The organism is Paracoccus sp. SSK6, assembly GCF_039770665.1.
Lineage (GTDB): Bacteria > Pseudomonadota > Alphaproteobacteria > Rhodobacterales > Rhodobacteraceae > Paracoccus.
The window spans coordinates 55,723-110,897 of record NZ_JBDPNJ010000003.1 but is presented as its reverse complement, the minus strand read 5'-3'; the positions used below and the strand labels follow the sequence as shown (position 1 = coordinate 110,897).

The 55,175-nt window shown below is 68.5% G+C and carries 53 protein-coding genes, 1 pseudogene and 1 riboswitch (2 of these 55 only partly in view); of the genes and pseudogenes, 22 read left to right on the top strand and 32 right to left on the bottom strand.

Going from position 1 to position 55,175, the window contains the following annotated elements:
• From AAIL68_RS03680 to AAIL68_RS03640, 9 genes are all read right to left on the bottom strand, one after another.
• On the bottom strand, positions 1 to 658 hold the 5' portion of the coding sequence (locus tag AAIL68_RS03680; RefSeq protein WP_347138152.1) for an IclR family transcriptional regulator. Its footprint begins 137 nt before the window's first position; 658 of the gene's 795 nt are visible here — the first part of the coding sequence; its start codon is at positions 656 to 658; its stop codon lies off the left edge, out of view.
• On the bottom strand, positions 658 to 1,674 hold the full coding sequence (locus AAIL68_RS03675) for a TRAP transporter substrate-binding protein (RefSeq protein ID WP_347138151.1): 1,017 nt from the start codon (positions 1,672 to 1,674) through the stop codon (positions 658 to 660). The genes AAIL68_RS03680 and AAIL68_RS03675 overlap by 1 nt, the downstream gene beginning before the upstream one ends.
• Before the next feature lie 32 nt (positions 1,675 to 1,706).
• A complete protein-coding gene (locus tag AAIL68_RS03670; protein ID WP_347138150.1) occupies positions 1,707 to 3,584 on the bottom strand; it encodes a TRAP transporter large permease subunit in 1,878 nt (625 codons plus the stop codon).
• 294 nt (positions 3,585 to 3,878) lie between these two features.
• Positions 3,879 to 5,642: a biotin carboxylase N-terminal domain-containing protein gene (locus tag AAIL68_RS03665; RefSeq protein ID WP_347138149.1), complete on the bottom strand. Its 1,764-nt coding sequence runs from the start codon at positions 5,640 to 5,642 to the stop codon at positions 3,879 to 3,881.
• Entirely contained in the window at positions 5,639 to 7,180 is a 1,542-nt protein-coding gene (locus tag AAIL68_RS03660) for an urea amidolyase family protein (RefSeq protein ID WP_347138147.1), read from the bottom strand. Before AAIL68_RS03660 ends, AAIL68_RS03665 begins: the two co-directional genes overlap by 4 nt.
• 2 nt (positions 7,181 to 7,182) lie before the next feature.
• A complete protein-coding gene (locus AAIL68_RS03655; RefSeq protein ID WP_347138146.1) occupies positions 7,183 to 7,962 on the bottom strand; it encodes a putative hydro-lyase in 780 nt (259 codons plus the stop codon).
• The gene (locus AAIL68_RS03650) at positions 7,959 to 8,729 is read right to left on the bottom strand and encodes a 5-oxoprolinase subunit PxpA (RefSeq protein ID WP_347138145.1); all 771 of its coding nucleotides are present in this window, start codon (positions 8,727 to 8,729) and stop codon (positions 7,959 to 7,961) included. Before AAIL68_RS03650 ends, AAIL68_RS03655 begins: the two co-directional genes overlap by 4 nt.
• Positions 8,730 to 8,826: 97 nt before the next feature.
• The gene (locus AAIL68_RS03645) at positions 8,827 to 10,416 is read right to left on the bottom strand and encodes a PAS-domain containing protein (protein ID WP_347138144.1); all 1,590 of its coding nucleotides are present in this window, start codon (positions 10,414 to 10,416) and stop codon (positions 8,827 to 8,829) included.
• 61 nt (positions 10,417 to 10,477) lie between these two features.
• Entirely contained in the window at positions 10,478 to 11,806 is a 1,329-nt protein-coding gene (locus AAIL68_RS03640) for an ActS/PrrB/RegB family redox-sensitive histidine kinase (protein WP_347138142.1), read from the bottom strand.
• A 95-nt stretch (positions 11,807 to 11,901) separates the two neighbouring features.
• Between AAIL68_RS03640 and AAIL68_RS03635 the strand changes: the two genes are divergently transcribed.
• The 3 genes from AAIL68_RS03635 (at position 11,902) to AAIL68_RS03625 (ending at position 13,556) form a co-directional block, all read left to right on the top strand.
• Positions 11,902 to 12,528 (top strand): SCO family protein, encoded by a 627-nt coding sequence (locus tag AAIL68_RS03635; protein ID WP_347138141.1) that lies wholly within the window; start codon positions 11,902 to 11,904, stop codon positions 12,526 to 12,528.
• A gap of 80 nt (positions 12,529 to 12,608) precedes the next feature.
• Positions 12,609 to 13,169: an ActR/PrrA/RegA family redox response regulator transcription factor gene (locus AAIL68_RS03630; RefSeq protein ID WP_347138139.1), complete on the top strand. Its 561-nt coding sequence runs from the start codon at positions 12,609 to 12,611 to the stop codon at positions 13,167 to 13,169.
• Positions 13,170 to 13,244: 75 nt separating this feature from the next.
• Positions 13,245 to 13,556, top strand: coding sequence for an H-NS histone family protein (locus tag AAIL68_RS03625; RefSeq protein WP_347138137.1), 312 nt, complete (start codon positions 13,245 to 13,247; stop codon positions 13,554 to 13,556).
• Between the two features lie 41 nt (positions 13,557 to 13,597).
• Here AAIL68_RS03625 and AAIL68_RS03620 read toward each other — a convergent pair whose 3' ends face one another.
• The 3 genes from AAIL68_RS03620 to AAIL68_RS03610 form a co-directional block, all read right to left on the bottom strand.
• Entirely contained in the window at positions 13,598 to 14,206 is a 609-nt protein-coding gene (locus AAIL68_RS03620) for an HD family hydrolase (protein WP_347138136.1), read from the bottom strand.
• Positions 14,207 to 14,210: 4 nt separating this feature from the next.
• On the bottom strand, positions 14,211 to 14,723 hold the full coding sequence (gene secB / locus AAIL68_RS03615; protein WP_347138135.1) for a protein-export chaperone SecB: 513 nt from the start codon (positions 14,721 to 14,723) through the stop codon (positions 14,211 to 14,213).
• A 70-nt stretch (positions 14,724 to 14,793) separates the two neighbouring features.
• Positions 14,794 to 15,327 carry an FxsA family protein gene (locus AAIL68_RS03610; protein WP_347138134.1) on the bottom strand — a complete coding sequence of 178 codons (534 nt, stop codon included), beginning with the start codon at positions 15,325 to 15,327 and terminating at the stop codon, positions 14,794 to 14,796.
• Positions 15,328 to 15,434: 107 nt separating this feature from the next.
• Between AAIL68_RS03610 and AAIL68_RS03605 the strand changes: the two genes are divergently transcribed.
• Positions 15,435 to 16,091, top strand: a complete 657-nt coding sequence (locus tag AAIL68_RS03605; RefSeq protein WP_347138132.1) for a Tim44/TimA family putative adaptor protein — start codon at positions 15,435 to 15,437, stop codon at positions 16,089 to 16,091.
• A complete protein-coding gene (locus tag AAIL68_RS03600; RefSeq protein ID WP_347138131.1) occupies positions 16,091 to 16,678 on the top strand; it encodes a Smr/MutS family protein in 588 nt (195 codons plus the stop codon). The genes AAIL68_RS03605 and AAIL68_RS03600 overlap by 1 nt, the downstream gene beginning before the upstream one ends.
• A 20-nt stretch (positions 16,679 to 16,698) precedes the next feature.
• Here AAIL68_RS03600 and AAIL68_RS03595 read toward each other — a convergent pair whose 3' ends face one another.
• The 3 genes from AAIL68_RS03595 to hslU form a co-directional block, all read right to left on the bottom strand.
• A complete protein-coding gene (locus AAIL68_RS03595) occupies positions 16,699 to 17,772 on the bottom strand; it encodes an alpha/beta fold hydrolase (RefSeq protein WP_347138129.1) in 1,074 nt (357 codons plus the stop codon).
• Between the two features lie 74 nt (positions 17,773 to 17,846).
• A complete protein-coding gene (locus AAIL68_RS03590; protein WP_347138128.1) occupies positions 17,847 to 18,023 on the bottom strand; it encodes a PLD nuclease N-terminal domain-containing protein in 177 nt (58 codons plus the stop codon).
• A gap of 54 nt (positions 18,024 to 18,077) precedes the next feature.
• Positions 18,078 to 19,385 carry an ATP-dependent protease ATPase subunit HslU gene (gene hslU / locus AAIL68_RS03585; RefSeq protein WP_347138127.1) on the bottom strand — a complete coding sequence of 436 codons (1,308 nt, stop codon included), beginning with the start codon at positions 19,383 to 19,385 and terminating at the stop codon, positions 18,078 to 18,080.
• A 148-nt stretch (positions 19,386 to 19,533) separates the two neighbouring features.
• Here hslU and AAIL68_RS03580 point away from each other — a divergent pair, with 148 nt between their 5' ends.
• The 5 genes and pseudogenes from AAIL68_RS03580 to AAIL68_RS03560 all read left to right on the top strand — a co-directional run bounded on the left by AAIL68_RS03580 (position 19,534) and on the right by AAIL68_RS03560 (position 21,160).
• Complete coding sequence (locus AAIL68_RS03580) at positions 19,534 to 19,845, top strand: BrnT family toxin (protein WP_347138126.1); 312 nt, start codon at positions 19,534 to 19,536, stop codon at positions 19,843 to 19,845.
• Positions 19,829 to 20,068, top strand: coding sequence for a BrnA antitoxin family protein (locus tag AAIL68_RS03575; RefSeq protein ID WP_347138125.1), 240 nt, complete (start codon positions 19,829 to 19,831; stop codon positions 20,066 to 20,068). The genes AAIL68_RS03580 and AAIL68_RS03575 overlap by 17 nt, the downstream gene beginning before the upstream one ends.
• A gap of 7 nt (positions 20,069 to 20,075) precedes the next feature.
• Entirely contained in the window at positions 20,076 to 20,339 is a 264-nt protein-coding gene (locus tag AAIL68_RS03570; protein WP_347138124.1) for a GNAT family N-acetyltransferase, read from the top strand.
• Positions 20,339 to 20,653 (top strand): GNAT family N-acetyltransferase, encoded by a 315-nt coding sequence (locus tag AAIL68_RS03565; protein ID WP_347138123.1) that lies wholly within the window; start codon positions 20,339 to 20,341, stop codon positions 20,651 to 20,653. The genes AAIL68_RS03570 and AAIL68_RS03565 overlap by 1 nt, the downstream gene beginning before the upstream one ends.
• 15 nt (positions 20,654 to 20,668) lie before the next feature.
• A pseudogene (locus AAIL68_RS03560) lies at positions 20,669 to 21,160 on the top strand (pyridoxamine 5'-phosphate oxidase family protein).
• 44 nt (positions 21,161 to 21,204) lie between these two features.
• Here AAIL68_RS03560 and hslV read toward each other — a convergent pair.
• The 6 genes from hslV to tsaE all read right to left on the bottom strand — a co-directional run bounded on the left by hslV (position 21,205) and on the right by tsaE (position 30,703).
• The gene (hslV, locus tag AAIL68_RS03555) at positions 21,205 to 21,762 is read right to left on the bottom strand and encodes an ATP-dependent protease subunit HslV (protein ID WP_347138122.1); all 558 of its coding nucleotides are present in this window, start codon (positions 21,760 to 21,762) and stop codon (positions 21,205 to 21,207) included.
• A gap of 186 nt (positions 21,763 to 21,948) precedes the next feature.
• Positions 21,949 to 22,269 (bottom strand): thioredoxin, encoded by a 321-nt coding sequence (gene trxA, locus AAIL68_RS03550; protein WP_347138121.1) that lies wholly within the window; start codon positions 22,267 to 22,269, stop codon positions 21,949 to 21,951.
• Between the two features lie 63 nt (positions 22,270 to 22,332).
• A complete protein-coding gene (gene addA / locus AAIL68_RS03545) occupies positions 22,333 to 25,716 on the bottom strand; it encodes a double-strand break repair helicase AddA (RefSeq protein WP_347138120.1) in 3,384 nt (1,127 codons plus the stop codon).
• A complete protein-coding gene (gene addB, locus AAIL68_RS03540) occupies positions 25,709 to 28,654 on the bottom strand; it encodes a double-strand break repair protein AddB (RefSeq protein ID WP_347138119.1) in 2,946 nt (981 codons plus the stop codon). The genes addA and addB overlap by 8 nt, the downstream gene beginning before the upstream one ends.
• A complete protein-coding gene (locus AAIL68_RS03535) occupies positions 28,647 to 29,315 on the bottom strand; it encodes a nucleotidyltransferase family protein (RefSeq protein WP_347138118.1) in 669 nt (222 codons plus the stop codon). The genes addB and AAIL68_RS03535 overlap by 8 nt, the downstream gene beginning before the upstream one ends.
• Positions 29,303 to 30,703, bottom strand: a complete 1,401-nt coding sequence (gene tsaE / locus AAIL68_RS03530; RefSeq protein ID WP_347138117.1) for a tRNA (adenosine(37)-N6)-threonylcarbamoyltransferase complex ATPase subunit type 1 TsaE — start codon at positions 30,701 to 30,703, stop codon at positions 29,303 to 29,305. Before tsaE ends, AAIL68_RS03535 begins: the two co-directional genes overlap by 13 nt.
• A gap of 105 nt (positions 30,704 to 30,808) precedes the next feature.
• On the opposite strand from tsaE, the gene AAIL68_RS03525 reads away from it, so the two are divergent.
• Positions 30,809 to 31,411: an SH3 domain-containing protein gene (locus AAIL68_RS03525; protein ID WP_347138116.1), complete on the top strand. Its 603-nt coding sequence runs from the start codon at positions 30,809 to 30,811 to the stop codon at positions 31,409 to 31,411.
• A 310-nt stretch (positions 31,412 to 31,721) separates the two neighbouring features.
• Here AAIL68_RS03525 and dapB read toward each other — a convergent pair whose 3' ends face one another.
• Positions 31,722 to 32,558 (bottom strand): 4-hydroxy-tetrahydrodipicolinate reductase, encoded by an 837-nt coding sequence (dapB, locus tag AAIL68_RS03520; RefSeq protein ID WP_347138115.1) that lies wholly within the window; start codon positions 32,556 to 32,558, stop codon positions 31,722 to 31,724.
• Between the two features lie 74 nt (positions 32,559 to 32,632).
• Between dapB and rbfA the strand changes: the two genes are divergently transcribed.
• Genes rbfA through truB form a run of 3 tightly spaced genes read left to right on the top strand, consistent with a single transcriptional unit; the run spans position 32,633 to position 34,743 of the window.
• The gene (rbfA, locus tag AAIL68_RS03515; protein ID WP_347138114.1) at positions 32,633 to 33,052 is read left to right on the top strand and encodes a 30S ribosome-binding factor RbfA; all 420 of its coding nucleotides are present in this window, start codon (positions 32,633 to 32,635) and stop codon (positions 33,050 to 33,052) included.
• A 28-nt stretch (positions 33,053 to 33,080) separates the two neighbouring features.
• Positions 33,081 to 33,797 (top strand): phosphodiester glycosidase family protein, encoded by a 717-nt coding sequence (locus AAIL68_RS03510; protein WP_347138294.1) that lies wholly within the window; start codon positions 33,081 to 33,083, stop codon positions 33,795 to 33,797.
• 52 nt (positions 33,798 to 33,849) lie between these two features.
• Positions 33,850 to 34,743: a tRNA pseudouridine(55) synthase TruB gene (gene truB / locus AAIL68_RS03505; protein WP_347138113.1), complete on the top strand. Its 894-nt coding sequence runs from the start codon at positions 33,850 to 33,852 to the stop codon at positions 34,741 to 34,743.
• Between the two features lie 220 nt (positions 34,744 to 34,963).
• On the opposite strand, the gene AAIL68_RS03500 is transcribed toward truB, so the two are convergent.
• The 3 genes from AAIL68_RS03500 to AAIL68_RS03490 are packed head-to-tail and all read right to left on the bottom strand — an operon-like array spanning position 34,964 to position 38,152.
• A complete protein-coding gene (locus tag AAIL68_RS03500; protein ID WP_347138112.1) occupies positions 34,964 to 35,656 on the bottom strand; it encodes an ATP-binding cassette domain-containing protein in 693 nt (230 codons plus the stop codon).
• The gene (locus AAIL68_RS03495; RefSeq protein ID WP_347138111.1) at positions 35,649 to 37,196 is read right to left on the bottom strand and encodes a thiamine/thiamine pyrophosphate ABC transporter permease ThiP; all 1,548 of its coding nucleotides are present in this window, start codon (positions 37,194 to 37,196) and stop codon (positions 35,649 to 35,651) included. Before AAIL68_RS03495 ends, AAIL68_RS03500 begins: the two co-directional genes overlap by 8 nt.
• Positions 37,172 to 38,152 carry a thiamine ABC transporter substrate binding subunit gene (locus tag AAIL68_RS03490; protein WP_347138110.1) on the bottom strand — a complete coding sequence of 327 codons (981 nt, stop codon included), beginning with the start codon at positions 38,150 to 38,152 and terminating at the stop codon, positions 37,172 to 37,174. Before AAIL68_RS03490 ends, AAIL68_RS03495 begins: the two co-directional genes overlap by 25 nt.
• A 31-nt stretch (positions 38,153 to 38,183) precedes the next feature.
• A riboswitch (TPP riboswitch) is annotated at positions 38,184 to 38,281 on the bottom strand.
• A gap of 48 nt (positions 38,282 to 38,329) precedes the next feature.
• Here AAIL68_RS03490 and mutS point away from each other — a divergent pair.
• The 8 genes from mutS to phoB all read left to right on the top strand — a co-directional run bounded on the left by mutS (position 38,330) and on the right by phoB (position 48,340).
• Positions 38,330 to 40,978 (top strand): DNA mismatch repair protein MutS, encoded by a 2,649-nt coding sequence (gene mutS / locus AAIL68_RS03485; RefSeq protein ID WP_347138109.1) that lies wholly within the window; start codon positions 38,330 to 38,332, stop codon positions 40,976 to 40,978.
• Positions 40,975 to 42,075, top strand: coding sequence for a chorismate synthase (gene aroC, locus AAIL68_RS03480; protein WP_347138108.1), 1,101 nt, complete (start codon positions 40,975 to 40,977; stop codon positions 42,073 to 42,075). The genes mutS and aroC overlap by 4 nt, the downstream gene beginning before the upstream one ends.
• A 364-nt stretch (positions 42,076 to 42,439) precedes the next feature.
• A complete protein-coding gene (locus AAIL68_RS03475) occupies positions 42,440 to 43,468 on the top strand; it encodes a substrate-binding domain-containing protein (protein WP_347138107.1) in 1,029 nt (342 codons plus the stop codon).
• Positions 43,469 to 43,529: 61 nt separating this feature from the next.
• Positions 43,530 to 44,735 (top strand): phosphate ABC transporter permease subunit PstC, encoded by a 1,206-nt coding sequence (gene pstC, locus AAIL68_RS03470; protein ID WP_347138106.1) that lies wholly within the window; start codon positions 43,530 to 43,532, stop codon positions 44,733 to 44,735.
• A 5-nt stretch (positions 44,736 to 44,740) separates the two neighbouring features.
• Complete coding sequence (gene pstA, locus AAIL68_RS03465) at positions 44,741 to 46,090, top strand: phosphate ABC transporter permease PstA (protein ID WP_347138293.1); 1,350 nt, start codon at positions 44,741 to 44,743, stop codon at positions 46,088 to 46,090.
• Between the two features lie 20 nt (positions 46,091 to 46,110).
• Positions 46,111 to 46,911 carry a phosphate ABC transporter ATP-binding protein PstB gene (gene pstB, locus AAIL68_RS03460; protein ID WP_347138105.1) on the top strand — a complete coding sequence of 267 codons (801 nt, stop codon included), beginning with the start codon at positions 46,111 to 46,113 and terminating at the stop codon, positions 46,909 to 46,911.
• Between the two features lie 21 nt (positions 46,912 to 46,932).
• Positions 46,933 to 47,646, top strand: coding sequence for a phosphate signaling complex protein PhoU (gene phoU / locus AAIL68_RS03455; protein WP_347138104.1), 714 nt, complete (start codon positions 46,933 to 46,935; stop codon positions 47,644 to 47,646).
• 4 nt (positions 47,647 to 47,650) lie between these two features.
• Positions 47,651 to 48,340: a phosphate regulon transcriptional regulator PhoB gene (phoB, locus tag AAIL68_RS03450; protein ID WP_347138103.1), complete on the top strand. Its 690-nt coding sequence runs from the start codon at positions 47,651 to 47,653 to the stop codon at positions 48,338 to 48,340.
• On the opposite strand, the gene AAIL68_RS03445 is transcribed toward phoB, so the two are convergent.
• From AAIL68_RS03445 to dnaK, 7 genes are all read right to left on the bottom strand, one after another.
• Positions 48,325 to 49,206: a ribokinase gene (locus AAIL68_RS03445; RefSeq protein WP_347138102.1), complete on the bottom strand. Its 882-nt coding sequence runs from the start codon at positions 49,204 to 49,206 to the stop codon at positions 48,325 to 48,327. The genes phoB and AAIL68_RS03445 overlap by 16 nt on opposite strands.
• A gap of 110 nt (positions 49,207 to 49,316) precedes the next feature.
• Positions 49,317 to 50,114, bottom strand: coding sequence for a cytochrome c1 (locus AAIL68_RS03440; protein ID WP_347138292.1), 798 nt, complete (start codon positions 50,112 to 50,114; stop codon positions 49,317 to 49,319).
• Between the two features lie 658 nt (positions 50,115 to 50,772).
• Positions 50,773 to 52,095 carry a cytochrome b gene (gene petB / locus AAIL68_RS03435; RefSeq protein WP_347138101.1) on the bottom strand — a complete coding sequence of 441 codons (1,323 nt, stop codon included), beginning with the start codon at positions 52,093 to 52,095 and terminating at the stop codon, positions 50,773 to 50,775.
• A 12-nt stretch (positions 52,096 to 52,107) separates the two neighbouring features.
• Complete coding sequence (petA, locus tag AAIL68_RS03430; RefSeq protein ID WP_347138100.1) at positions 52,108 to 52,668, bottom strand: ubiquinol-cytochrome c reductase iron-sulfur subunit; 561 nt, start codon at positions 52,666 to 52,668, stop codon at positions 52,108 to 52,110.
• 276 nt (positions 52,669 to 52,944) lie between these two features.
• Positions 52,945 to 53,712: a DNA repair protein RadC gene (gene radC / locus AAIL68_RS03425; protein WP_347138099.1), complete on the bottom strand. Its 768-nt coding sequence runs from the start codon at positions 53,710 to 53,712 to the stop codon at positions 52,945 to 52,947.
• A 47-nt stretch (positions 53,713 to 53,759) separates the two neighbouring features.
• Entirely contained in the window at positions 53,760 to 54,917 is a 1,158-nt protein-coding gene (dnaJ, locus tag AAIL68_RS03420) for a molecular chaperone DnaJ (protein ID WP_347138098.1), read from the bottom strand.
• An 80-nt stretch (positions 54,918 to 54,997) separates the two neighbouring features.
• Positions 54,998 to 55,175, bottom strand: partial view of a molecular chaperone DnaK gene (gene dnaK / locus AAIL68_RS03415; protein WP_347138097.1) — the final stretch only. It continues 1,739 nt past the right edge of the window; 178 of the gene's 1,917 nt are visible here — the last part of the coding sequence; its start codon lies off the right edge, out of view; it ends in the stop codon at positions 54,998 to 55,000.

The following is a 55,175-nucleotide window of genomic DNA, read 5'->3' as shown; positions in this document are numbered from 1 at the left end:
CCGCCGGGCGCCCGTCCGGCCAGGGGATCGCCACGCCCAGGCCCCAGGATCCCGCCACGATGCGGCCGGGGTTCAGGGCATGGCCATGGGCGCGGGCATGGGCCAGATCCTTCAGCAGGCCCGGCATCAATTCGCTCACCAGAGGCGCGACCCTTGCCAGCAGCGCATCGGCCTCGGGGGCCGGCAGGGCAGCCAGGATCGCCATGGCGCCCGCGCCGACGCCCGCGGGCTTGCGGTCGCCGCGCATCAGGGCATGGGTGCGGACGGGGAAACCGCCCTCGATCCGCTCCAGGCACAGGGTATGGTCGTCCTGCGGCACGGTCAGCAGCACCGTGTCTCCGGTCTCATGGGCCAGCCGCTCCATCGCGTCGCGGGCGTGGTGCAGGATGCCGTGGCGTTCGGCGGCAAAGCCCGCCAGCAGATAGGTTTCCGGCCCCAGATGATAGCGGCGCGTCACCCGGTCCTGTTCGACCAGCCGCGCCGCGCCAAGTGCCAGCAGCAGCCGCCGCACCGTGGGCCGCGCCAGGCCCGAGGCGCTTGCCAACTGCGCCAGCCCCAGCCCTTGCGCGCCGCCCCGCCCGACCAGCGACAGCAGCGACAGCGCACGCGCCACCGCCTGCGTGCCGCCGGTGTCCGCAGGGGCGGCGCCGTCGCGCATCAGGCAAGCTGCCTGCCGATGGCGGCTTCCAGGATGCCCCAGGCCTCGTCGCCATAGGTCTTCTTCCATTCGGCATAGAAGCCCGCCTCGCGCAGCTTCGCCTCGAAGGCTGTGGGATCGACATCGTTGAAGACGAAGCCGTTGGTTTCCAGATCGGTCTTCAGGGTCTTGTTCATCTCGGCGATGTCGGCGCGCTGCTTGACGGCGGCGGCGTTGAAGTTCTCGGCCACGACGGCCTGCACATCCTCGGGCAGGGCGCCCCAGGCGCGGCGGTTGCCCAGCATCCAGAAGCCGTCCCACATGTGGTTGGTCATGGAGCAGTACTTCTGCACCTCCCACAGTTTCGCGACCTTCATGATCGCCAGCGGGTTTTCCTGCCCGTCCACGATGCCGGTCTGCAGGGCGGTATAGACCTCGGCGAAGTTGATGGATGCCGGGGCCGAGCCGAAGGCCGTGAAGAGCGAGGTCCAGAGCGGGCTGACCGGCACGCGGATCTTGAAGCCCTCCAGGTCGGCGGGCGTCGTGATGGGCTTCGTGGAGGAGGTGATCTGACGGAAGCCGTTATCCCATATCTTCTCCATCACCACCAGGCCCGCGCCCTCGATCTGGCTGCGGGCATAGGCACCCAGCTCACCATCCATGGCCTTCCAGACGGTGTCATAGTCGTGGAAGGCAAAGCCCACGCCGTTGATGGATGCGTTCGGGACCAGCGTGGACAGGATCACGGGCGACAGCTGGAAGAATTCCACCCCGCCCGACCGCAACTGGCCCAGCACGTCGGTATCCGCGCCCAGCTGGTTCGACGGGAAGATCTGCAGGTCGAACCGCCCGCCGGTGGCTTCCAGGATGGCCTTCTGCGCCTCGGCCAGGCGAACGTTGCTGGGATGGTCCAGCGGCTGGTTGTTGGCCACCTTGTAGCTGAACTCGGCGGCCATCGCGGGCCGGACCCGGATGAACGGGGTGGCAAGCGCGCCGGCGGCGGCGCCCAACAGGATATTGCGGCGGGTGATGCTCATGAAACTCCTCCTCCCAAGGATGTCAGCAACGATTACAGCAGCGCGGTCGAGAACCAGGGTACGGCGGCAATGGCCAGCAGGCCCACCATCAGCGCGGCCAGATAGGGCCAGATCTTCGCCATGACCTGTTCGGCAGGCACGTTGGCGATCTTGCAGGCGATATAGAAGCCGATGCCGATGGGCGGGGCCATCAGGCCGATGTTCATGGCCGTGACGATCACCATGGCGTAATGGATGTCGTGGATACCGAGGCCGCGCGCGATGGGGAACATGATCGGCGCCAGCAGCACGATGGCGGGCAGGCCCTCCAGCACGCAGCCCAGCACCAGGAAGATCGCGATGGATGCCAGCATGAAGACCAGCCAGCCGCCGGGCAGGCCCGTGACCAGCACCATCAGGTCGCGCGCGAAGCCCGATTGCGTCAGCGCCCAGGCCATGGCGGACGCCGCGCCCAGGATCAGCAGGATCGCCCCCGACATGGCGGCGGTTTCGACCAGCATCGTGCCTGTGCGACGCAGGGGAATGCCGCCATAGAGCACCGCGCCGATGATGAAGGCGTAAAGGGTGGCGATGGTCGAAACCTCGGTCGCGGTGGCGACGCCGCCGCCGACAAGGCTGCGGATCATGAAGGGCAGCACCAGGGCGGGGGCGGCGATCAGCGCGGTCTTGCCGATCACGGACAGCGGTGCGCGGCGCACCCCCTCCATCCGCTCGCCCCGCGCCTTCCAGCGGGCAAGGATCGCCAGCACGATCAGCAGCACCATGGCGATGGCAAAGCCGCTGGTGAACAGCCCGGCGATCGACACGCCCGCGACCGATCCCAGCACGATCAGCACGATCGAGGGCGGCACGGTATCGGCCATGGCCGCCCCCGTCGCCAGCAGCGCGGTCATTTCCGGCGCGGAATGGCCCCGGCGGCGCATCTCGGGGAACAGCGCGGGGGCGACGGTCGCCATGTCCGAGACCTTGGACCCGGAAATGCCCGACACCAGGAACATGGATCCCAGCAGCACATAGCTCATCCCCGCCTTCACATGGCCGAACATGGATGCGAGAAAGCTGACGATGGCCCGGCCCATGCCGGTCGCGTCCAGAATGCAGCCCAGCAGCACGAAGACCGGCACCGACAGCAGGATCAGCGAGGACATGCCCTCGTCGATGCGGCCCATCATCACGAAGACCGGCGCACTGGTGGCGAAGGTCAGGTAGCCCAGCGTGGCAAGCGCGAAGCAGAAGGCGATGGGCACCCCCACGACCAGCAGCCCGCCCGCGAAGAGGCCCAGGAACAGCGGCAGGTTCCAGTTGCCAAGCGCCAGCACGGCGGGCCTGGAAAACCACAGCGCGGCACCGATGGCGCCCGCCAGCACCAGCGTGCCCAGGATCGTGCCCCATTCCCGCGTGCGGATCACCGACAGCACCATCAGCAGCGCCATCAGCCCGATGCCCGCAGGCAGGGCCGATGCGCGCCAGGACATCGGCAGCCCCAGCGCGGGCGAGGTGACGAAGGATTCCTCATAGGCGTATTCGACGGCGACGGGGAACAGCCGGACCAGCAGCACGCAGACCAGCACGCTGCCCGCGATCTCCAGCACGCGGGCCAGGCGTTCGGGCAGCAGCGGCAGGAACACCGTCAGCTTCATGTGTTCGTGCCGGTCCACGGCCAGGGCCGCGCCCAGCATCGCCATCCAGATGAAGCTGATGGAGGCGACCTCGTCCCCCCAGATCAGCGGCTTGGTCAGCACATATCGGAAAAAGACATTGGCCAGCACCGTGACGATCATCACCACCAGCAGGGCGGCGGCGGCGATTTCCACCGGGCGCATCCAGGCCTCGGCCCGCTTCGGCTCGGCCAGGGCCTCGATCCCGCCAAGCGCCAGTTCGGCATCGGCATGCGCATCCGTCTGGTGCATCGTCATCCCCCTTGTCGGCGGCAACGGCCTCCTCTTGCCGCGCCTCGCGTCCACATCGTGGATGCAGTTTCGCCCCCGCATGGAAGGGATAGAGGCGAGAAAACCCTTCTGGCAACAAAAAATTTTCCGAACGTGCAAAATTTGCCTTCATGCGCGGGCAGGCTTCGCGTCATTTCCGTTTTTGCTGGTCCATGATGCGGAACAAGCAGCGGCGTGATCCGCAAGGGCAACAGTCGCGGCGGAATCCTCAAGCTGCCTCCCGGCAGCCGTCTTGAAGCCTGGGCTTTCCGCTGTCTATCCTTCGATCCGTGCGAGTGTGGCGCCAAAGGGCAGGACTTCGCCCGGTCTGGCGGCCAGGGTGATCCGGCCCGCGCGATGGGCTTCGACGCGGGTTTCCATCTTCATCGCCTCCATCACGGCGACCGGCTGGCCTGCCTCGACACTCGCGCCGTCATCCACCTGCCAGGCGGTCAGGGTGCCGGGGACGGGGGCGATGACCGCGGCCTCGTCCGCCTGGGGCGCGGCCTCGGTCGCGGTGCCGGACGGAACGGCGGCCAGGATCCCGGCGGGCAGGCCCAGTTCGTGGCGCCTGCCGTCGATCTCGATGGCCATGCGCAGCAGGGGCGGGGTGGCGGCAGGCGCGACGCGGGCATGGGGGGCCACGGCGGCGGCCAGCCGGTCGGCGAAGTCGGTCTCGATCCAGCGGGTGTGGACGCGGAAATCCCCGTCCTCGGCCCGGAACTCGGGTTGCTCCAGCACCGCGCGATGGAAGGGCAGGACCGAGGCCACGCCGGTGATGCGGAACTCGGCGAGGGCGCGGCGGGCGCGGGCGATGGCTTCGTCGCGGGTGGCCCCCGTCACGATCAGCTTGGCCATCATCGAATCGAAGCTGCCGGGGACGGACGAGCCCGCGACGACGCCGCTGTCCAGCCGGATGCCGGGGCCGGAGGGCGCGTCAAAGGTCTCGATGGGGCCGGGTGTGGGCAGGAAGCCGCGCGCCACGTCCTCGGCATTGATGCGGAATTCGATGCTGTGGCCGCGTGGGACGGGCACCGCATCGTCCGCCAATCTCGCGCCGCGCGCCACCGCGATCATGCCGCGCACCAGGTCGATGCCGGTGGTTTCCTCGGTCACGGGATGTTCGACCTGAAGCCGTGTGTTGACCTCAAGGAACGAGATCGTGCCATTCGCGGACAGCAGGTATTCGACCGTCCCCGCGCCGCTGTAGCCCGCATGGGCGCAGATCGCGCGGGCGCTGTCGTGGATGCGTTGCCGCTGTTCGTCGGTCAGGAAGGAGGCGGGCGCTTCCTCGACCAGCTTCTGGTTGCGGCGTTGCAGGGAACAGTCCCGCGTGCCGATCACCTTGACGGTGCCGTGCAGGTCGGCAAGCACTTGCGCCTCGACATGGCGGGGGCGGTCGAGGAACTGCTCGATGAAGCATTCGCCGCGGCCAAAGGCCGCCTGCGCCTCGCGCGTGGCGGACTGGAACAGTTCCTCCACTTCTTCCAGGCGCCAGGCGACCTTCATGCCGCGCCCGCCGCCGCCAAAGGCCGCCTTGATGGCGATGGGCAACCCGTGCTGGCGGGCGAAGGCCAGGGCATCGGCGGGCGTTTCCACCGGGCCAGGGGTGCCCGCGACCAGGGGGGCGCCCACGGTTTCGGCGATGCGGCGGGCCTCGATCTTGTCGCCAAGGGCGGTGATGACGGCGGGGTCCGGGCCGATCCAGACCAGGCCGGCGTCCTGCACGGCCTGCGCGAAACCGGCGTTTTCCGACAGGAAGCCATAGCCCGGATGGATCGCATCCGCGCCCGCACGCTGCACGATGGCGATGATCTTTTGCCCGTCCAGATAGGTCTCGGCAGGCGTGTCACCGCCAAGCGTAAAGGCTTGGTCAGCCATGCGGACAAAGGGCGCGTCGCGGTCGGCATCGGCATAGACGGCGACGGTCCCGATGCCTTCGTCGCGGCAGGCGCGGATGATGCGGACGGCGATCTCGCCGCGGTTGGCGACCAGCAGGCGGTTCAGCGGCAGGGTCGGGCCGGTGGCGAAAAGGGTCATGGCTGGACCTTGATATCGTGGAAGGCGGCGGCGGCGGTGAAGCGGATGCGCGCACCGGGCGGGATCTGGCCCGCCAGATCCAGGGCTGAAGGCAGCAGCGTCGCGATCACCGGATAGCCGCCGGTCAGCGGATGGTCGGCCAGGAACAGCACCGGCTGGCCGGAATGGGGGATCTGGATGGCGCCGGTTTCCGTGCCTTCCGATGGCAGTTCGCGCGCGTCGTCGGGGGTGATGGGCGCGCCTTCCAGCCGGATGCCCACGCGGGACGATTGCGGCGTGACCAGCCAGTCCTGGGACAGGAAATGCCGGATCATGCCGGCCGAGAACCAGTCGGCGCGCGGGCCGAGGGTCACGGGCAGGTCCACCACGTCGCCCGGTTTCGGCAGCGCGGGCTGATCCTCGGGCGCGGCGATGGCGGTGGCGGGGCGGTTGGCTGCGTAAAGGCGCGCGCCAGCGGTCAGCGCCTCGGGGCCGACAAAGGCCAGCGTGTCGGTCGCCGCCGAGCCCAGCACCGAGGCCACGTCGAAGCCGCCGCGCAGCGCCAGATAGCTGCGCATCCCGGTACCGGGGGGCGGGATCAGCACCTCGTCCCCGGTATCCAGCGCGAAGGCCGTGGGCATGGGATGCCCGGCCACGGTGGCTTGTCCCGCGCCGGTCAGGGCCAGCGTCACGGGCCGCTCTGCCCGCAGCTGCACGGGGCCGAGGGTGATCTCCAGCACCGGCGCGTCCGAGGGATTGCCCACGGCCCGGTTCGCCCGGCGCATCGCGCCCCTGTCCAGCGCGCCGGATGCCGAGATCCCCTGTCCGCCCTGTCCGGGACGGCCTTCGTCCTGGAAGACGATGGGAAAGGCGGTCTGCACCACGGTCAGCGCAAGCCGGCCTTGCGGTTCGGGGATGGCGGCCGAGGGGCGGATGTCGGCCACCCCTTCCACGAACCGCGCGCGGACGCCGGGGCGCAGCAGGGCGGGCGGGTCGCGCGACAGATCCCACATCGGCACCCTGGTCGTGCCGATCAGCTGCCAGCCGCCCGGCGTGTCCTGCGGATAGATGCCGCAGAAGCGCGCGGCCAGGGCCACCGACCCCGCCGGGATCCGCGTGCGCGGCGCGGGGCGGCGGGGCAGATCGAAACGCGGGTCGTCGCAGGTCATGTAGGCGAAACCGGGCGCGAAGCCGCAGAAGGCCACCGCCCAGGTGGCGGCCTGATGCGTGGCGATGACCTCGGCCACGGTCAGGCCCAGGTGGCGCGCCACATCCGCCAGATCGGCGCCGTCATAGGTCATGGGGATCTCGACCGTCTCGACCGGGGTTTCCTGGCGGACCGTGTTCGGCGCGGGCTGGCGGGCCATGACCAGTGCCGCAAGCGCACCATCGGCGGCATATCCCGGCGCCACGCGGATCATCAGCGTGCGGGCGGCGGGGATGATCTCGGTCACGCCGTCGATGGGGCTGTCCAGCAGCGCGTCGAACAACGCCAGCGTCGCCTCCAGATCGGCTAGTTCCACCAGCAGCGTGCGCGGTCCGACGGGAAGAAAGCGCATCGTCACGCCTGCCACGGGCTGTCGGGAATGTCTGTGATGACCATGTGCCCCGGCACATGGGTGATGGCGAAGGGCGGCTTCGAGGCCATGGCGGCAGCCTGCGGCGTCACCCCGCAGGCCCAGAAAGCCGGCACCTCACCGTCGCGAATTTCCACCGCATCGCTGAAATCGGGACACGACCGGTCGGCGATGCCCAGGGTCTCGGGCGCGCCGATATGGACCGAGGCGCCGTGGATCGCCGGAAAGCGCCCCGTGATCGTCGCGCCCTCGGCCACCCGATCCGCCGGGACGGGCCGCATCGACACGACCATCTGCCCGGACAGCCGCCCGGCGAGACGGCAGGCGCGGTTCGTCAGATACATCGGCACGTTGCAGCCCTGCGCGAGGTGCCGCATCTCGATCCCCGCGGCCTGCAAGGGCGTCTCGAAGGAACAGCCGATCAGGAAGGTCACCAGGTCGGGATGCGCGTCCCCCGCATCTGTGGCGTCCGCCATCTCATCCGCCAGCCCCCCGTCGCGCCAGATGCCATACAGCGGAATGTCCGTGCGCAGGCCGGCATCCGGCGCAAGCGCGGTGCGATGGCTGCCGGGGTCGGTCACGTCCAGGACCGGGCAGGGCTTCGGGTTGCGCTGACCATAGAGCAGGAAATCCCTGGCCCAATCGCGCGGCAGCGAGGTCATGTTGCGCTGGGTGAAGCCCGGCGCCGTGCCTGCGGTCGGGGCAACGGTGCTGCGGCAGACCAGGCGGGCGGCTGCGGCGCTTGCGGGATCGGGGCGCATCATGCCGCCTTGGCGAAGGGGGCGACGGCGATGCCGCCCGCGGCCAGTTCCTCGCGGATGCGGCGGGCCATCTGCACGGCGCCCGCGCTGTCGCCATGCACGCAGATGCTCTGGGCCTGCAGGCGCAGGGTGGATCCGTCGATGGCCTCGATCACGCCTTCGGTGGCAAGCCGCAGCATCCGGGCGGCAACGGCGTCGGCGTCGTGCAGCACCGCGCCCCGTTCGCGGCGGGACACAAGCTGGCCGTCGGGCGCATAGGCGCGGTCGCCGAAAGCCTCGGCCACCGTCGCCAGTCCCGCATCGGCGGCGCGGGCCAGGATTTGCGTCCCGGCCAAGCCCATCAGCACCAGCGAAGGATCGATTTCCCTGATGGCCGCGATCACCGCATCGGCCTGACGCGCGTCATGGGCAATGGTGTTATACAGCGCGCCATGCGGCTTCACATAGCTGACCCGCGTTCCGGCTGCCTTCGCGATCCCCTGCAGCGCGCCGATCTGATAGATCACGTCGGCGGTCAGTTCGGCACTGGCCACGTCCATCGGGCGGCGTCCGAAGCCCACCCGGTCGGGATAGGACACATGCGCGCCCACCGCCACGCCGCGCCGGGCCGCTTCTGCGACCGTGGCGCGGATGGTCAGCGGATCGCCCGCGTGAAAGCCGCAGGCCACATTGGCGGAACTGACGATCTCCAGCATGGCGGCGTCGTCGCCCATGGACCAGGTGCCGTAGCCCTCGCCCAGGTCACTGTTCAGGTCGATGCTGCGCGTCATCGCGTTCCTTTCCGGTTCATGCATCCAGAAAGACCAAAATCGCGCCGGGGATCAACAGCGGGCAGTTGCCGTCCTCTTTGTCGCGCCTTGCCTATCGTCAGCCGCTGGCCGTAGCCAGTAAGGGCAGACCCGCCGGCTGCGCGCCGGCCGCCGGATCGGGCAGGCGGAAGCGGACCATCTGCCGCCCGCCAGGAAGCCGCGTCACCGACCACCCGAGCAACTGGCCTGAAGGACCGGCGATGAGGCCGCTGTCGCGCAAGGCCCCTTCGGCCCCCCCGAGGCACGTGGCAAGCGCATCGAGGCCGGGACCGGCCTTGGACCCCGCCTGCCAGCAGGCAAGGGCCTGGCCCAGGCTATCCCCGGCATCGGGCCACAGCTCGCGGTAGGGCCGGTTGGCCATCGCCACCTGGCCGCCGGGGGCAAAGACCACCACCGCTTCCCCGATATTGTCGAGGATGCTGTGGCCCAGGGCCATCTCGGCCCGGAACTTGCGGGTCAGGGCCATTTCCGAGGTGATGTTCTCGAACAGAAAGGCCACGGCGCCGTCGGGATGGGGGCGGCCGGTGACGCGATAGGTCTGGCCGCCGGGCAGGGACCACTCTTCGACATGATGGCCAGTGGCGGCGGCGCTTTCCAGGTTGCTCATCTGCTGGCGCCAGCTGCGGAAATCCTTGGGCTCGGGGACCATGCGCAATTCGCGCAGCTTGTCCAGCAGGTCGAACAGCGTGGGCCGCGCGGTCAGAAAGCCCGTGGGCAGGTTGGTCAGGTCGATCAGCGCGGGGTTGAACAGCTGCAGCTGCCGCTGCCGGTCGAAGATGGCAAGCCCAATGGGCAGGTCGGCGAAGGTCTTGGTCAGGGTCTGGACGAATTCGCGCAAGGACCGTTCGGCACGCACCGCCGCATCGGCGGGCAGGGCGAACATCATGGTCTGGTCGCCCGCCTGGTGGCTGTGGCAGTCGTACCAAGACACCGCGCCGTTCTGGGTCAGCGACGCCCGCCGGGTCCGCGTCCCGGCACCCGGCACGGGGCGCGGCGGTTCCAGCAGGCGCGGCAGCGGCCAGCCGACGGGGTCGTCCCCCTGCGCCTCGGCGTGGCGCAGATAGGCGGCGTTGGCCCAGGTCACCCGTTCCTCGGCATCCTGGCGCCAGACCAGCATCGGCGTCTGGTCCAGGGAACGGCGCAGCAGGTCCAGCTCCTCCTCCATCGCCTGCTGGGACATGGAATCGACCACGATGCCCGTGTATTCCGCCTGCGGGTCGGTGATGGCGATGCGCAGAAGTCCCGGCTCGATCTGCTCGACCACCAGCCGCAGCGCCGCGCTGCCCGATCCGGCCCCCGATCCGGCCTGCCCCAGCGATTCGAAGCGGCCGATGCGGTCGATTCGGCCCAGGGCCTCGACCGCGTCGGGAAAACGCGGCCCGATCCAGTGCAGAAGGCGCGTCCAGTCGCCTTCGGGGGCGGAAAAGCGGTCCAGAAGCGCGCGGGCGGGCGGCGTCGCATCCACCAGAGCCCCGTCGCGGAACAGCATCACCATGGGCTTGAGGCTGCTTTCCAGCCCCTGCGACAGGCGCGGCCGGGCCCGGCGCGACCCCTTGTCCCACCAGCGGACCAGCAGGGTCGCCAGCACGACCGAGGCGGTGCCCATCAGCACGGCCATCAGGACCAGGGCGATTCCATGCAGGACCATCTTCGCTCCTATGCGTTTTGCGCAACCATAGGAGGAACGGGATTAACGAACAGTTAAAAGATCACGCATCCTGCACAGGGTTTTCGCCCAGTGGCGCGCGCGCATCGGCCGCGATCCGGTCCAGCGGCCACCTGACGGTGACGACGGCCCCCGGCCCGCCATTGGCGAAATCCAGGCGCGCGCCGGACCGTTCCAGCAGGGTCTTGGCGATGAACAGGCCCAGGCCCATCCCTTCGTATTCCTGGCGCTGCGGGCCGGTGCGCTTGCTGGTCAGGTAGGGATCGCCGATCCGGGCCAGCAGCGCGGGCGAATATCCGGGGCCGTCGTCGCGGATCGTCACGCACAGCCAGCCCTCGCCCCATTCCGATTCGACCACCACGCGGGCGCGGGCGAAATCGACGGCGTTCTGGATCAGGTTGCGAAGCGCGTGGATGATCGCGGGATCGCGCCGGATGTCGGGGCCCTCGGCGCGGATCTCGACCACCGGGCCGCGCCCGGCATGGGGTTCAGCGGCATCCTCCAGCACGGTTCGCAGGGGGGCCGTGCGCAGGTGCAGGTCGTCCTTGCCCGCCCGGCCCATGCTTTGCAGGATCTGGGCGCAGCGGACGGCCTGGTCGCGCAGGGCTGTGGCGTCGGCCTGCAGGTCGGGGCGGTCGCCCAACTCGTCCGCAAGCTCGGCCGCGATCAGCTTGATGGTGGCAAGGGGGGTGCCCATCTCGTGCGCAGCCGCCGCCACGACGCCGCCCAGGTGCTGCAGCCTTTGTTCGCGCGCAAGCGCCATCTGGGTCGCAAACAGCGCGTTCGAGGTCGCCTGCAGCTCCACCGTCACGCGATGGGCATAGCCCGCGAAGAACACCACGCCGATCATCAGCGCCGTCCAGTGCCCAAGGGCCAGGATCGGCGCCAGTTCCAGCGGACGGCCCGCCGCATCCTGCAGCGGCAGCGCCACCAGCGAGGCCGTCGAGATCAGCGCCATAGTGGCCGCGCCGAGCGCCACGGTTTCGCGCGCGTCCAGCGATGTCGCGGCAACCGTCACCGGCGCCAGCACCAGCAGCGCGAAGGGATTGGCCAGCCCCCCGGTCAGCGCCATCAGGGCGGAGATCTGGACCACGTCGAAGGTCAGGTTCACCACCGCCATCCGGGCCGAGGTGCGTCGCGGCGGCGACAGGACCTGCCACAGGTTCACCGCGATGGCCGCCGCGATCAGCGCAAGGACAGGGCCGACCGCGAAGCCGATGCCCATCATCCGCGCGACGATCACCGCCGCCAGCTGGCCCGCGATCGACACCCAGCGCAGCAGCACCAGCGTGCGCATGCGGATCGGCTCGGCCTCGGGCGGGGCCTGGAGGCCGGCTGGCCGACCTGCAAGGGGAAAGGGTGGATTGGACATGCGCGTGGCCCGATGCGACGATGCGGACCTTGATACGCGGGGCGGGATGGGCGATCAATGCGCCGCTTTCTGCCCTTGGATGACGGAGAAGAACCATGGCCGACCGGAAAATCCTGCTGATCGGCTGCGTTGCGGCCATCGCCCTGCTGGCGGCGGGCGGCGTCTTCCTGGCCAGCCGCGGGGGCGACCAGTTCGCCGGATGCGGCGGCAGCGCGGTCGCGGGCGGCATGGACAGCTTCGGCACCGATTTCACCCTGACGCGGCAGGACGGGCAGCGCGTCACCGCCCAGCAGGTCTTCGACAAGCCCTCGCTTCTCTATTTCGGCTATACCTCCTGCCCGGATGTCTGCCCGATGGACAGCGCCCGCAATGCCGAGGCCGCCGCCTTGCTGCAGGAACAGGGCAAGGACGTGCAGACCGTCTTCATCACCGTCGATCCGAAACGCGACACGCCCGAAGTGGTGGCCGATTTCACCAGCCTGTTTCCCGGCGACATGATCGGCCTGACCGGATCGGACGAGGAAATCGCCGCCGTCAACAAGGGCTGGCGCAATTACTACAAGGCCAATGACGCCGAGGGCGGCGATTATTACCTGGTCGATCACATGACCAATACCTATCTGGTCCTGCCCGGAAACAAGACGGTCGATTTCTTCAACCGCGACACCGCGCCCGAGGTGATGGCCGAGCGCGTCGGCTGTTTCGTCGATGCCCTTGGCTGAGGCGCGCCCCGCCCGGAAATGATTGCCCCCGTCCCGGCCCTGCGGCAATGTGGCCGCTTACGAAGGCTGGGACAGGCGCCATGCAAGATGAAACACCCGCCCGGAAGGATCCGGGCCCCGATCCGTCGCTGCTGCTGGTGGACGACGATGAAATCTTCGTGACGCGGCTGGCCCGCGCGATGGAAAAGCGCGGCTTCGTGCCGCGCACCGCCGTCAGCGTCGCCGACGCCCTGGCGATGATCCGGCAGGCGCCCCCCGCCTATGCCGTGATCGACCTGCGGCTGGAAGATGGCAACGGCCTGGACGTGGTCGAGGCGCTGCGCGACCTGCGCGAGGATGCGCGCATCATCGTGCTGACGGGATATGGCGCCATCGCCACGGCGGTCGCTGCCGTGAAAATGGGCGCGACCGATTATCTGGCAAAGCCCGCCGACGCGAATGACGTAACGTCGGCATTGCTGTCGGACGGGGAATCGCTGCCTCCGCCCCCCGATAATCCGATGTCGGCGGACCGCGTCAGATGGGAACATATTCAACGCGTTTACGAGCAATGCGACCGCAATGTCAGCGAAACGGCCCGCCGCCTGCATATGCATCGCCGCACCCTTCAGCGTATTCTTGCCAAAAGAGGGCCGCGCTGAATTAATTGCACATCTTGTAATTCGCCGCACCCTATATAAGATTACATTTATCAATTCACCACGGATGCGACGAAAATGAACCTAGACCTGGACAAGATGACGCTTAAGGAACTGCGTGATCTTCGGGGAAAACTGGACCGCGCAATTAATTCCTATGAAGACCGCAAACGCCGCGAAGCCCTGGCCGCGATCGAGGAAGCGGCGCGGGAACACGGTTTCAATCTTTCCGATCTGACGGGTTCGAAACCCCGCCGCTCGGGAACGGTGGCGCCGAAATATGCAAATCCCGAAGATCCGACGATGACCTGGACCGGCCGCGGCCGCAAACCCCGCTGGGTTCAGGACAGCCTTGAAGGCGGCAAGCAGTTGGAAGACCTGCTGATCTGACCGCGTTTTTGGGAAAGGCCGTCCCGCCGGGGCGGCCTTTCCTATGCAGCCCCGCCGTCTTCGCCCATCAGTTCCCCGAACCGTTTCAGGAATGCCTCGCGCGCTTCGGCTGGAGGGCGTAATTGAATGTGCAATACGGACAAAATAGCCTCGTTTTGCAGGGGAAACAGGCGCTTTGCCTCGGGCACGGCAAAGCCCGCGATTTGAACGGCCTCAAGCCGGGCTGAAATACGGTCGGCCGTCTTGATTTTAACCTTTATTGCCGCGGGAATTGCGGCGGGCAGGCCGAAGCGGCGGTGGATGGCTGCGGTCAGCCGTTCATCCATGCGGCCATATTCCGCGCCAAGCGCGGCCTTGACCGGCGAAATCATGTCTCCGATCACATATTCCGGCGCATCGTGCAAAAGCGCGGCCAATTGCCAGCGGGCTTCAATGCCGGGATTCAGGCGGCCCAGGATATCCTCGACCAGCAGGGAATGTTCGGCGACGGAATAAGGCCAGTCCCCCTGGGTCTGGCCGTTCCAGCGGGCCACGAAGGCCAGCCCATGGGCGATGTCGGTGATCTCGATATCGACGGGCGTCGGATCCAGCAGATCCAGACGCCGGCCCGACAGCATCCGCTGCCAGGCCCGGCGCGGTCGTGGCGCCATTGGTTCAGGACAGGCGCTGATCGGCGGGTGCGCCCGCTTGGGCCTGCGCGCGACGGGCCAGTTCCTGGCGATACAATGCAACGAAATCGACCGGGTCCATGTTGAAGGGCGGGAAGCCCCCGTCCCGCGTCACGTCGGAAATGATGCGCCGCACGAAGGGGAACAGCATCCGCGGGCATTCGATCATCAGGAAGGGATGCATCTGGTCCTCGGGCACGCCCTCGATCAGGAAGACCCCGCCATAATCCAGCTCGGCCAGGAACAGGGTCGAGTTGTCGCCCTTGTTGGTCGAGGTGACGCGGAACTTGGAAATCACCTCGTACTGGTTGTCGCCCGCGCGCTTGCGGGCATCCAGGCTGACCTGGACGGTGATCTCGGGCTGGACCTCGCCCTGGGGCGCGCCCTTGGTGGCGACGGCGTTTTCAAAGGACAGATCGCGGATATATTGCGCCAGGATCTGCATGCGCACCTGCGGCGCCGCCTGCGCCGTTCCGTTGGCGGTGTTTTCGTCGGCCATGGGGTTCTTCCTTGAGGACATGTCTTGGCCGGTTTCTAGCAGGCGCGGCAGCCGTTCTCAATCCGGCGCCTCAATGCCGCGTCCAGCCGGAACTGCCGCGCCGGTTCGGCTGATCGCCCGCCAGATCCTCGGGCAGGTCCAGGGGCGGGCGCGGGGCGCGGGCGGGGGGATCGTCCTCGACCACGTAATCGGCGTCGATCACCCCGTCGGCATAGGGCGGGCGATGCGCCTCGCGCCGGCCCGAGTGGACGGTGCGGACCCCCATCCGCCGCCCGGCCTGCCGCATCACCAGGTCGCGCACCGGCGGGATCAGCAGCAGAAGGGCGACGATGTCGGTGAAAAAGCCCGGCACGATCAGCAGCAGGCCCGCCACCATCAGCATCATGCCATGCGCCAGGGGGCGCGACGGGTCGCGCAACTGCGCAAGGCTCCGCTGCGCTTCCAGCCAGGCATGGGCGCCCTGACTGCGGATCACGGCCATCCCTGCGACGGCCGCCAGCACCACCAGCCCCAGGGTCGCCCAGACGCCGATCAGCCCGCCCACCTGGATGAACAGCGCGATCTCGACGATGGGCAGCGCCACGAACAGCCACAACAGCCACATGCCAATTCCTTTCCGGGTTCGGGGGATAACTGGACTTGCCCCGGCCCAATCCCTACATAATGGCGCAGATCGCAGTTACCAGCCAAGACGGATAAGAGGCCAATCGCATGAACAACCCGTTGCTTCAGTTGCTTGTCCTGGCCGGGATCGCGATTTTCCTGATCCTGCGGCTGCGCAACGTGCTGGGCACCCGCGACGGGTTCGAGCCCCCGCAGGTCGAGGCCCCGGACCGCCCCCGCCCGCGCTTCGACGTGATCGAGGGCACGCCCGAGGAGCCCGACCACGACATCCTGGACCATGCCGAGGCGGGCAGCGCCACCGCCAGGGCCCTGGCCGCGATGAAGGCTGTCGAGCCGTCCTTTGGCGTGATGGATTTCCTGAATGGCGCGAAATCGGCCTATGAGATGATCCTGATGGCCTTCGAACGCGGCGATCTGTCGGATGTCCGGCCCTTCCTGGCCGAACCCGTGGCCGCCGCCCTCCAGTCGGTCATCGACGCGCGCGCGGCGAATGGCCACACGGTCACGGCCCAGTATATCGGCACACGCGAAACTGCCCTTGCGGGCGCCGAATACGATACCGCCACCGGCATGGCCCAGGTGACGGTCCGCTTCGTGGGCGAGTTGATCGCGGCCACCCGCGACGCGGCGGGCAATGTGGTCGAAGGCGATCCCAAGGCCGCGCGCAAGCAGCGCGACACCTGGACCTTCGCCCGCCGCATGGGCCAGGACGATCCGAACTGGCAGCTGGTCGCGACCGGCTGATGGGCCGCCGGCAAGGTCGGCAGGGTGGTCTGACCCCGGAGGACAGGGAACTGTGGGCGCGCGTCGCCCGCACCGCCGTGCCGATGCATCCCGAACGGCCCAAGCCCGTGGAGCCCGAAGCGCGCCCGGCCCCCAAGCCCGCCGCGCCGCGCCCGCGCATTCCCGATTTCAGCATCGGCCAGATGGCGGCTCCGAAGCCCGCCGCACTGCCCGCACCTTCCAGCCCCGCGCAGCGTCTGGCGCAGCAGGCCCTGCGCATGGACCACAAGATCCACCGCCGCATGTCACAGGGGAAGCTTCCGCCCGAGGCGCGGCTGGACCTGCATGGCATGACGCTGGCCGCCGCCCATCCCGAACTGATCGGCTTCATCCTGTCCTGCCATGCCAGGGGGCACCGGCTGGTGCTGGTCATCACCGGCAAGGGCAAGGGCGATCACGGCCCGCTGCCCACCCGGCCCGGCGCCCTGCGCCATCAGGTGCCGCACTGGCTGCATATGCCGCCGCTGTCGGCGGTGGTCCAGCAGGTCACCCCCGCCCATTACCGCCACGGCGGCGAGGGCGCCTATTACGTCTATCTGCGCCGGTAGGGCGGGTTCCACCCTGTCCCCTATGACGCGGGCGACAGCACAACCTGTACCGCGCGTTCGACCCGGCTGACCGCGCCTGCGATAAGGCCGGGATGGACCCCGCCTTCGTCCGGCAGTGTCCAGTCCATGTCGCGCAGGCCCACCAGGAGCTTCTGCAAGGCAGGCGAATCGGCGATGTCGAAATGACCCGAGCCCGTGCTGAAGGCGGCGGTGTCCATCACCACCACGTCCAGGTCCGCGACCGGCCGGGCGTCGGGGATATTGCCCAGCCGCAACGGCTCATCCGAGATCAGGGCCGAAAGCTGCAAGGTCCGGTCGCGGGGCGAAGTGACAATGACGAAGGGCCTGGGCAGCGGCCCGATGGCGCGGACCTGCGACCGGAACAGCCGCAGGTCCAGGTCGGGGGCCATCAGCACCACGCCGTCGATGCGGTCGATCACGTCGCGCCGCCCGCCGATCGCCAGTTGCCGCAGCCCTTCCATCAGCAGTTGCGCGCCCATGGAATGGGCCATCAGGACGATCCTGTCCCGCCCGCGAACCCCGTCCAGCAGCGCGATGGTTTCCACCAGCCCGTCGCGCGAATACAGCGCCGCATCCCGGTCGCCCGAATAGGCATAGGGCTTCATGCGCGAGGGCCAGGAAAAATGCGCGTGGATGCCGGGCAGGTGCAGGTCATGGGCCAGTTGCGCGCTGCGATAGACGCCTTCGGCGAAGCTGTAGTTGTAGCCATGCACGAACAGGATGATGGCGCGGTCTTCCGCCGGGCGACCGGCCAGCTCATCCTCGATGGCGCGGCGAAAGCCCTCGGGGCCCCCAAAGCGGCCGCCGCCCGTCACCATGAACTGCGCCGCCGGATCGGCCCTCTGTCCGACCGAGGGATAGGCCAGCGTCCCCGCCTTGCGGTCGAGCGGCACGGCCACGTCGATGCGCGAGAACCAGAGGCTCGGCAGGCTTTCGCCCGTGACACTGCGCTGCGAGGCGACCCAGATCGCCTCGTCCGCCGCCACCGGCGCGCCGGGCGGGGCCATCACAAGCGCCCCGCGCGGCGCGCAGGAGGCCAGGATCATGACTGCGCAAAGCAGAAGATGCCGCATGGGAAACGCCCGGAAACCGATGCGGCCATCCTGTCAAGGAAACCGGCGCGAAGTCCAGCGTTCCGGCGGGGCGCTCAGCCGTAATTCGCCTTGGGGCCCGCGAAATACCAGATAATGAGGCCCAGCACCGGCAGGATCGCGATCAGGGCGATCCACAGGATCTTGGTCCCCAAGCTGGTATTCGTGTTGATGACGGACGCGATGGCCCAGACATCCAGCACGAAGATGATGATCCCGAAGACGTAACCCATGGTCAGACCCCCTTGTTGCGGGGGGCCAACCCGGAACCGCGCGGGGCGGTTCCGTTACAGGACGTAGCGCGACAGATCCGTGGACCGCGCCAGGTCGCCCAGGTGGCGTTCGACATAGGCGGCATCGACCTGCACCGTCTCACCCTCCTTGTCGGGCGCGCTGAAGGACAGTTCCTCGAAGACGCGCTCGATCACGGTATACAGGCGGCGCGCGCCGATGTTCTCGACCGAGGCGTTCACCTCGGCCGCGATGCGGGCCAGGGCGGCGATGCCGTCGTCGGCAAAGCCCACGGTCACGCCCTCGGTCGCCATCAGCGCGGTGTATTGGCGCGTCAGGGCGTTGTCGGTTTCGGTCAGGATGCGGATGAAGTCGTCCTCGGTCAGCGCGCGCAGTTCCACGCGGATCGGCAACCGGCCCTGCAGTTCCGGCAGCAGGTCGCTGGGCTTGGCGACGTGGAAGGCGCCCGAGGCGATGAACAGGATATGGTCGGTCTTGACCGGGCCGTATTTGGTGGAAACCGTCGTGCCCTCGATCAGCGGCAGCAGGTCGCGCTGCACGCCCTCGCGGCTGACATCGCCGCCGCGCGCGTCTGCCCGCGCGCAGACCTTGTCGATCTCGTCGATGAAGACGATGCCGTTTTGCTGGACCGCGTCCAAGGCGGCGGCCTTGACGGCGTCGTCGTCCAGAAGCTTGTCGGCTTCCTCGGCGATCAGCAGGTCATAGCTTTCGGCCACGCTGACCTTGCGCCGCACGCGCCGCCCGCCAAAGGCCTTCATCAGCCCCGACAGATCCATCATGCCGCCCAGCGACTGGCCCGGCTGGCCGGGGATCTCCATCGCGCCCAGGGGGTTCGAGGTATCCTGCACCTCAAGCTCGATCACGGTATCGTCCAACTCGCCGCGCTTCAGCTTGTCGCGGAACATCTGGCGGGTGCCGTCACGGGCGTCCTTGCCGGCCAGGGCCTCGATCACGCGATCCTCGGCCGACTTGTGGGCGCGGGCCTTGACCGCCTCGCGCATCCGGTCGCGGGTGTCGATCATGGCGGCGTCGGTCAGGTCGCGGATGATCTGTTCCACGTCGCGGCCGACATAGCCGACCTCGGTGAACTTGGTCGCCTCGACCTTGATGAAGGGGGCATTGGCAAGCTTTGCCAGGCGGCGGCTGATCTCGGTCTTGCCGACGCCGGTGGGGCCGATCATCAGGATGTTCTTGGGATAGACTTCGTCGCGCAGGTCGTCGCCCAGTTGCTTGCGGCGCCAGCGGTTGCGCAGGGCCACCGCCACGGCGCGCTTGGCGTCCTTCTGGCCAATGATGAAGCGGTCCAGTTCGGAGACGATCTCGCGCGGGGTCAGGTCGGTCATGGGTCTGCCTTTGTTCAGTTGACCCGCAGATAAACAGTCGGTGCGCGGTTTTGAAGGGTTGCGAAAGGGAGATACAATCTGTATATACAAACCAGAACAACGCACAGGACGTGCTTCGTTCTCCACAAGCGGAATTTGGAGATCGGTCATGTCCGAAGACGACAGCGTTTTTGAGTGGGACGAGGCCAAGCGTCTCAAGACGATCGAAAAGCACGGGATTGACTTCACCCGCGCCACTCAGGTCTTTGAGGGGCCGCATCTGGAAACAGAGGCACGTAGCGTGGATGAGGTGCGCCGGACTGCAATCGGCAAGATTGGCGATCATGTGATTGCGGGGATTTTTACACGGCGCGGCAATGTCATCAGGATCATCACGGCCCGGAGGGCACGACGAAATGAAAGAGAAGCTTTCCGGTCCTTATACGGCGGCTCAGATTCGGCAGATGGAAGATCGGACTGACTGGGACCGCCTTGCCCGCGAAGGCGATTTCGAGGGCGAGGACGAGGATGATTTCGAGGTGGACTGGTCCACCGCGCGTTTGGTGATCCCCGAACCCAAGAAGGCGGTGTCGATCCGCATCGACCCGGACGTGCTGGATTTCTTCAAGGCGCAGGGCAAGGGCTATCAGACGCGGATGAACGCGGTGCTGCGCGCCTATATGGAGGCGAAGAAGGCGGGTTGATGCTGGAGTGACCGGGCCGGGCCTGACCTTCGTTCCCGTCACCGCTGCCGACCTGCCGCTGCTGGCGGCCTGGATGGACCAGCCGCATTGGCGCGAATGGTGGAGCGCGGATGTCGAGACCGAACTTGGCTATCTCCGCGACATCATCGAGGGGCGCGACAGCACGCGGGCCTTTCTGTTCCACCTGGACGGCCAGCCCACCGGCTATATCCAGTCTGGCGTGTTGCCGACGCGCGGGTGGAGCCCTGGCTGTCCGACGCGCCCTGGGTGATGGAGCTGCCCAACGATGCGGTGGGCGTCGATCTGTCCATCGGTCCGCCGGACAAGCTGTCGCGGGGGATCGGCTCCCAGATCCTGGCGCGCTTTGTGGCGATGCTGCGGGCCGAGGGACATCGCAGCATCATCATCGATCCCGACATCGCCAACCACCGGGCGATCCGGGCTTATCGCAAGGCGGGGTTCCGCGAGATTGCGGAACTGGCTGGCCGCACGGGCGATTGTCTTCTGATGCGCCACGAGGAGCAGGACGACGCCAAGCCCGCCGGGGAACAACCGGGCGGGCGCCACGTTGGCCCGGACACCTGATACCCGGAGGAGCCGATGCCCAAGCCCGACGCGTTGAAAGCCCGCCTGTGGAAAGCCCTCCGGTCCGACATGACCGTGATGCTGGGTCTTGCGGGCGGCGAACACGGCCATGCCCGGCCCATGACCTCGCAGACCGAGGAAGGCGATCACGGGCCGCTGTGGTTCTTCACCTCCAGGGACAACGCACTGGTGGAAAAGCTGGCGGGCGGTTCGCAGGATGCCGGCGTACAGGTCGTGTCCAAGGGTCATGACCTCTGAGCCTCGATCGAGGGCATGCTGACCGAGGACACCGATCCAGCCATCGCGGACCGGCTGTGGAGCGCCCATGTCGCCGCCTGGTGCGAAGGGGGCAAGGACGACCCGAAGCTGGCCTTGCTGCGCTTCGACCCGCAGAAAGCCGAGATCTGGCTGGATGCCTCCAGCATCGTCGCGGGCGTCCTAGTGGCCCTTGGCATCAGCGACCCCAAGGAAAGCTACAAGGACAACGTGGGCACCGTCCGGCTGTAGCCTTTCCGCCGGATACCGGGCCTGCGCCCAGTATCCGCGCGCTTTCAGGCGCTGATCGTTTCAACCGTCAGGTTGCCGTTCGTATAGACGCAGATGTCCGCCGCGATCGCCATGGCCTTGCGGGCCACGCCTTCGGCGTCCAGGCCGCTTTCCAGCAGGCCCCGCGCGGCGGCAAGGGCGAAGTTGCCGCCCGAACCGATGGCGGCCACGTCATGTTCGGGTTCCAGCACGTCGCCCGCGCCGGTCACGACATAAAGCCCCTGCCCGTCGGTGACGATCAGCATGGCCTCCAGGTTGCGCAGGTACTTGTCCATGCGCCAGTCCTTGGCCAGATCGACGCAGGCGCGCTGCAACTGGCCGGGGGCGGCTTCCAGCTTCTTTTCCAGCCGCTCCAGCAGGGTGAAGGCGTCGGCGGTCGATCCGGCAAAGCCCACCACCACGTCGCGCCCGCCGGGGGTCAGGCGGCGCACCTTGCGGGCCGTGCCCTTCATCACCGTCTGGCCGACGCTGACCTGCCCGTCGCCCGCGACCACCACCTTGCCGCCGCGCCGCACCGCCAGGATCGTGGTGCCGTGCCAGCCGGGAAATCTGTCATCCGCCATAAGGTCTTCCTTCCGTTTGGGGTTCCAGATAGGACCGCGCCGCCCCCTTCGCAAGCCATGGCCCGCCTGCGGCCCCGGACCCGCCTGGACCGGGTCGCCGGACGCGGACGAACGCCTGCGGGCGGCCATGAAAAAGGGCGGCTGGCCCGTCTGGACCCGCCGCCCCCGATCATCGCCAGGGACGGATCAGATCGATTCCTCGATCCAGCTTTTCAGCGCGGCTTTCGGCGCGGCGCCCATGCGGTTCGACACGACTTCGCCGCCCTTGAACATGAACAGGGCCGGGATGCCGCGCACGCCAAGGGCGGCGGCCTGTTCCTGGTTCTCGTCGATATTGACCTTCACGATCTTCACCTTGCCCGCGTATTCCTCGGACAGTTCCTCCAGCGCGGGGCCGATCTGCTTGCAGGGGCCGCACCATTCCGCCCAGAAGTCCACGATGACGGGGGTGCCGGACTGGCGGACTTCGGTGTCGAACTGGCTGTCGGTGACGGCTTTGGTGGCCATGGAAACACTCCTTCAAGGGTGGATGCCGGGCAGGGGCGCGGCGAAAAGGCTTCGTTCCAACAGCTATGAAGCCATGACCCTCCGGTCAAGGGCTGCGTCAAGACCCGCCATGGTCCGGTCCAGGACCGGATCGGGGATCGTCATCAGGCTGCGGGTGGTGGTCCACAGCACGGCGATCTCGACCGGGCGGGTGGGCCAGATCATCCGCAGCGCGGCGCGATAGGCCGCCAATTGCCGCAGGATCCCCTCGGGCGTGTCCTCGGGGCGGTCGGGAACCAGCGCGTTCGACTTGTAGTCCACGGCCAGGATGCGTGTATCGGTCAGGATCAGCCGGTCGATGCTGCCATGGACCGTGCCGATACCCGGCAGAGGGGCGGTCAGCGCCACCTCGGTCAGGATCTGGGCCGTAGGATCGGGGGCCATCACCTGGGCCAGGTCGGGGGCATGGATCACCGCCGCGGCCTCGGCCAGAAGGTCCGCCTGCTCGGCGGCGTCGGGCAAGCCCCCTTCGGCCCCGGCCAGCAGCGCGCGGCTGACGCGCGGCCAGTCGGCGGCGGGCTGGTGGGGCAGGTGTTCCAGCAGCAGGTGCAGCCGGGTGCCGCGCAGCATGGCGGCATCGGGGTCGGCGTCATCGGACGGGGCGCCGATCACCTTGGCGCCGCCAAGCGCGGTTGCGGCAATGGCCAGGTCGCGCGGTGGCGGCGGGGTCGCGCGGCGCTGCGCCCATTCCGGCGCCTGCGCGGACGAGGCGAGCGTCACCTCGGCCGCGACAGGCCCCTCGGGCCAGGCGCCGAAGAACAGCCGCTGGCCGGTGCCGATACCGTCGATCTCGATGGGCGCGCGCTCCAGCGTGCAGCGTTCGGCGCCGACGGCGATCATCGAATGCCACGACTCCAGCCCCGATCCGCAATCGCCCGCCGCCGCCACGATCAGCCAGCTTTCGGCCCGCGTCATCGCCACATACAGCAGGCGGCGGCGTTCCTCCTCTTGCCGCTGTTCCAGGTCGGCCACGGCCAGGGCCACGGGGTCGGAGCGTTCGGCCGACAGCCCGCGCCAGGCGGGCATGTCGTCCAGGCGGATCAGCGGCTGGCCACGGCCGGGCTTGCGCTTCCTGGTTTCGGGCAGGATCACCACCGGGCTTTCCAGGCCCTTCGATCCATGCACGGTCATCACCCGGATCAGCCCGTTCGCGCCCCCCGGCATCTGCCGCTTGATCTGCACGTCGTCGCTGCCCAGCCAGACCAGGAAGCCCGTCAAGGACGGCGTTTCCACGCGGTCATAGGCCAGGGCCTGCGACAGAAGTTCGTCGATGCCGTCCTCGGCCTCGGGGCCCAGCCGCGCCAGAAGCGCCGCGCGTCCCCCGTGGCGGACCAGCAGGCGAGAGATCAGGTCATAGGGGCGCAGGTGATCGGCCTGGGTCAGCAGGTCGAACAGCACCTCGAAGGCCTTGCGGTGATGCGATTCCCGCAGCCGCTGCCACAGCGTCTGCCGCCCCCGGCCGACGGCCAGGCGGTACAGGTCATCCTCGGTCAGCCCGAACAGTGGCGATTTCAGCACGGCGGCCAGGCACAGGTCGTCTTCCGGGGTCGAGGCGACGGAGAGCGTGGCGGTGATGTCGCGCACCGCCAGTTCGGCCGCCAGCTTCAGCCGGTCGGCTCCGGCCACGGGCAGGCCCGCCGCCTTCAACTCGCGGATCAGGTCGTCGAACAGCCCCGCCCGCCGCTGGACGAGGATCTGGATGTCGCCCGGCCCGATGGCGCGGACCTCTCCCGAGCGCACATCGGTGATGGGCGTGCCGATGATCGCCTTGACCTCGCGCGCCACCGCGCGGGCCAGTTGCGTGTCGGCGGCGTTCTCGGCCGGGGCATCGACGGGCTGGGTCCAGTCGCCGTGATCGGGCTTTTCGGGTTCGGGCAGGGGCGGCCAGATGTCCACCCGGCCGGGCATCGTGGCGCGGAAGGCGATATGGCGGGGCGGATCGCCCAGACCCTGCGCCCCGTCGCCCGAAAAGACCGTATCGACCAGCGACAGGATCGCCGGAGAGGACCGGAACGAATGGGCCAGCCCGCGCTGCTGCATGGGCTGGGCCACGGCCTCGAAATCCTGGCGGAAGCGGTCGCGGACCGATTCGAAGACGGCGATGTCGGCGCCCTGGAAGGAATAGATCGACTGCTTGGGATCGCCCACCACGAACAGCGTGCGGGGCCGGTCATGCGCCCCCTCGCCGCTGGTGAATTCGTCCGTCAGCCGCCGGATCACCCGCCATTGCTCGGGGCTGGTGTCCTGGGCCTCATCGACCAGGATATGGTCGATGCCGCCGTCCAGCCGCCACAGCACCCATTGCGCCATGCTGGATTCGTCCAGCAGGTCGGCGGTGCGGCGGATCAGGTCGTCGAAGTCCAGCCAGCCATGGGTGGCCTTCTCGATCGCCAGGCGGCGGGTGAAGTCATGGCCGAAGCGGTGCAGCGCCAGGGTCTTTTCCGCAAGCGCCAGCCCCATGCAGAGCGGGCGGGCATGTGCCACGCGCTGCATCAAATCCTCGAAATCCGCCATGAAGGGGGCGCAGCGGCCTTCCCGCAGGGCCTTGGTGGGGATGTCGCCGATCTTGGGGCCGAAGGGCACGCGGGCAGTGGCCCCGAACAGCAGGCATTTGCACAAAAGATGCAGGTCGGGCAGGCCCGGATCGCGCCAGTTGCCCTGCGCAAGCTGTTCGGCCAGCTTGCTGTCCTTGGCGCCGCTGCCCCCCAGGATCGGAACCAGGGCCGCGAACAGGTCGGCCTCGCCCCCGTCGAAGACCTGGGCCAGCAGCGCGTCGCGGTCGAGGCCCGGCGGCAGGCCCATGGACCGCCAGATCGGCCCAGGCTGGGGCTCGCGCGGGAAATCCGCCTCGGACAGCCCGGCCAGGAAGGCGTCCAGGTTGTCGCCCGACACCAGCGCCGTCAGGTCGCGGATCGAGGGGACGCCTTCCGCCGCCATATCCTCGACGACCTGGGCGCGCAGGGCGCGGGCGGAACGGTCGTCCAGTTCCATGAAGCCCATGGGCACGCCCGCTTCCAGCGGAAAGCGCCGCAGCAGCGCCGCGCAGAAGCTGTGGATGGTCTGCACCTTCAGCCCGCCCGGCGTCTCGATGGCGCGGGCGAACAGGCGGCGGGCCTGGGCCAGATCGGGGTCGCCCCCTTCGCCCAGGTCCGCCAGTTCGCGGCGCAGGTCCGGTTCGGGCAGCATCGCCCATTGGCCCAGGCGTTTCAGCAGGCGGTTCTGCATCTCGGTCGCGGCGGCCTTGGTATAGGTCAGGCACAGGATGCGTTCGGGCGCGGTCCCCGCCAGCAGCAGGCGCGCCACCCGGTCGGTCAGCACGCGGGTCTTGCCGGATCCCGCATTGGCCGTCAGCCAGGTGGAGCGGGCGGGATCGGCCGCCGCGATCTGGTTCAGGGTCGCTTCATCCATGGTCACCCACCCTTTCCACGCGCGGCGCATCGGCCAGCGACCATTCGCCGTATCGCGCCAGGTGATCGTAATCGCCCGCATAGCTGGTCTGTTCGGGCGCGCGCATCGAGGTGAAGCCGATTTCCCCCGACAGATAGGCCGCGACCAGCCGCACGAAGCCGTCCCAGTTCTCGGCCTCCAGTTCCGGGGAATGGTCGCGGTGATGGGTCTCTCCCTCGCCGCCCAGCTGGATATAGCGGATGCCCGCCACCTCTGCCGGGCCAAGGGCGTCGAAGCCGCCGCGCCGGGCCATCGCGGCCTCGAGGATCAACTGCTTGTCGAAGGCCGCGATCTGCTTGTCGGTGGGCGGCTTGCCGGACTTGTAGTCATAGATCATCACGCTGCCGTCCCCCAGCAGGTCGATCCGGTCGGGTCGCGCCGTCAGGGTGAAATCCATCCCCGCCAGCGCCACCCGCCCGCGTTTTTCCACCACGATCGGGCGGCCTTCGGAGAGGCGGGCCAGTTCGTCCGCGACGATCCGGTCGGCGATGCGCTCCATCCGCGCGGCCCAGAAGGCGCGGGCGGTGGGCCAGGGCACCTCGCGGACCAGCACCTCGGCGGTCAGGCGCAGGAACTGCGCCTTCAGGACGGCGGGCGGGGTGTCGGGCGCGGGGTTCGACCGGACCATGGCCTCGACGATGGAATGCAGCGTCTGGCCGCGCAGGCTGGCATCGGGTTCGGGCCGCAGCGCGGGCAGCGGGCGCAGGCCCAGGACGCGTTTCGCATAAACCGCATAGGGGTCGCGGATCAGCAGGGACACATCGGTGACCGGCAGTTCGCGGAAGGGCTGCGGGGGCGGGATGGGCGAAGGCCGGGGCGCGGGCCGCGCCGCCCCTGCGGGATGGGACACCGCGCGGGCGCGGGCCAGCCACAGGTCGCCCCGCGCGCGCATCGCCGCAAGCGCCTGCGGGCCGCGCCGTTCGGGAAGGCCGCCCATCAGGTTGGTCAGCCGGTTCAGCCAGCGCGACGGGATCGTCTCGGCCTCGGCATCGCGGCGGGCGCGGGTCAGGATCACCTGCGGCAGGCCCATCACCTGCTGGAAGTCATGGGCGGCCAGGCCAATCTGGCGTTCCGGCAGGGGCAGGCCCGCCGCCGCACGCATGGGGCGCGACAGCCAGGGATCGGGCGACAGGGCCTGCGGCCAGCCGCCTTCGTTCAGGCCCGACAGGATCACGGTGCCGTCGCCGACGATCCGCGCCTCGCGCGGGCCGCGGATATGCAGGTAATAGGCGTCGCCCTCGACCCGGACGGATTGCTGGCCCATCTCGTCCAGGATCAGGGCGCAGAACTCGGCCGCGCTGAGGCTGGGGCCTTCCGCCGCATGTTCGGCCAGATGGTCCATCGTCGCCCGCAGCAGGGGACCGCCCCGATCCTCCCACAGCTTCGAGGCGGCAGCGCTGCCCCCCGGCCCTGCGGCAAGCGCATCGGCAAGGGCGATCAGGTCGCGCAGCCGGTCGGGAAGGGGGCGTTCGGCGCGGTCTTTGGCCAGCGGGGTGATGCGGTCCAGCATTCCGGCCAGCCATTCCGCCCAGGTCTTGCGCTGCTTGTCGCCCCGCGCGGCCCAGTCGCGCAGGCACGGGCCGTCGGGAAAGGCCGGGCCGTTGTGGCGCAGTTCCAGTTCCAGCTGGCGCGCCAGAAGCCGCGCCTCGTTGGCACCGACCAGGGGGGATCCCGTGACCGACAGGGGATGCTTCAGCAGGATCAGCAGACGGTCGATGGTCAGGGGCTGTCCGAACAGGGCGGCGACCTGGCGCAGGAACAGACCGGGCGCGGTCAGCGACAGCGGCTGGCCCGCGCTTTCGTCGGGACGCAGGTGCCAGCGGTCCAGGGCGGCGTTCACCCGGCGGACCAGGTTGCCGTCGGCGGCGATCAGGGTTGCCGGTTCGTGCCGTTCCGCCGCGTCGCGCAGCAGCAGCGCGATCACCTCGGCCTCCTGGCCGGGCTGGTCGGCCTCGATCAGGGTCAGCCCCTGGGTGGGCGCCATCAGGTCGGGCAGGCGCGGGCCTTCCGCGATCCACTGGTCGGTCACGGGCGCGGGCCGCAGCGCCAGAGAGATCAGCCGGTTGCGGTCGGGCACGGGGGGCTGGGTGTCCGTCCATCGCGCCGGATGGCCCAGGGCCCGGATCAGGGGCGCGAAGCGGGCCTGGGGGTGATCGTCGGTGCCCTGCTCCAGGCTGTCCCAGACCGATTGCGGCTGGTCGAAGTCAAAGCCCGGCAGCACCACCGCGCCTTCGGGCAGGGCGGCCACGGCCTCCATGAACAGCCGGGTTCCGCCATGCGATCCGGTCGAGCCCGCGACGATCACCGGCCCCTGCGGCAGGTTGAGGCCCTGCGCCCAGTCCCGGCACAGGGTTTCGGCCGCAAGGCGCTGGCGCGCCGCGCGGTCCACCGGTACCCCTTCCAGGTGGAAGCGAGCGGCGATGCGCAGGAATGCCAGGGCGTTCTGCCAGTGGCGCGCGTGATCGCCCGTGTCGATGCCTTCCAGGGCGTCGGCGCCCAGTCCTTCATACTGCATTTCCTGCATCAGACCGGACAGCGACCGCGCCAGGCTGGCGATGGAATGGCCCGCCGCCAGGTCGCGCCGCGCATCCAGCAGCTTTGCCACCAGCCGGGCCAGTTGCAGCCGCCGGGCCAGGGGCGCTGCTTCCGCCTGCCCCAGCATGGCGGGCGCCTCAAGGTTCGTGACCGGCAGAAGGCGCGGCAGCAGCAGGGGCCCGCGCTTGTCGAAGGCGCATTTCATCTCGGCCAGGGTGCGCGAGGCATTGGCATAGATGGTGACGCGGGCCATGGCCTCGGGCGGCTGGCCGGCCATGCGGTCCAGAAAGCCGTCCACGAATTCGCGGGCGAAATCGGTGCCGGGCGGCAGGCCGTAAAGGCCGCGGAAGACGGGATCAGCCATCGAGCATCCTTTCCGCCAGGGGAATCGCTTGCGGATAGCCCACGTCGCACCAGCCGCCGGGATGGGTGATGCCGAAGGCGCGGCCATCGGCGATCAGCAGATCCCACAGGCGGTTCAGCGAAAACACCCGGTCGGGGATCCCGGCCAGCCGGTCGGGGCGGATGATCTGCGCGCCGCCATAGACGTGATCGCCCCGGCGGGTGATCCGGCCATCGGCGTCCAGGGCGAAATCCCCGGCGCCCTGCCGCCCGGTTGCCCGGTCCAGCGGCACCAGCATCAGCAGCGCGTCCATGTCGTCGCGCCAGGCCGCATCCAGCGCGGCCAGCGGGTTCGGCCCGGTCCAGACCACGTCGGGGTTCAGCGTCATCACCGGACCTTGGCCCAGCAGCGGCAGGGCCTGGCGCAGCCCGCCGCCGGTATCCAGGATTTCGCCTGGCTCATGGCTGACCGCCACGTCGCCGCCCGCCAGATGGGCGGCGATCCGGTCGCCCAGGTAATGGGTGTTGACGACCACCGGCCCGGCGCCCGCTGCCCGGCCCAGATCCAGCGCACGGTCCAGCAGGGTCCGGCCGGCGACCGGGATCAGCGGCTTCGGGCAGTTGTCCGTCAGCGGGCGCATCCGCGTGCCAAGCCCTGCGGCAAAGATCATCAGCGGGCGCATCGGGCACGGATCCTTTCGACGGTGGCGGCGTCGGGCGCGGGCAGGGCGGCGACGGCCTGCGCCAGCGGCGCAAGCGCCGGATGGCCGAGGTTGCGCTGGATATATCCCCAGACGCGGGGCATGAAGTCCAGGTATCGCGTCTTGCCGTCGCGCAGGCACAGCCGCGTGAAGATGCCCATGATCCGCAAATTCCGCTGCGCCCCCAGCAGGGCATAGGCCGCGCGGAAGCGGTCCCCGTCCAACCCCGTCGCGGCCAGATAGCGGGCGATGCAGGCGGCCTCGATCTGCGGGTCCACATCGCGGCGCGCGTCCTGCAGGGCCGACACCAGGTCATAGGCCGGATGGCACGCCACCGCATCCTGATAGTCGATCAGGCCCAGGGCCGCATCGCCCCGCCAGATCAGGTTTTCCGCGTGAAAGTCGCGCAGCGACAGGACGGGGGGCATATCGGCGGCCAGTTCCGCGTGCAGGCGGGCGATCAGGGGGGCGATCTCCTCTCCGCCCGTGGCGCCCGCCGCCTGCGGATACCAGTCCGCGAACAGGCCCACCTGTTCGGCCAGCACCGGCCCGTCCAGCGGCGCCACGAAAGCGGGGACCGCATGGCGGTGCAGATCGACCAGGAAATCCGCGATCCGGTCATAGACCCTGGGCGCCATCGCAGCGTCACGTTCCAGCACGCGGGCGACCAGGTCGTCGCCCAGATCCTCGACCAGCAGCAGGCCCGCCCTCTGGTCCTGCGCCAGGATCGCAGGCGCGCCGAAGCCGTGGCCGCGCAGCCAGTCCGTCATCGCAACGAAAGGCGCGCAGGCCCCCGACGGATCGTCCATCAGCACCGCGCTGCCCTGCGGTCCCACCAGCCGGAAATAGCGCCGGGCCGAGGCATCCCCCGCCAGCGGCAGCACCCGCGCCTCGGCCCAACCGGCGCCTGCCACGAAGGTGGCGCGGGCCGCGATGCGGGCGGCGTCGGGCGCAATCAGGGTGATCTGGCGCAGGTCGGGGTTCGCATGGGCGGCGATGGCGACGGTGATGGCGCCGTCCGGCAGCCGCTCCAGCCGGTCGGGCCATTCGATCAGGCAGATGGCGTCGGTCAACGCCTCCTCCAGCCCCAGTTCGGCCAGTTCCGAAGGGTCGGTCAGGCGATAGAGGTCGGCGTGCCAGATCTCGAACCCCAGCGGGTCGTCATAGGTCTGGACCAGCGTGAAGGTGGGGCTTGGCACATCCTCGGCCGCATCGCCCTGCCGGGCGCGGATGAAGGCGCGGGCGAAATGGGTCTTGCCCGCCCCGACCGGCCCGTCCAGCAGCACCGTCCGGCCGGGCCGCAGGGTGGCGGCCAGCATCCGTGCCAGGGCGGCGGTCAGGTCTTCGTCTGCAATCAGGCGCGTCGTCATGGGGCTTGTTCTAGCGGCTTCGGCGCGCGGGGGGAACCATCCGTGAACGGACCCCATGGCATGTGGCGTCAAAGCCGCTAGACTGCGGTTCAGGAGGATACGCCCATGTTCCGCACAGCCCTTGCCCTGACGCTTGCCCTTGCCGGTCCCGCCTCAGCCACGCAGGAATACATCCTGCCCACCCTGTTCGACGTGGCGGGCGTCGCCGCGAATGACGTCCTGAACATCCGGGCCGAGCCGAACGCGTCGTCCGAGATCATCGGCACCCTGGCGCCGGGCGCAAAGGCCATCGAGGTGGTCGAGGAGCGCCGGGGCTGGGGCCGGGTCAACACGCCCGAGCGGTCGGGCTGGGTGTCGATGCGCTATCTGTCCTATCGCGTCGATGTGTGGGAGCCGGGCGCATTGCCCGCCGCGTTCCGCTGCCTGGGGACCGAGCCGTTCTGGGACGCGAAGCGCGAAGGGGGCGATCTGGTCCTGCGCACGCCCGAAAATCAGGCGGGCGACCGACGTCCCGTTCAGGCGGTGCTGGACAGCGGCATCTTCCGCGATCCCGCGCGGGTGGTCGTGGCGCGGGACATGACGCTGTTCTCGCATCCGCAGATCTGTTCGGACGGGATGTCGGACCGGCTTTATGGGCTGTCGGCGGTGATGGTGCTGCATGGGGATCAGCCACGGATGCTGTCGGGATGCTGTTCGATCCAGCCGTAAGGGGGCATGGTGGGGTGAAACCCCACCCTACAAGCCGCCGTAGGGTGGGGTTCTACCTCACCATGACCAAGGTAAACGGGCGGGACCAGGAAACGCATTGCGTTTCCCCCGCCGCGTGATCGGGTTCGGTTAGAGACGGTTCCGCTCAAGCCCACGAGAGGCCAGCGCCCGACCCGGTGGGCGAGAAGCGCCCGCCGGGGAGCGGGTCGGGCGCTGGCCGGGCTTTTGAAGCCCGGCAGCATTGGTGGCTATGGAGCCACGTGGCGAAGGCGATGGCCTTCGCCAGCCGAGCCGGGTGAATCGCGCCCGCCTAGTTCAACCCCAGCACATCCTGCATGTCGTATTCCCCCGGCCCCTTGTCCTGGCCCCAGATCGCCGCGCGGATGGCGCCGCGCGCGAAGATCGCCCGGTCGGTCGCCAGGTGCCGCAGCACGATCCGTTCGCCCTGGCCCGCGAAGATCACGTCATGCTCACCCACCACGTCGCCGCCGCGAATGGCGGCAAAGCCGATCGAACCCGCCTCGCGCGCGCCGGTGATGCCTTCGCGCGCCGGTGTCCGCAATTCGGCCAGCGTCCTGCCGCGCCCTTCGGCGGCGGCCTCGCCCAGCATCAGCGCGGTGCCGGACGGCGCATCGACCTTGTGGCGGTGATGGGCCTCGACGACCTCGATGTCCCAATCCTCGCCCAAGGCGGCGGCGACCTTGCGGGTCAGGCCCGTCAGCAGGTTCACGCCCAGGCTCATGTTGCCGGCGCGGATGATCGGCGCATGGCGGGCGGCGGCCTTGAGACAATCCAGATGCGACTGTTCCAGCCCCGTGGTGCCGATCACATGCACCGCGCGGGCCTGCGCGGTCAGTTCGGCGAAGGCCACGGTCGCGGCGGGCGCGGTGAAGTCGATCACCGCCTGCGCCTGCGCGATCACCGCCACGGCGTCGTCGCTGACCGTCACGCCCAAGGCCGCCCCGCCCATGGCTTCGCCCACGTCGCGGCCGATCCAGGGATGGCCGGGGCGTTCCAGCGCGCCCACAAGCCGCGCCTCGGGACTGTCCGCGATCAGCCGGACCAGCATCTGCCCCATCCGGCCCGAGGCCCCGGTGACGACGATCCCCGGCAGGACGGGCGCGTCTGTGTTCTGCAAATCGCTCATGGGGGCCTCCGGGCTTTGCTTTCCCGCCTCTTATCCCGTTGCGGCGCGCCCCGCGACCCCCTACATCGGGACGCATGGCACAGAACCGTTTTTCCCAAGGGCCCGGCCCCTCGCAGCGCCAGCTTCGCGTGGGCGAGCTGATCCGCCGCACCCTGTCCGACGTGCTGCTGCGCGCCGACGTGCATGACCCGGATCTCAACCGCCATTCGATCACCGTGGGCGAGGTCCGCACATCGCCCGACCTGAAGGTCGCCACGGCCTATGTGCTGCCGCTGGGCGGGCATGACGCGCAGGATGCGCTGGCCGCCCTGCGCCGCAATGCGCCGGAACTGCGCCACCTGGTCGCCAAGGCGATGACGCTGAAATACGCGCCGCAACTGCGCTTCCAGCTGGACGAGACCTTCGACCGGCTGGACGACACCCGCCGCATGTTCGCCGACGAACGCGTCCGCCGCGATGTGGAAGGCGCGGATGAGGATGGCGATGCCGGTTGACCTGCGCCCCCTGGGCGTGGCCCTGGGGATGCTGGTGGCCTGGGCAATCCCGGCGGCGGCGGACGGGTGCAGCCGCATGAGCCATGACGGCCAGGGCTATGTCGTCTGCGAGGTATCCGCCGACCAGGAACCCGCGCTACGCCTGTGGCAGGACGGCGCCGACGGCAAGCCGCTGCGCAACTTCAGCAATGTCCGCGCGACGCTGGCGCAGGGCGAAAGCCTGTCCTTCGCCATGAACGCGGGCATGTATCATGCCGATTACCGCCCCGTGGGCCTGCTGGTCATCGACGGTGCGGAGCTGCAGCCCATCGTCACCGGGGCCAGCCGCGACAATTTCGGGATGCTGCCGAACGGGGTTTTCTGCACCGGCGGCGCGCGGCCCTTCCAGGTGATCGAAAGCCGCGCCTTTGCGAGCGCCCGCCCCGACTGCCGCCTTGCCACCCAGTCCGGGCCGATGCTGGTGATCGACGGCGACCTGCACCCGCGTTTCCTGGTCGATTCGGACAGCCGCTATGTGCGGAACGGCGTCGGCGTGTCGCCCGATGGGCAGACCGCGTGGTTCGCGATTTCCGACCGGGCGGTGACGTTCCACGAATTCGGCCGCCTGTTCCGCGACGGGCTTGGCGTGCGCGATGCGCTGTATTTCGACGGTTCCATCAGCCGCCTTTACGCGCCGGGGGTGAACCGGGCGGATTTCGGGCGGTCGCTGGGGCCGATCATCGGGCTGGTCGAAAGCGCCGGTTGACGGCTTGCGGCCCCGCCGCTATGCCGCCGCCTTCGATTTCACGGGGGTTACAATGGCACGCAAGAAGGGCCGCGACATCAATGGCTGGCTGATCGTGGACAAGCCCGCGGGCGTCGGCTCGACCGCGGTGGTGGCCAAGGTCCGCTGGGCGCTGGACGCGAAGAAGGCGGGCCATGCGGGCACGCTGGATCCCGACGCGACCGGCGTCCTGGCCGTGGCGCTGGGCGAGGCGACCAAGACCGTCGCCACCGTCACCGATGCGCTGAAATGCTATGACTTCACCGTCAACTGGGGGGCCGAGACTGCGACCGACGATGCCTCGGGCGAAGTCGTGCGGACCTCGGATGCCCGCCCCGACCGCGCCGCGATTGAATCGGCGCTGCCCGCCTTTACTGGCGACATCATGCAGGTTCCCCCGGCCTTTTCCGCCGTCAAGGTCGATGGCGAACGCGCCTATGACCTCGCGCGCGAGGGCGAGGAACTGGATCTGGCCGCCCGTCCCCTCTGGGTCGAAAGCCTGACCCTGCTGGACTGCGACCGCGACACCGCCCGGCTGGAGATGGTCTGCGGCAAGGGGGGCTATGTCCGCTCCATCGCCCGCGACCTGGGCCGGGCGCTGGGCTGCCTGGGCCATGTGGCCCATCTGCGCCGCACCTGGTCCGGCCCGTTCGAGGCCGAGGGCGCCGTGCCCTTCGACAGGATCGACCGCGAGGCGCAGGACTGGCTGGACACGCAGCTTCTGCCGCTGGAGGTCGCGCTGGCCGACCTGCCGATGCTGCGCGCCACGCCCGAAGGCGCGGTCCGCATCCGCAACGGCAATCCGGGGCAGGTAACGGGCACTGCGGAATGGGGCGATCTGGTCTGGGTGGCGGATGCGAAGGGGCCGGTCTGCATCGGGCGTTACCAGGGCGGGCTGGTGCAGCCGGAACGGGTGTTCAACCTGTAAGGGTCCAGCGCCGACTGGTAAAGGCCATCGCCTTTGCCACGCGCTGCGACTACCACCAAAGCCGCCGGGCCTCCGAGGCCCGGCCAGCGCCCGCCCCGCCACCGGCGGGCGCCGGCCTACCGAGATCGCGGAACCGAAACCTCTCTGATGGCACCGTCACACGCGGGCGGAGGAAACGCAGTGCGTTTCCTTTTCCCGCCCATGCGATGTTCTGTCCATTTCACCCCAGATAGGCCCGCAGCCCCGGCGGCGGGTTGTCCAGCAGCGGTCCGGTCGGCACCGGCGGATGCGCCACGCCGCCATCCACCAGGATCGTCTGCGGGGCGAAGCTGCGGGCGTCGTCGGGGTCGTGGGTGACCATCAGCACCGTGGCATCGGTCTGGTCGGCAATACGGGCCAGCAAAGTCAGCATTTCGCCCTTCAGCGCCGGTCCAAGCGCCGCGAAGGGCTCGTCCAGAAGCAGCACGGGCCGCGCGCGCAGCAGCACGCGGGCAAGCGCCACGCGGCTTTGCTGGCCGCCCGACAGGTTGGCGGGCTTGCGTGCCTCCATCCCCTCCAACCCGACCTCGGCCAGGACCTGCGCCACGCGGGTCCGCTGCAATTCGGACAGGCGGAGGTCGGGGCGCAGCCCAAGCCCCACGTTCTGCGCGACCGTCAGGTGGGGAAACAGGTTCTGGTCCTGGAACAGCGTCGAGACCGGGCGTCGTCCCGCCGGCAGGGCGGTGATGTCCTGCCCGTCCAGGAGGATGCGCCCCCGGTCGGGCGCCAGGAAGCCGCCCACCAGCGACAGCAGCGTGGATTTCCCCGACCCGGATGCGCCGATCACCGCCACCCGCGCCCCCTTGGGGATGGTCACGTCCGCCGACAGGGTGAAGCTGCCGCGCGTCACGCGGACGGCGTCGAAGTCAAGCAAGGCGTCCCCCACGGTCGAAGATCCAGAACAACCCGAAACTGATCGCCATCAGCAGCACCGCGCAGGCCGAGGCATCGGCCATGCGATAGGAATTCATCAACTGGTACAGTTGCAAGGGCAGGGTTGGCCGGTCGCCCCCGAACAATGTGATCACGCCCAGATCCCCCATGGCCAGGGCCGCCGCCAGCCCGCCCGCGAAGCCCAGGGAACGGGCCAGGCGCGGCAGGGTCAGGTAACGCAGCCGCGCCCACCCGCGCAGGTCCAGCGAATCGGCCAGCCGCCCGTAGTCCCGCTGCAGGGTCCGCGCCGCCGGGATCAGCGCGCGCAGCCCGAAAGGCAGGGCCATCACCGCATTGATCGCCACCGTGACCGGCAGCGCCAGTGCCTGCGGCGGAAACCAGCCGCGCAACAGGATGAACAGCCCCGTCCCCAGCACCAGGGGCGATGCGATCAGAGGCAGCATCCCCGCCGTCTCGATCCAGCGCATCCGCCCGCGCGACAACGACAGGGCCAGCATCAAGGACAGGATCAGCGCCAGCAGGGCCGAGATCAGCGCCATGACCACCGATCGGAGCGCGGCGTCCCAGACTTCGGGCGGCAGGACGGGGATACGGGGCAAGCCACGCAGGGTCACGGTGCCCATGGGCCAGATCAGGAACCCGGCGGCCGCTGTGATCACAAGGGCGTCGCTGATCCGGCGCCATCCGCCGGGTGCCGCGGGCATGTGGTCCGCATCCAGCCCCGCGCCGAAGGCGGCAGGGATCGCGATCCATCGCGCCAGCGCCATCGCCGCCACGCAAACCGCGATCTGGATCAGCCCCAGGCTCGCCGCCCGTCCCAGGTCGAAGTCGAAGCGGAAGGCCTGATAGATCGCCAGTTCCACGGTGGTCGCGCGCGGCCCGCCGCCAAGCGCAAGCGCCACGGTGAAGCTGGTCAGGCAGACCAGGAACACCGCGAGCCAGACGCCGGGCAGCACCGCCCGCAGCATCGGCCGTTCCAGATGCCGCGCCACGTCGCGCGGACCGAAGCCCAGCGATGCCGCCAGCCGGAAGCGTTCCGCCGGGATCGCTTGCCAGCCCTGCAGGATCAGTCGCACCGACAAGGGCAGGTTGAAGAACACATGCGCCAGGATCACGCCCTGCCAGCCATAGATGGTGATCTCGGGCAGGCCCAGGGCACGCAGCCCGTCATTGACCGCGCCGTTGCGGCCGAAGATCGAGACAAGCCCCATGATCGCCACGATCACCGGCAGGATGAAGGGCGCGCCAAGCAGCGTCACCAGGGCCGCCCGCCCCGGAAAGCGCCTCCGCGCCAAGGCACGCGCGACCGGCACCGCCAGCAATGCCGACAGCGTGGCGGACAGCGCCGCTTGCCAAAGCGTGAACCACACCGCGCGCCAGTCCCAGGCGCCAAGCCCCGACAGTCCCTGCGCCTGTCCCATGACGGCGGCCAGCGTGCCAAGGATCAGCGCGGCAAGGCCAAGGGCGGCGACCGCGCCCCCGGCCTCGGCCCGCGTCAGCCGGAGAATGCCCGCAGCCATTCGTCCAGCGCGGGCTGACGCAGCGCCTCGGCCTCGTCTTCGGAATAGAACAGGGTCTTTTCGGGGCGCGGCAGATCGCGCATCACCTGCGGCCACTCGGCTTCGGGCAGCTTGGCGGGCAGGGACCAGTTGGCCAGCGGGATCACCTTCTGGAACTCGGGCGTCAGGATCCAGTCCATGAATTGCTGTGCCAGTTCCGGCTGGTCGGTGGTGCGGACCTGTGCCGCGACCTCGGCCATGAAGTAATGGCCCTCGGGGAAGATCGCAGCCTTCTTGGCCGTGTCGCCCTCGGCCTCGATGTGATAGGCGGGCGAGGTGGTGTAGGAGAGCACCATGTCGGCCTCTCCCTCCGTGAACATGCCGTAGCTTTCGGACCAGCCCTTGGTCACGGTCAGCACCTTCGGCGCAAGCCTGGCCCAGGCGTCCGGCGCGTCATCGCCATAGACCGACTTCACCCAGAGCAGCAGCGCCAGACCCGACACGGAAGACCGCGGATCCTGGATGACGATCTTCAGGTCGTCGGATGCGTCCAGCAGTTCGGCGAAACTGGCGGGCGGGTTTTCCAGCCGGGTCTCGTCATAGACAAAGGCCGTCTCGCCCCAGTTGTAGGGCAGGAAGATGTCGTCCGTCCATTCGATGGGCAGCGACAGGCCGGTCGTGTCCTGCCCATGCGGTGCGAAAAGGCCGGATGCGCGGGCGCGGGCCGTCACGTCGGTGTTCAGGCCGAAGACGATGTCGGCCTCGGTCTTCTCGCCCTCCATCAGGATGCGCGACAACTCGTCCCCGGTGACGAAGCGCAGGTCGCAGGCGCAGATGGCCTCGAACCCTTCCTCGATCTTCGGGCCGGGGCCCCATTCGCTGGTGATGGATTCGCCCGCATAGACGGTCAGGACGGGCTTGTCCTGCGCGAATGCCGGGGTCGCGGCCAGCAGGGCAAGCATCAGGGGCAGTTTCATCGCTGTCTCCTTTCCACAAGGGTTACGAAAGAAAGGACAGCGTCACCTTCCCTCCGCCGGTGTTAGCCGGATCAGGTTCAACGGGTCCGCTTGCGCGTCTCAGCCAGGAAGGCCCCCCGAGGTAGGCCTTGAATGTAGGGATTTCGCAGGCGGGCGCAAGCGGCTAGAACAGCGGCCATGACGAAGGATACCACCGATCAGCCCACCCCGATGATGGCGCAATACCTGGCGATCCGGGACGCCAATCCCGGCGCGCTGCTGTTCTATCGGATGGGCGATTTCTACGAGATGTTCTTCGACGACGCGGTGGCCGCCGCGAGCGCCCTGGACATCGCGCTGACGAAACGCGGCACCCATGCGGGCGAGCCGATCCCGATGTGCGGCGTGCCGGTCCATGCGGCGGAAAGCTATCTGCTGACGCTGATCCGCAAGGGGTTCCGCGTGGCCATTGCCGAGCAGATGGAGGATCCGGCCGAGGCGAAGAAGCGTGGGTCCAAGTCGGTCGTCGCGCGCGACGTGGTGCGCCTTGTCACCCCCGGCACCCTGACCGAGGAATCGCTGCTGGAGGCGCGGCGGCACAACTATCTGGCGGCCTTCGCCCAGGTTCGCGAGGATTGCGCGCTGGCCTGGGTGGACATCTCCACCGGCGCCTTTCAGGTGATGGACTGCGCCCATGCCCGGCTGGCCCCGGAACTGGCGCGGCTTGCGCCCCGCGAGTTGCTGGCGGCCGACGGATCGGGGCTGGACGATCTGGCGGCGGATGCCGGGGCGGCGCTGACCGACCTGCACGCATCCGCCTTCGACAGCGCGGCGGGGCAGCGGCGGCTTTGTGCGCTTTATGGCGTGGAGACGCTGGACGGCTTTGGGTCGTTCACCCGCGCCGAACTGTCGGCCATGGGCGCCATCGTCGATTACCTGGACCTGACCCAGAAGGGAAAGCTGCCGCTGCTGCGCCCGCCGGTGCGCGAACGCGCGGGGGGGGCGATGCAGATCGACGCGGCGACCCGGCGCAACCTGGAACTGACGCAGGCCCTGTCGGGCGGACGCGAGGGCTCGCTTCTGGCGGCCATCGACCGGACGGTGACGGCCGCGGGCGCGCGGCTGCTGGAACGGCGCATCAGCGCGCCGAGCCGCGATCTGGCGCTGATCCATGCGCGGCAGGATGCGGTGGCGATGCTGGTCGATGACCCGCGCCTGATGGGCGACCTGCGAACGGCCTTGGCGCGCGTGCCCGACATGGACCGGGCACTGTCGCGGCTGGCGCTGGACCGGGGCGGACCGCGCGATCTGGCCGCGATCCGGGCGGGGCTGGCGCAGGGCGCGGCCATCGCGGCGCGGTTGCCGAGCGATGCCGCGCCGGTGCTGGCCGAGGCCGCGCGTGACCTGACCGGCCATGACGCCTTGATCCGGCTGCTGGATGACGCGCTTGTGGCCGAACCCCCGCTGCTGGCCCGCGACGGCGGCTTTGTCGCCAGCGGCCATGACGAGGATCTGGACCAGACCCGCCGCCTGCGGGACGAGGGCCGGGGCGTCATCGCCGGGATGCAGGCGGACTATGCCGCGCTGGCGGGGGTGGGCAGCCTCAAGATCAAGCACAACAACGTGCTGGGTTATTTCATCGAGACGACGGCCACCCATGCCGAACGCATGATGGCCCCGCCGCTGAACGCGACCTTTATCCACCGCCAGACCACCGCCAACCAGGTCCGCTTCACCACCGTCGATCTGTCGGAGCTTGAGACGCGCATCCTCAACGCCCGCGACCGCGCGCTGGAGATCGAGCGCGGCATCTTCGACCGCCTGCGCGCGGCGGTGCTGGACCGGGCCGCAGCCATCGGCCAGGCGGCGCGCGCCTTGGCCGAGATCGACCTGGCCGCCGCCTTCGCCGACATCGCCACGGGCGAGGGCTGGACCCGCCCGCTGGTCGATGACAGCCGCGCCTTCGTGATCGAGGGCGGCCGTCACCCGGTCGTGGAACGCGCCCTGAAGCGCAAGGCCGAAAGCTTCGTCGCCAATGATTGCGCGCTGACCGAAGGCCAGACGCCGGCGATATGGCTGCTGACCGGCCCGAACATGGCGGGCAAATCCACCTTCCTGCGCCAGAACGCCCTGATCGCCGTGCTGGCGCAGGCCGGGGCCTTCGTGCCCGCCCGCCGCGCCCATATCGGCCTGGTCAGCCAGCTTTTTTCCCGCGTGGGCGCCGCCGACGACCTCGCGCGCGGGCGCTCCACCTTCATGGTCGAGATGGTGGAAACCGCCGCGATCCTGAACCAGGCCGACGACCGCGCCCTGGTGATCCTGGACGAGATCGGGCGCGGCACCGCCACCTGGGACGGGTTGTCCATCGCCTGGGCAGTCATGGAGCATCTGCATGAAACCAACCGCTGCCGGGCGCTGTTCGCCACCCATTACCACGAGATGACGGCGCTGTCCGCCAAGCTGGACGGCGTGGAGAACGCCACCGTCGCGGTGCGCGAATGGGAGGGCGAGGTGATCTTCCTCCACGAGGTCCGCAAGGGCGCCGCCGACCGCAGCTATGGCGTGCAGGTGGCAAAGCTGGCGGGGCTGCCCGCATCCGTGGTCGAACGCGCCCGCGCCGTGCTGGACGCGCTGGAATCGGGTGAACGCGAGGGCGCCGCCCGCCCTGCCGCCCTGATCGACGACCTGCCCTTGTTCCGCGCCGTGCCGCCCGCGCCTCCCCCCGCCCGCGCCAAGGAAAGCCCGCTGGAGGCGCGGATGAAGGACATCCACCCCGACGCCCTGACCCCGCGCGAGGCGCTGGATCTGATCTATGACCTGAAAGCCCTGACCGGAGAAACCGCATGAGCTACAACACTTTCGGCCGCGCGTTCCGGTTCACCACCTGGGGCGAAAGCCACGGTCCCGCGCTTGGCGCCACCGTCGATGGCGTCCCGCCCGGCGTGGCCCTGGACGAGGCCTGGATTCAGCAGTTCCTGGACCGCCGCCGCCCCGGCACGTCGAAACACACCACCCAGCGCCGCGAACCCGATCAGGTCCGCATCCTGTCGGGTGTCTTCGAGGGCCGCACCACCGGCACGCCGGTCCAGCTGATGATCGAGAACACCGACCAGCGGTCCAAGGATTACGGAGAGATCGCGCAGGCCTTCCGCCCCGGCCATGCCGACATTACCTATCATCTGAAATACGGCCATCGCGATTATCGCGGCGGCGGGCGTTCGTCTGCCCGCGAAACCGCGGCACGGGTCGCGGCGGGTGGCATCGCGCAGGCCGTGCTGCGCGAGTTGCTGCCCGACCTGCGGATCACCGGATACATGGTGCAGATGGGCAGCCTGCATCTGGACCGCGCGAAATTCGACGCGAATGCCATCGGCGACAACCCGTTCTTCCTGCCCGATGCCAGTGCCGTGGACCAGTGGTCCGACTACCTGGACACCATCCGCAAGGCGCAGGACAGCGTCGGCGCCGCCATCGAGGTGCTGGTCGAGGGCTGCCCGCCCGGCCTCGGCGCGCCGGTCTATGCCAAGCTCGACACCGACCTTGCCGCCGCGATGATGTCGATCAATGCCGTGAAGGGCGTCGAGATCGGCGAGGGCATGGCCGCCGCCGCCCTGACCGGCACCGACAATGCCGACGAGATCCGCATGGGCAACGACGGCCCGATCTATCTCTCGAACCACGCGGGCGGCATCCTGGGCGGGATCAGCACCGGCCAGCCGATCGTTGTCCGCTTCTCGGTCAAGCCCACCAGCTCCATCACCACGCCGCGCCGCACCATCGATCGTCACGGGCAGGAGATCGACCTGATCACCAAGGGCCGCCACGACCCCTGCGTGGGCATCCGCGCAGTCCCCGTGGCCGAGGCGATGGCCGCTTGCGTGATCCTGGACCACCTGCTGATGGACCGGGCGCAGACGGGCGGCGCACGGGGGCGGATCGGTTAGGGTCAGTCAACATGCTGACAGCGCGCCGCCCTTGATCTGGCAAAGGCCATCGTCTTTGCCACGCGATGAAGTTGCCCCGAAAACCGCCGGGCCCCAAAGGCTCGGCCAGCGCCCAACCCCCCTTGGGCCGGATGCCGACCTACCGGGGGCTTGGGCGCCAATGTTTCAGGGGATCCGCTCACGCAGGGGGAAACGCATGCGTTTCCTGGGCCTGCCCGTTCGAAATTGCTCACCCGGCAAAATTTCTGCCCCAGCCGGAGCGCATTTGTCATTCGATTGTTACATAGCCGTCGCACAAGCGTCACCACGGGCGCTTAGGTCACGCACAGGCCCACCCTGGGCGTGAAGAAAACAGGAGAGATCCATGTCCACCGTGAAATCCACCGTCTCGGCCCTGGCCGTGATCGCCGCCTCGGCCACGACTGCGGCCGCCCGCGATCAGATCCAGGTCTCGGGATCGTCCACCGTCCTGCCCTATGCGACCATCGTGGCCGAGGTCTTTGGCGAGAACATGGATTTCCCCGTCCCGGTCGTCGAATCCGGCGGCACCGGCAGCGGGCTGCAGAAGTTCTGCGAGGGCGTGGGCACCAACACCATCGACATCGCCAATGCCAGCCGCCCGATCCGCGACGCGGAACGCGAGGCCTGCACCGCCAATGGCGTGACCGAGATCATGGAGGTCCGCATCGGCTATGACGGGATCGTCTTCGCCAATGCCGCGGGCGGCGCGGATTTCGCCTATACCCCCGCCGACTGGTTCAACGCCCTGTCCGCCAAGGTCGTGAAGGACGGCCAGGTCGTGGACAACACCGCCGCCAACTGGTCCGAGGTGAACCCGGACCTGCCGCAGCAGGAAATCCTGGCCTTCATCCCCGGCACCAAGCACGGCACCCGCGAAGTCTTCGAGGAAAAGGTCATCATGGCCGGCTGCGAGGAATCGGGCGCCCTTGAGGCCTTCAAGGCATCGGGCATGGACGAGGACGCGGCCGAGGAAGCCTGCACCACGCTGCGCACCGACGGCAAGGCTGTCGATATCGACGGCGATTACACGGAAACGCTGGCCCGCATCCAGAGCGCGCCCAACGGGATCGGCGTCTTCGGCCTGTCCTTCTATGAAAACAACACCGACAAGCTGAAGGTCGGCACCATCGGCGGCGTCACGCCGTCCACGGAAACCATCGCCTCGGGCGAATACCCGGTGTCGCGCCCGCTGTTCTTCTATGTGAAGAAGGCGCATTTCGGCGAAATCGAAGGGCTGAAGGAATTCGTGGAGTTCTTCGTGTCCGATGAACTGGCTGGCCCCGATGGCCCGCTGGCCGAATACGGGCTGGTGTCGGACCCGGAACTGGCCGCGACCCAGGAAGCCGTCGCCAACGGGACGGTGATGCAGTAACACGCGCGGCGGCACGGCAGACACCGTGCCGCCCGCTGCCTTTTCACAAGGGAATGCCCGAATGCCGCTGTCCTGGGCCCTTTTTGCAAGCCTCCTGCTGGCCGCCGCCGGCTACATCGTCGGGCGCAGCCGCGCCTTCGCATCCGCCGGGCCCGACGTGCGCAAGCTGCACAGCCGCCCCACCTATCATGGTTACAGTGTCGCGCTGACCGCGCTGCTGCCGCCGCTGGCGGTGCTGGCGCTGGGGTCGGTCCTGCGGTTGGCGGGCGTGCTGACGGATGCCTCCGGGCCGGTCCTGGGCATCGTCGCCCTGATCGCCGCCGTCGCCGGGCTTGGCCTTGGCGTGATGCGCATCGGCCAGGACTACCAGGCCCGCAACGTGGTCGAGCGGATGGTGCTGGGCCTGCTGATGCTGTGTTCGCTGATCGCCATCGTCACCACCGCCGGGATCGTGCTGTCGCTGGTTTTCGAGACCGGGCACTTCTTCCAGCTTTACGACTGGAAGGCCTTCTTCTTCGGCACCGAATGGACGCCGCGCTTCCAGGGCAATTCGCGCCTTGGCATCGTGCCGCTGCTGTGGGGCACGCTTTATGTGTCGGCCATCGCGCTGCTGGTCGCGGTGCCCATCGGGCTGTTCGCCGCCGTTTATATGTCGGAATACGCGTCCCCCCGGGTGCGCGGCTTCGTCAAACCCGCGATCGAGGTCTTGGCCGGGATCCCCACCATCGTCTATGGCCTGTTCGCGCTGATCACCGTGGGGCCGCTGCTGCGCGACTACTTTGCCCAGCCGCTGGGCCTGGGCAATTCGGGCACCTCGGTTCTGACGGCGGGGCTGGTGATGGGCATCATGCTGATCCCCTTTGTCAGCTCGCTGTCCGACGACATCATCAACGCCGTGCCGCAATCCTTGCGCGACGGCGCGCTTGGCCTGGGATCGACCCCTTCGGAAACCGTGCGCCAGGTGGTGCTGCCCGCCGCCCTTCCGGGCATCGTCGGAGCGGTCCTGCTGGCCGCCAGCCGCGCCATCGGCGAGACGATGATCGTGGTTCTGGGCGCAGGGGCCGCCGCGCAGATGAGCCTCAATCCGCTGGAGGCGATGACCACCATCACCGTCAAGATCGTCAGCCAGCTGACCGGCGACAGCGACTTCAACTCGCCCGAAACGCTGGTGGCCTTTGCCCTGGGGCTGACGCTGTTCGTCATCACCCTGGCCCTCAATGTGGTCGCGCTGATCATCGTGCGCAAATATCGCGAGCAATACGAATGACCGATATGCCGCTGTCCCAATCGGCCGCCGTGCCCGACCGTAAGCCCGTCTCGCTTCTGGAACAGGATGCGCGCACCAAGGCCCGCAACGCCGCCGAAAAGCGCTTCCGCCTGTATGGCGTCGCGGCCATCGCCATTTCCATGATCGCGCTGGTGGTGCTGCTGGCGACGATCCTGACAGGGGGCGCGGGAGCGTTCCGCCAGACCTATCTGAATATCCCCGTCACACTGGACGCTGCCGTGCTGGACCCCAAGGGCAACCGCGACCCGGCGGAAATGGCCAAGGTGCTGACCCTGTCCTATGGCAAGGTTCTGGATGCCGCGGTCGAGGCGGCTGTGGCGCGCGAGAATATCCAGATCGAGGGGCTGACGGAAAAGGACATCGACGGGCTGGTTTCCAAGGAAGCCTCGGCCCAAGTCCGCAACCGCGTGCTGGCGAACCCCGACCTGATCGGCCAGACCGTCGAATTCGACGTGCTGACGGGGGGCCGCATCGACGGCTTCTTCAAGGGCCGCGTGACCATGGACAGCGCCGCGCGCGACAGCAACACCTCGCCCCAGCAGCTTCAACTGGCGCAGGCGCTGGCGGAACGCGGGATGATCGTGACCCGCTTCAACTGGAACTTCCTGACCAATGCCGACGCATCCGACCAGCGCCCCGAAGCCGCAGGCGTGGGCGTGGCGATCCTGGGATCCTTCTACATGATGCTGGTGGTGCTGGTCCTGGCCGTGCCCATCGGCGTCGCGGCCAGCATCTATCTTGAGGAATTCGCGCCCAAGAACCGCATCACCGACATCATCGAGGTCAATATCTCGAACCTGGCCGCCGTGCCGTCCATCGTCTTCGGGATCCTGGGGCTGGCGGCCTTCATCAACTTCGCGGGCCTGCCGCAATCGGCGCCCATCGTCGGCGGGCTGGTGCTGACGCTGATGACGCTGCCGCGCATCATCATTCCCACCCGCGCCGCGCTGAAGGCGGTACCGCCGTCCATCCGCGACGCGGCGCTGGGGGTGGGGGCGTCGAAGATGCAGTCGGTCTTCCACCATGTCCTGCCGCTGGCGACGCCCGGCATCCTGACCGGCATGATCTTGGGGCTGGCCCAGGCTCTGGGGGAAACCGCGCCGCTTCTGCTGATCGGCATGGTGGCCTTCATCCGCGACGTGCCGGCCGGGCTGCCGCAGGGCCTGTTCGACCCCGCATCCGCCCTGCCCGTGCAGGTCTACAACTGGACGCAGCGGTCGGATCCGGCCTTCATCGAACGGGCCTCGGGCGCGATCATCGTCCTGCTGATCTTCCTCCTCTGCATGAACGTCCTGGCCATCTGGCTGCGCCGCAAGTTCGAGCGCCGTTGGTAATCGCCCCGAAGGAGTCCACAATGTATGATACGAACCACCGTGGGGAGAGTGCCGTGACCCAGACCGATATCAAGATCCAGGCCCGCAAGGTGCAGGTCTATTACGGCGACAAGCACGCGCTGAAGGATGTGGACGTGGACATCCTGGACAAGACCGTGACGGCCTTCATCGGCCCCTCGGGCTGCGGCAAGTCCACCTTCCTGCGCTGCATCAACCGCATGAACGACACGATCCCCATCGCGCGGGTCGAGGGTGAGATCCTGCTGGACGGCGAGGATGTCTATGACCGCCGCGTCGATCCCGTGCAGTTGCGCGCCAAGGTCGGCATGGTCTTCCAGAAGCCGAACCCTTTCCCGAAGTCGATCTATGACAACGTGGCCTACGGACCGCGCATCCACGGGCTGGCCCGCAACCGGGGGGAACTGGACAACATCGTCGAAAAGGCCCTGCGCGGCGCGGCGCTGTGGAACGAGGTCAAGGACCGGCTGTCCGAACCCGGCACCGGCTTGTCGGGCGGCCAGCAGCAGCGGCTCTGCATCGCCCGGGCCGTCGCCACCTCGCCCGAGGTGCTGCTGATGGACGAACCCTGTTCCGCGCTGGATCCCATCGCCACCGCGCAGGTCGAGGAGCTGATCGAGGAATTGCGCAGCCAGTTCTCGGTGGTGATCGTGACCCATTCGATGCAGCAGGCGGCGCGGGTCAGCCAGAAGACGGCCTTCTTCCACCTGGGCAACCTGGTCGAATACGGCGACACCGACGACATCTTCACCAGGCCGAAGGACAGCCGGACCGAGGCCTATATCTCGGGCCGGATCGGCTGACATTTCAAAAGGGCAGGATTCATGAACCGCGAGAAGCATATCTCCTCGGCCTTCGACCGCGACCTGGAAACGATCCAGGCCCTGGCCGTCAAGATGGGCGGCATGGTCGAGGCCGCCATTTCGGACGCCGCCACCGCGCTGGAAACCCGCGACGAGGAACTGGCCGAACAGGTCCGCCGCCGCGACAAGGCCATCGACGCGCTGGAACTGCAACTGAACGAGGACGCGGCCCGGCTGATCGCGCTGCGCGCGCCGACCGCGACCGACCTGCGCATGGTCCTGGCGGTGATGAAGATCGCCCATTCGCTGGAACGCGTGGGCGATTACGCCAAGAACATGGCCAAGCGCACCCATGTCCTGTCGCAGATGCCGCCCATCGACGGCGCGGGCCTGGCCCTGCGCCGGATGAGCGGGGCGGTCGGCAAGATGGTCCAGGACGCGCTGGACAGCTATATCCGCCGCGATGCCGGGCTGGCCGAGGATGTGCGCCAGCGCGACCTCGAGGTGGACCAGATGTACAACGCGCTGTTCCGCGAGTTCCTGACCCACATGATGGAGGATCCGCGCAACATCACCGCCTGCATGCACCTGCATTTCATCGCCAAGAACGTCGAGCGGATGGGCGATCTGGCGACCGCCATTGCCGAGCAGGTGATCTATCTTGTCACCGGCGATCTGCCCGACGAAAGCCGCCCCAAGGACAACAACGTCCCGGGCGCGGCGACCGGGGCCTGACGCGATGGCGCGGCAATCCCCCTGCGTCCTGGTGGTCGAGGATGAGGGCGCGCAGCGCGAGGTTCTGCAATACAATCTGGAGGCCGAGGGCTTTGCCGTCGTCGTCGCCGACAATGGCGAGGACGCCCTGCTGCTGGTGCAGGAGGAACAGCCCGACCTGATGGTGCTGGACTGGATGCTGCCCAAGGTCAGCGGCATCGAGGTCTGCCGCCAGGTCAAGGCCGATCCGGCGACGCGGTCGATCCCCATCATCATGCTGTCCGCCCGCAGCGAGGAAAGCGACCGGGTGCGGGGCTTGGAGACCGGCGCCGACGATTATGTGGTCAAGCCCTATTCCGTGGTCGAGCTGATGGCCCGGCTGCGCACGCAACTGCGCCGCACCCGGCCCGCCAGCATGGGCGAAAGACTGTCCTTCGGGGACATCATCCTGGATGCCGCCGAACACCGCGTCTTCCGTGCGGGCCAGGCGCTGCACCTGGGCCCGACCGAGTTCCGGCTGCTGTCCACGCTGATGGAAAAGCCGGGCCGGGTCTGGACGCGCGAACAGTTGCTGGACCGGGTCTGGGGACGCGACATCTATGTCGATACGCGCACCATCGACGTGCATGTGGGGCGGTTGCGCAAGGCGCTGATGCAGAACGGCGGGGACAATCCGGTGCGCACCGTGCGCGGCACCGGCTATTCGCTGGGCTGAGCGTCCAGGAAGTCCAGCACTTCGGCCAGGGCGGGGATGGCGTCGCCTGCGCCCGGCCGCGTGACCTTCAGCGCGGCGGCACCCGAGGCCAGCCGCAGCGCCTGGGGAACGGGATCGCCGCGGTCCAGCGATGCCGCGAAATAGCCCGTGAAGGTATCGCCCGCGCCTGTCGTATCGACCGGATCGACCTTGAACGCCCCCTGGCGATGCACGGTGCCGGTGGTCAGGTCGCGATATTCCGCCCCCTCGCCGCCACGGGTGATCAGCAGGCCCTCGACCGGCAGATCGCCCGGCATGGCGGCAAACAGCGCCTCGGCCTCGCCCGCGTTCATGGCCAGGATCGTGACATGGGGCAGGATGGCGCGCACGGCCTCGATGTCGAAGGGCGCGGCGGAATAGATCACGCGAGCGCCTGCCTTTCGCGCAGCCTGGGCGGCCTCGACCTGGCAACTGGTCTCGTTCTGGATCAGCAGCGTATCGCCCGGCCTGATCTCGGACAAGGGCCCGGCCAGCATGTCGGGGGTGATCGCCCGGTTCGCGCCGGGATGGATAACGATGGCGTTTTCGGCCTGGCCGTCCAGCAGGATGATGGCATGGCCCGTGGCCTGGTCCTTCATCCGCAGGATGTCGGTGGACAGGACGCCGCGCTTGAACAGCCGGTCGATGACCCAGTCGTCCGACTGTCCCATCGCCCCCAGGTGATGGGTGTCGGCCCCCGCGCAGGCAGCGGCGATGGACTGGTTCGCGCCCTTGCCGCCCAGGCCCTGGACATAGCTGCGCGCGGCCAGCGTCTCGCCCGGCTGGGGCAGGTGCTCCAGCCGATAGACATGGTCGATGTTGATGGACCCAAGGTTCCAGATTGCCATAAAACCGCACCCTTCGCTGCTTTGGCAGATGTTGCTGGAACCGTCGGGCTTGTCCAGCAATGAAAAACGCGCCCGGTGGGGGCGCGTTCCTGTTGCTTTGGAAGCAGCACCTAGTGCTTGCGGTGCAGCTTGCGCTTGTGCGGCGCCCAGAGCCGCTTGTTCGTCAGGTACAGCAGCGAGGTCAGCACGACCAGCATCAGCACCGACACAAGCCCGACCTGCTTGCGATAGGTCAGCTTGGGTTCGGCGGCCCACATCAGGAAGGCCGACACGTCGCGGGCCATCTGATCGACCGTCGCGGGCGTGCCGTCCTCATAGGTCACCAGATCGTCCGACAGGGGCGGCGGCATGGCGATGTTGCCGCTGGAGAAGGCGGTGTTCTGGTACAGCACCGTGCCCGCCTGCTCGACCTCCTCGCCGGTATAGCTGGTCAGGATGGCGTGGATGTATTCCGGCCCGCCGATGCCGTTCACCAGCTGGCTGATCCCGGTGCCGTAGGGTCCGTGGAAGGCCGCGCGGGCCTTGGCCATCAGCGACAGGTCCGGGCCCATGCCGGAACCCGTGACGGTCGGGAAGTGATCCGTCGGCAGGCGGGGGCGTTCCTCGCCGGTTTCGGGATCCAGGACGGGGGTCAGGTTGGCGGCATAGGCGCGGACCTGATCCTCGGGCAGGCCGGGGCCGCCGTCGTCGTGCAGGGTGCGGATCGGCACGAACTTCATGCCGTGGCAGGCCGAGCAGACCTCGGTATAGACCTGCAAGCCGCGCTGCAGCTGGAACTGGTCGAACTTGCCGAACGGGCCCTCGAAGCTGAAGGCGATGTCCTCGATATGCGCGGCGCCATGCTCGCCGCCATGGTCTTCCTCGCCCTCGGCCTGACCCTCGACGTCGTCATGGCCTTCCTCGGCCACGATCTGGCCGGTCGTCTCGGCCGGAGCGGCGGCTTCGTCACCCTCGGTCACCTGCACCGCGTTGCCGGCTTCCTGGCCGGCAGCCTCGGGCTCGGACCCCTGGGCCGCTTCCTCGCCAGCAGGTGCCTCGCCAGCAGGTGCCTCGGCAGCAGGAGCCTCCGGAGCCGGAGCTTCGGCGGCAGGAGTTTCCGCAGCGGCAGGGGTTTCCTCGGCCGCCGGCGCTTCCTCGGCGGCAGGGGCGGCTTCCGTCGTGCCTTCGGCCGGGGCGGCGTTGCCAGTGGCGGCGGGCTGTTCGGCCGAAGGGCTGGTCCCGTCAGCCGAGGGAAGCTCGGGGGCCTCCATCGGCGTCTGTTCGCCGGGGTTCTGGACCGTGACCGGCTCGGACGATTGGGTCGGCGCGGTTGCGGTCTGTCCGGTCGGCGACTGGCCCGAGCCCGGCTCGGCCGGGGCGGCGGCTCCGGCCGGAGCCTGGCTTGCGCCTGACTGTCCGGCAGGGGCGGGGGTGGCCGTCGGCTCGGACGATTGCTGCGTCCCCGCCCCTTGCGGGGCCGGGGCGGGCGTGGCCGTGTCCTGCGCAAGGACCGTGCCCCCGGCAGAGATCGCCAGGGCCAGAGCGGCCGAGAGCGTCTTGGTTCTCAGGATCATTGTGTCGCTCTCCTTACTCGGCCATGCGCGTGGGCGAATCGTAATGCGCAAGGTAGTCTTCCTCGATCGTGGCGGGCATCGGCTCGGGCTTCTCGATCACGCCCAGCAGGGGCAGGATGACCAGGAAATAGGCGAACCAATAGGCCGAGGCGATCAGCGAGATCGTGGCATAGGGCTCCTCGGCGGGCATGGCGCCGCACCACATCAGCAGCATGAAGTCGAAGGCCAGCAGCCAGAACCACCACTTGAACTGCGGGCGATAGCGGCCCGAACGCACCCGGCTGGTGTCCAGCCAGGGCACAAGCGCCATGACCAGGATCGCGCCGAACATCGCCAGGACGCCGAAGAACTTGGCGTCGATGATGCCGAAGGACAGGAAGTTGGCGATCTGCACGACCCAGACATCCGCCGTGAAGGCGCGCAGGATCGCGTAGAAGGGCAGGAAATACCATTCGGGAACGATATGGGCGGGCGTCGCCAGCGGGTTCGCCTCGATATAGTTGTCGGGGTGGCCCAGATAGTTCGGCATGAAGCCCACGACCGCGAAGAAGGCGATCAGCACGACGCCAAGCGCGAACAGATCCTTCAGCACGAAATAGGGCCAGAAGGGCAGGGTGTCCTTTTGCGCCTCTTCCTTGCTGGCGCGGCGCACCTCGACCCCGGTGGGGTTGTTGTTGCCGGTGGTGTGGAAGGCCCAGATATGGACAAGGGCCAGGCCCAGGATGACGAAGGGCAGCAGGTAGTGCAGCGAGAAGAAGCGGTTCAGCGTGGCGTTGTCCACGGCCGGTCCGCCCAGCAGCCATTGCTGGATCGCGCCGCCGACGCCCGGAATGGCGCCGAAAAGGCCGGTGATGACGGTCGCGCCCCAGAAGGACATCTGGCCCCAGGGCAGCACATAGCCCATGAAGGCGGTCGCCATCATCGCCAGATAGATCAGCATCCCGATGATCCAGGTGACTTCGCGCGGCGCCTTGTAGCTGCCGTAGTAGAGGTTGCGGAAGATGTGCAGGTACACGGCCACGAAGAACAGCGAGGCGCCGTTGGCGTGCAGGTAGCGCAGCATGTAGCCGCCGTTCACGTTGCGCATGATGTGTTCGACCGATGCGAAGGCCATGTCCACATGCGGCGTGTAATGCATCACCAGCACGATCCCGGTGACGATCTGAAGAACCAGGCAGAACATCAGGACGATGCCCCAGATCCACATCCAGTTCAGGTTCTTGGGCGTGGGGATCATCAGGGTGTCGTAGATCAGGCTGACCACCGGCAGGCGGCGGTGAAGCCATTTTTCAAAGCCCGTCCTGGGCTCGTAATGGTCGTGCGGAATTCCGGCCATCGAGATCCCTCCTCAGCCCAGCTTGATGGTGGTGTCGTCGAGGAACTCGGCGACGGGAATGTGCAGGTTCTGCGGGGCCGGGCCTTTGCGGATCCGCCCGGCGGTGTCGTAGTGCGAGCCGTGGCAGGGGCAGAACCAGCCGCCGAAATCGCCCGCGCCATCACCGATGGGCACGCAGCCCAGATGGGTGCAGACGCCGATCTGGACCAGCCATTCGCCGGCTTCGTCCAAGGTGCGGTTCTGGTCGGTGGCCGGTTCGCCGGGCTTGTTGGCGTTCTCGGCGTTCTGGTCGATCAGGTCGCCCAGATCCACCGCGCGGCCCGCCTCGATCTCCTCGGGGGTGCGGCGGCGGATGAACACGGGCTTGCCCAGCCACTTGACGGTCAACTGGGTGCCTTCCGCGACCCCGCTGACATCGACCTGGATCGAGGCGAGCGCCTGCACATCGGCCGAGGGATTCATCTGGTTCACAAGCGTCCAGGCGGCGGCTCCGGCAGCCACCGTGCCTGCGCCCGCCGTGGCATAGTAGAGGAAATCCCTCCGGGTGCCTACGTGTTCGTCTGCGTGGGACACGGGTGTATTCTCCAATTCGGGCCGGAGTGACCGGCCGATACGACAATCCGGGCCGCGCATCGTCGCAGCCTTCGCGGGGGCGGTTCTAGCCTTCAATTATCCGTCAGTCCAGCGGGTAAGCCGGCCCGGCCTGGCGCATCGGCCAGCCGCTGTTGGAAATTTGTCGCGGGCATTTCGACGCAGGTCCGGGGCAAGTCCGGGGCAGGCAGGGGGCTTTCAGCCCCACGGCCGCTGGCGCGGCCTTCACCCCCTGAGGATATTTTCATGAAGAGGAAGTTACAGCAGCCCTTGGCTGCGGAAGGAAAGTTCGCGCGACTTGCCGATGATCAGGTGGTCGTGGATGGTGATTCCCATGCTGTCGGCGGCCTGGGCGATGCGGGCGGTCATGGCGATGTCCGCGTCCGAGGGCGTGGGATCGCCCGAAGGGTGGTTGTGGACCAGGATCAGCGCCGAGGCGTTCAGTTCCAGCGCCCGGCGGATGATTTCGCGCGGATAGACCGGGACGTGATCGACCGTGCCGCGCGCCTGTTCCTCGTCCGCGATCAGGACGTTCTTGCGGTCAAGGTAGAGGACGCGGAACTGCTCGATCTCGCGATGCGCCATGGCGGTGTGGCAGTAATCCAGAAGCGCGTCCCAGCCCGACAGCACGGGGCGGTGCATGACCTTGGCCCGTGCCATGCGCTGCGCCGCGGCCTCGACGATCTTCAACTCGGTCACGACGGCGGGGCCGACGCCATCGACCTGTTCCAGCCGCGCGGCGGGGGCGGTCAGCACCCGGTTGAAATCGCCGAAGGTTTCGATCAGGCGGCGGGCCAGGGGCTTCACATCCTGGCGGGGAATGGCGCGGAACAGGACCAGTTCCAGCAATTCGTAATCCGGCATGGCGGTAGCGCCGCCCTGCATGAAGCGGTCGCGCAGCCGGGCGCGGTGATCGGCCAGATAGGAGGGCGCCTTGCCTTGGGGCAGCGGCACGGGCGCGGCCTCGTCCAAGGCGGGCTGGAACAGCGGCAGGGGCATTTCGCCAAAGATGCGATTCGGGTCCATGGCATCAGCATGGACCCGCGCCGGTGAAGAAACGGTTAACGCGAGGGTCAGCGCGTCATGCCGTCCCAGAAGCTTTTCACCTTGTTGAAGAAGCTGTCGGATTGCGGGCTGTTGTCGGCCTGTTCGGCCTCGAACTCGCGCAGCAGTTCGCGCTGGCGGGCGGTCAGGTTGACCGGGGTTTCGACCACCAATTCGATCAGCATGTCGCCCGCATCGCCCGTGGCGCCGGGGCCGTGGCGCAGGGGCGGCATGCCCTTGCCGCGCAGGCGCATCTGGCGGCCGGACTGGCTGCCCGCCGGAACCTTCACGCGGGCGCGGCCGCCGTCGATGGTGGGCACCTCGACCTCTCCGCCCAGGGCGGCGGTCGCCATGCTGACGGGCACCTGACAGGCCAGGATCTTGCCGTCGCGCAGGAAGATCGCGTGTTCCTTGACCTCGATGAAGATATAGAGGTCGCCCGCAGGACCGCCGCGCAAGCCTGCTTCGCCCTCGCCTGCCAGGCGGATGCGGGTGCCGGTTTCCACGCCCGCCGGGATGTTGACGGACAGGGTGCGCTCGCGTTCGGTCCGGCCCGCGCCGTGGCAGGCCTTGCAGGGATTCTTGACGATCTGGCCCTGGCCGCCGCAGGTGGGGCAGGTGCGCTCGACGGTGAAGAAGCCCTGCTGGGCGCGGACCTTGCCCATGCCGGCGCAGGTGGGACAGGCGGTCGGCTGGGTCGCGCCCTCGGCCCCCGTGCCTTCGCATTCCTCGCAGGCGACCGATCCCGGAACGGTGATGGATTTCTTCAGCCCGGTATAGGCTTCCTCCAGGCTGACGCGCAGGTTGTAGCGCAGATCCTGGCCGCGTTGCGCGCGTGACCGGCCCCCACCGCCGCCGCGCCGGCCCATCATGTCACCGAACAGATCCTCGAACACATCGGCGAAGGCGGTGCCGAAGTCGCCCGGATGGGCGCCGCGCCCGCCGAAGCCGCCGCCCCCGCCCTCGAAGGCCGCATGGCCGAAGCGGTCATAGGCCGCCTTCTTCTGGTCGTCCTTGAGGCAATCGTAAGCCTCGTTGGCTTCCTTGAAATGGGCTTCGGCCTGGGGGTTGTCCTTGTTGCGGTCGGGGTGAAGCTCCTTCGCCTTCTGGCGATAGGCCTTCTTGATTTCCTCGGCCGATGCCCCGCGCGTCACGCCCAGAACCTCGTAATAGCAACGCTTGGCCATCTTCTGTCCTGTCTGGTTCCCCAACGAAACGGCCGGCCCGCGTTATCGCACGGACCGGCCCCGAGAGGGTGCGGCCCGGATCAGCCGCGCTTCTTGTCTTCGCCGAGATCCTCGAAATCGGCATCCACGATGTCGTCATCGACGTTGCGGGGCTGGTCGCCATCGTCGTCGCTGCTGTCGTTCGACGACTGCTGCGACTTGTAGATGGCTTCGCCCAGCTTCATCGACGCATCCATCACGTTCTGGATGCCGCCGCGG

Excerpts from the sequence above, each read along its gene's own strand:
- AAIL68_RS03620 (WP_347138136.1), bottom strand. The coding sequence starts at position 14,206 with ATGGCGCCACGACCGCGCCGGGCCTGGCAGCGGATGCTGTCGGGCCGG.
- AAIL68_RS03640 (WP_347138142.1), bottom strand. The coding sequence starts at position 11,806 with ATGTCCAATCCACCCTTTCCCCTTGCAGGTCGGCCAGCCGGCCTCCAG.
- AAIL68_RS03645 (WP_347138144.1), bottom strand. The coding sequence starts at position 10,416 with ATGGTCCTGCATGGAATCGCCCTGGTCCTGATGGCCGTGCTGATGGGC.
- AAIL68_RS03490 (WP_347138110.1), bottom strand. The coding sequence starts at position 38,152 with ATGAAACTGCCCCTGATGCTTGCCCTGCTGGCCGCGACCCCGGCATTC.
- AAIL68_RS03670 (WP_347138150.1), bottom strand. The coding sequence starts at position 3,584 with ATGCACCAGACGGATGCGCATGCCGATGCCGAACTGGCGCTTGGCGGG.
- phoB (WP_347138103.1), top strand. The coding sequence starts at position 47,651 with ATGGCGCGGCAATCCCCCTGCGTCCTGGTGGTCGAGGATGAGGGCGCG.
- AAIL68_RS03510 (WP_347138294.1), top strand. The coding sequence starts at position 33,081 with ATGCTGGTGGCCTGGGCAATCCCGGCGGCGGCGGACGGGTGCAGCCGC.
- aroC (WP_347138108.1), top strand. The coding sequence starts at position 40,975 with ATGAGCTACAACACTTTCGGCCGCGCGTTCCGGTTCACCACCTGGGGC.
- mutS (WP_347138109.1), top strand. The coding sequence starts at position 38,330 with ATGACGAAGGATACCACCGATCAGCCCACCCCGATGATGGCGCAATAC.
- tsaE (WP_347138117.1), bottom strand. The coding sequence starts at position 30,703 with ATGACGACGCGCCTGATTGCAGACGAAGACCTGACCGCCGCCCTGGCA.
- addA (WP_347138120.1), bottom strand. The coding sequence starts at position 25,716 with ATGGATGAAGCGACCCTGAACCAGATCGCGGCGGCCGATCCCGCCCGC.
- AAIL68_RS03660 (WP_347138147.1), bottom strand. The coding sequence starts at position 7,180 with ATGCGCTTTCTTCCCGTCGGACCGCGCACGCTGCTGGTGGAACTAGCC.
- secB (WP_347138135.1), bottom strand. The coding sequence starts at position 14,723 with ATGGCCGACGAAAACACCGCCAACGGAACGGCGCAGGCGGCGCCGCAG.
- trxA (WP_347138121.1), bottom strand. The coding sequence starts at position 22,269 with ATGGCCACCAAAGCCGTCACCGACAGCCAGTTCGACACCGAAGTCCGC.
- hslV (WP_347138122.1), bottom strand. The coding sequence starts at position 21,762 with ATGGCGGATGACAGATTTCCCGGCTGGCACGGCACCACGATCCTGGCG.
- pstA (WP_347138293.1), top strand. The coding sequence starts at position 44,741 with ATGCCGCTGTCCCAATCGGCCGCCGTGCCCGACCGTAAGCCCGTCTCG.
- AAIL68_RS03675 (WP_347138151.1), bottom strand. The coding sequence starts at position 1,674 with ATGAGCATCACCCGCCGCAATATCCTGTTGGGCGCCGCCGCCGGCGCG.
- hslU (WP_347138127.1), bottom strand. The coding sequence starts at position 19,385 with ATGACCGACCTGACCCCGCGCGAGATCGTCTCCGAACTGGACCGCTTC.
- AAIL68_RS03630 (WP_347138139.1), top strand. The coding sequence starts at position 12,609 with ATGCAAGATGAAACACCCGCCCGGAAGGATCCGGGCCCCGATCCGTCG.
- truB (WP_347138113.1), top strand. The coding sequence starts at position 33,850 with ATGGCACGCAAGAAGGGCCGCGACATCAATGGCTGGCTGATCGTGGAC.
- radC (WP_347138099.1), bottom strand. The coding sequence starts at position 53,712 with ATGGACCCGAATCGCATCTTTGGCGAAATGCCCCTGCCGCTGTTCCAG.
- rbfA (WP_347138114.1), top strand. The coding sequence starts at position 32,633 with ATGGCACAGAACCGTTTTTCCCAAGGGCCCGGCCCCTCGCAGCGCCAG.
- AAIL68_RS03565 (WP_347138123.1), top strand. The coding sequence starts at position 20,339 with ATGGAGCTGCCCAACGATGCGGTGGGCGTCGATCTGTCCATCGGTCCG.
- AAIL68_RS03610 (WP_347138134.1), bottom strand. The coding sequence starts at position 15,327 with ATGTGGCTGTTGTGGCTGTTCGTGGCGCTGCCCATCGTCGAGATCGCG.
- AAIL68_RS03595 (WP_347138129.1), bottom strand. The coding sequence starts at position 17,772 with ATGCGGCATCTTCTGCTTTGCGCAGTCATGATCCTGGCCTCCTGCGCG.
- AAIL68_RS03575 (WP_347138125.1), top strand. The coding sequence starts at position 19,829 with ATGGAAGATCGGACTGACTGGGACCGCCTTGCCCGCGAAGGCGATTTC.
- AAIL68_RS03525 (WP_347138116.1), top strand. The coding sequence starts at position 30,809 with ATGTTCCGCACAGCCCTTGCCCTGACGCTTGCCCTTGCCGGTCCCGCC.
- petB (WP_347138101.1), bottom strand. The coding sequence starts at position 52,095 with ATGGCCGGAATTCCGCACGACCATTACGAGCCCAGGACGGGCTTTGAA.
- pstC (WP_347138106.1), top strand. The coding sequence starts at position 43,530 with ATGCCGCTGTCCTGGGCCCTTTTTGCAAGCCTCCTGCTGGCCGCCGCC.
- AAIL68_RS03535 (WP_347138118.1), bottom strand. The coding sequence starts at position 29,315 with ATGCGCCCGCTGATGATCTTTGCCGCAGGGCTTGGCACGCGGATGCGC.
- AAIL68_RS03665 (WP_347138149.1), bottom strand. The coding sequence starts at position 5,642 with ATGACCCTTTTCGCCACCGGCCCGACCCTGCCGCTGAACCGCCTGCTG.
- AAIL68_RS03445 (WP_347138102.1), bottom strand. The coding sequence starts at position 49,206 with ATGGCAATCTGGAACCTTGGGTCCATCAACATCGACCATGTCTATCGG.
- AAIL68_RS03580 (WP_347138126.1), top strand. The coding sequence starts at position 19,534 with ATGTCCGAAGACGACAGCGTTTTTGAGTGGGACGAGGCCAAGCGTCTC.
- AAIL68_RS03590 (WP_347138128.1), bottom strand. The coding sequence starts at position 18,023 with ATGGGTTACGTCTTCGGGATCATCATCTTCGTGCTGGATGTCTGGGCC.
- AAIL68_RS03650 (WP_347138145.1), bottom strand. The coding sequence starts at position 8,729 with ATGACGCGCAGCATCGACCTGAACAGTGACCTGGGCGAGGGCTACGGC.
- AAIL68_RS03635 (WP_347138141.1), top strand. The coding sequence starts at position 11,902 with ATGGCCGACCGGAAAATCCTGCTGATCGGCTGCGTTGCGGCCATCGCC.
- dnaJ (WP_347138098.1), bottom strand. The coding sequence starts at position 54,917 with ATGGCCAAGCGTTGCTATTACGAGGTTCTGGGCGTGACGCGCGGGGCA.
- AAIL68_RS03625 (WP_347138137.1), top strand. The coding sequence starts at position 13,245 with ATGAACCTAGACCTGGACAAGATGACGCTTAAGGAACTGCGTGATCTT.
- AAIL68_RS03655 (WP_347138146.1), bottom strand. The coding sequence starts at position 7,962 with ATGATGCGCCCCGATCCCGCAAGCGCCGCAGCCGCCCGCCTGGTCTGC.
- AAIL68_RS03475 (WP_347138107.1), top strand. The coding sequence starts at position 42,440 with ATGTCCACCGTGAAATCCACCGTCTCGGCCCTGGCCGTGATCGCCGCC.
- phoU (WP_347138104.1), top strand. The coding sequence starts at position 46,933 with ATGAACCGCGAGAAGCATATCTCCTCGGCCTTCGACCGCGACCTGGAA.
- pstB (WP_347138105.1), top strand. The coding sequence starts at position 46,111 with ATGTATGATACGAACCACCGTGGGGAGAGTGCCGTGACCCAGACCGAT.
- AAIL68_RS03605 (WP_347138132.1), top strand. The coding sequence starts at position 15,435 with ATGAACAACCCGTTGCTTCAGTTGCTTGTCCTGGCCGGGATCGCGATT.
- dapB (WP_347138115.1), bottom strand. The coding sequence starts at position 32,558 with ATGAGCGATTTGCAGAACACAGACGCGCCCGTCCTGCCGGGGATCGTC.
- AAIL68_RS03600 (WP_347138131.1), top strand. The coding sequence starts at position 16,091 with ATGGGCCGCCGGCAAGGTCGGCAGGGTGGTCTGACCCCGGAGGACAGG.
- AAIL68_RS03495 (WP_347138111.1), bottom strand. The coding sequence starts at position 37,196 with ATGGCTGCGGGCATTCTCCGGCTGACGCGGGCCGAGGCCGGGGGCGCG.
- addB (WP_347138119.1), bottom strand. The coding sequence starts at position 28,654 with ATGGCTGATCCCGTCTTCCGCGGCCTTTACGGCCTGCCGCCCGGCACC.